47 protein-coding genes, 4 tRNA genes and 1 pseudogene (2 of these 52 only partly in view) are annotated in these 57,671 nt (G+C 34.7%); 17 read left to right on the forward strand and 35 right to left on the reverse strand.

All coding sequences use genetic code 11. The features are described 5' to 3' along the window. Positions 1-1,308, reverse strand: the 5' portion of a protein-coding gene (locus EGX95_RS25955) for an ArnT family glycosyltransferase (RefSeq protein ID WP_001015647.1). It extends 6 nt beyond the left edge of the window; 1,308 of the gene's 1,314 nt are visible here — the first part of the coding sequence; it begins with the start codon at positions 1,306-1,308; its stop codon lies off the left edge, out of view. A 298-nt stretch (positions 1,309-1,606) separates the two neighbouring features. Between EGX95_RS25955 and EGX95_RS25960 the strand changes: the two genes are divergently transcribed. The 3 genes from EGX95_RS25960 to EGX95_RS25970 all read left to right on the forward strand — a co-directional run bounded on the left by EGX95_RS25960 (position 1,607) and on the right by EGX95_RS25970 (position 3,428). Continuing rightward, positions 1,607-2,119, forward strand: coding sequence for an acyl-CoA thioesterase (locus EGX95_RS25960; protein WP_000412125.1), 513 nt, complete (start codon positions 1,607-1,609; stop codon positions 2,117-2,119). A gap of 211 nt (positions 2,120-2,330) precedes the next feature. Beyond that, positions 2,331-3,059, forward strand: coding sequence for a glycosyltransferase family 2 protein (locus tag EGX95_RS25965; RefSeq protein WP_000110208.1), 729 nt, complete (start codon positions 2,331-2,333; stop codon positions 3,057-3,059). A 6-nt stretch (positions 3,060-3,065) separates the two neighbouring features. After that, positions 3,066-3,428 carry a DUF2304 domain-containing protein gene (locus tag EGX95_RS25970; RefSeq protein WP_001121766.1) on the forward strand — a complete coding sequence of 121 codons (363 nt, stop codon included), beginning with the start codon at positions 3,066-3,068 and terminating at the stop codon, positions 3,426-3,428. A 93-nt stretch (positions 3,429-3,521) separates the two neighbouring features. Here the strand turns inward: EGX95_RS25970 and EGX95_RS25975 are convergent, their stop codons facing one another. Further along, positions 3,522-4,793: a glycosyltransferase family 39 protein gene (locus EGX95_RS25975; RefSeq protein WP_000939655.1), complete on the reverse strand. Its 1,272-nt coding sequence runs from the start codon at positions 4,791-4,793 to the stop codon at positions 3,522-3,524. A 209-nt stretch (positions 4,794-5,002) separates the two neighbouring features. Between EGX95_RS25975 and EGX95_RS25980 the strand changes: the two genes are divergently transcribed. Together EGX95_RS25980 and EGX95_RS25985 are read left to right on the forward strand one after the other, a co-directional pair. After that, complete coding sequence (locus EGX95_RS25980) at positions 5,003-5,983, forward strand: glycosyltransferase family 2 protein (RefSeq protein ID WP_000977628.1); 981 nt, start codon at positions 5,003-5,005, stop codon at positions 5,981-5,983. A 97-nt stretch (positions 5,984-6,080) separates the two neighbouring features. Continuing rightward, positions 6,081-7,493, forward strand: a complete 1,413-nt coding sequence (locus tag EGX95_RS25985) for an oligosaccharide flippase family protein (protein ID WP_000856141.1) — start codon at positions 6,081-6,083, stop codon at positions 7,491-7,493. On the opposite strand, the pseudogene EGX95_RS30855 reads toward EGX95_RS25985, so the two are convergent. After that, positions 7,482-8,015: pseudogene (locus EGX95_RS30855) on the reverse strand (short chain dehydrogenase); the annotation flags it as partial. The gene EGX95_RS25985 and the pseudogene EGX95_RS30855 overlap by 12 nt on opposite strands. 97 nt (positions 8,016-8,112) lie before the next feature. Between EGX95_RS30855 and EGX95_RS25995 the strand changes: the two are divergent. After that, positions 8,113-9,666: an ABC-F family ATP-binding cassette domain-containing protein gene (locus EGX95_RS25995; protein ID WP_063246660.1), complete on the forward strand. Its 1,554-nt coding sequence runs from the start codon at positions 8,113-8,115 to the stop codon at positions 9,664-9,666. Between the two features lie 53 nt (positions 9,667-9,719). On the opposite strand, the gene EGX95_RS26000 is transcribed toward EGX95_RS25995, so the two are convergent. Continuing rightward, on the reverse strand, positions 9,720-10,595 hold the full coding sequence (locus tag EGX95_RS26000; protein ID WP_000659611.1) for a TetR/AcrR family transcriptional regulator: 876 nt from the start codon (positions 10,593-10,595) through the stop codon (positions 9,720-9,722). A gap of 142 nt (positions 10,596-10,737) precedes the next feature. Here EGX95_RS26000 and EGX95_RS26005 point away from each other — a divergent pair, with 142 nt between their 5' ends. Beyond that, entirely contained in the window at positions 10,738-13,854 is a 3,117-nt protein-coding gene (locus EGX95_RS26005; RefSeq protein ID WP_001033531.1) for an efflux RND transporter permease subunit, read from the forward strand. A 28-nt stretch (positions 13,855-13,882) separates the two neighbouring features. On the opposite strand, the gene msrB is transcribed toward EGX95_RS26005, so the two are convergent. The 6 genes from msrB to lytS all read right to left on the reverse strand — a co-directional run bounded on the left by msrB (position 13,883) and on the right by lytS (position 20,086). Further along, the gene (gene msrB / locus EGX95_RS26010) at positions 13,883-14,848 is read right to left on the reverse strand and encodes a peptide-methionine (R)-S-oxide reductase MsrB (RefSeq protein ID WP_000290165.1); all 966 of its coding nucleotides are present in this window, start codon (positions 14,846-14,848) and stop codon (positions 13,883-13,885) included. A 99-nt stretch (positions 14,849-14,947) separates the two neighbouring features. Further along, positions 14,948-15,982, reverse strand: coding sequence for an AI-2E family transporter (locus tag EGX95_RS26015; RefSeq protein WP_001166016.1), 1,035 nt, complete (start codon positions 15,980-15,982; stop codon positions 14,948-14,950). 325 nt (positions 15,983-16,307) lie between these two features. Beyond that, the gene (lrgB, locus tag EGX95_RS26020) at positions 16,308-17,000 is read right to left on the reverse strand and encodes an antiholin-like protein LrgB (protein WP_000168869.1); all 693 of its coding nucleotides are present in this window, start codon (positions 16,998-17,000) and stop codon (positions 16,308-16,310) included. A gap of 34 nt (positions 17,001-17,034) precedes the next feature. Then, complete coding sequence (gene lrgA / locus EGX95_RS26025; RefSeq protein ID WP_000104902.1) at positions 17,035-17,466, reverse strand: antiholin-like murein hydrolase modulator LrgA; 432 nt, start codon at positions 17,464-17,466, stop codon at positions 17,035-17,037. Between the two features lie 132 nt (positions 17,467-17,598). Then, positions 17,599-18,339 carry a LytR/AlgR family response regulator transcription factor gene (locus EGX95_RS26030; protein WP_000921833.1) on the reverse strand — a complete coding sequence of 247 codons (741 nt, stop codon included), beginning with the start codon at positions 18,337-18,339 and terminating at the stop codon, positions 17,599-17,601. After that, complete coding sequence (gene lytS / locus EGX95_RS26035; RefSeq protein ID WP_000933577.1) at positions 18,317-20,086, reverse strand: two-component system sensor histidine kinase LytS; 1,770 nt, start codon at positions 20,084-20,086, stop codon at positions 18,317-18,319. Before lytS ends, EGX95_RS26030 begins: the two co-directional genes overlap by 23 nt. A 328-nt stretch (positions 20,087-20,414) precedes the next feature. On the opposite strand from lytS, the gene EGX95_RS26040 reads away from it, so the two are divergent. Then, complete coding sequence (locus tag EGX95_RS26040) at positions 20,415-21,713, forward strand: MFS transporter (protein ID WP_001103434.1); 1,299 nt, start codon at positions 20,415-20,417, stop codon at positions 21,711-21,713. 112 nt (positions 21,714-21,825) lie between these two features. Here the strand turns inward: EGX95_RS26040 and EGX95_RS26045 are convergent, their stop codons facing one another. Continuing rightward, positions 21,826-23,394 carry a BCCT family transporter gene (locus EGX95_RS26045; protein ID WP_001242464.1) on the reverse strand — a complete coding sequence of 523 codons (1,569 nt, stop codon included), beginning with the start codon at positions 23,392-23,394 and terminating at the stop codon, positions 21,826-21,828. 363 nt (positions 23,395-23,757) lie between these two features. Beyond that, entirely contained in the window at positions 23,758-24,828 is a 1,071-nt protein-coding gene (locus EGX95_RS26050) for a nitric oxide synthase oxygenase (RefSeq protein WP_123805780.1), read from the reverse strand. Positions 24,829-25,043: 215 nt separating this feature from the next. Here EGX95_RS26050 and sodA point away from each other — a divergent pair, with 215 nt between their 5' ends. Next, entirely contained in the window at positions 25,044-25,670 is a 627-nt protein-coding gene (sodA, locus tag EGX95_RS26060; RefSeq protein ID WP_000094046.1) for a superoxide dismutase [Mn], read from the forward strand. 88 nt (positions 25,671-25,758) lie between these two features. Here the strand turns inward: sodA and EGX95_RS26065 are convergent, their stop codons facing one another. The 3 genes from EGX95_RS26065 to EGX95_RS26075 all read right to left on the reverse strand — a co-directional run bounded on the left by EGX95_RS26065 (position 25,759) and on the right by EGX95_RS26075 (position 28,590). Beyond that, entirely contained in the window at positions 25,759-26,640 is an 882-nt protein-coding gene (locus EGX95_RS26065; protein ID WP_012644745.1) for an NAD-dependent epimerase/dehydratase family protein, read from the reverse strand. 105 nt (positions 26,641-26,745) lie between these two features. Continuing rightward, the gene (locus EGX95_RS26070) at positions 26,746-27,336 is read right to left on the reverse strand and encodes an AmiS/UreI family transporter (protein WP_000542569.1); all 591 of its coding nucleotides are present in this window, start codon (positions 27,334-27,336) and stop codon (positions 26,746-26,748) included. 435 nt (positions 27,337-27,771) lie between these two features. Then, positions 27,772-28,590: an endo alpha-1,4 polygalactosaminidase gene (locus tag EGX95_RS26075; protein WP_000454998.1), complete on the reverse strand. Its 819-nt coding sequence runs from the start codon at positions 28,588-28,590 to the stop codon at positions 27,772-27,774. A 290-nt stretch (positions 28,591-28,880) separates the two neighbouring features. On the opposite strand from EGX95_RS26075, the gene EGX95_RS26080 reads away from it, so the two are divergent. The 5 genes from EGX95_RS26080 to pelG are packed head-to-tail and all read left to right on the forward strand — an operon-like array spanning position 28,881 to position 35,707. Further along, positions 28,881-30,104, forward strand: a complete 1,224-nt coding sequence (locus EGX95_RS26080; RefSeq protein ID WP_000559346.1) for a GAF domain-containing protein — start codon at positions 28,881-28,883, stop codon at positions 30,102-30,104. Further along, on the forward strand, positions 30,104-31,024 hold the full coding sequence (locus EGX95_RS26085; RefSeq protein ID WP_000601987.1) for a tetratricopeptide repeat protein: 921 nt from the start codon (positions 30,104-30,106) through the stop codon (positions 31,022-31,024). The genes EGX95_RS26080 and EGX95_RS26085 overlap by 1 nt, the downstream gene beginning before the upstream one ends. Continuing rightward, positions 31,008-32,840, forward strand: a complete 1,833-nt coding sequence (locus tag EGX95_RS26090; RefSeq protein WP_000715314.1) for a DUF2194 domain-containing protein — start codon at positions 31,008-31,010, stop codon at positions 32,838-32,840. Before EGX95_RS26085 ends, EGX95_RS26090 begins: the two co-directional genes overlap by 17 nt. 3 nt (positions 32,841-32,843) lie before the next feature. Next, positions 32,844-34,265 (forward strand): GT4 family glycosyltransferase PelF, encoded by a 1,422-nt coding sequence (gene pelF / locus EGX95_RS26095; RefSeq protein ID WP_001219503.1) that lies wholly within the window; start codon positions 32,844-32,846, stop codon positions 34,263-34,265. Next, positions 34,253-35,707 carry an exopolysaccharide Pel transporter PelG gene (gene pelG, locus EGX95_RS26100; RefSeq protein WP_063246657.1) on the forward strand — a complete coding sequence of 485 codons (1,455 nt, stop codon included), beginning with the start codon at positions 34,253-34,255 and terminating at the stop codon, positions 35,705-35,707. The genes pelF and pelG overlap by 13 nt, the downstream gene beginning before the upstream one ends. Positions 35,708-35,757: 50 nt before the next feature. Here the strand turns inward: pelG and galE are convergent, their stop codons facing one another. Together galE and trhA are read right to left on the reverse strand one after the other, a co-directional pair. After that, positions 35,758-36,774 (reverse strand): UDP-glucose 4-epimerase GalE, encoded by a 1,017-nt coding sequence (galE, locus tag EGX95_RS26105; RefSeq protein WP_000996530.1) that lies wholly within the window; start codon positions 36,772-36,774, stop codon positions 35,758-35,760. 186 nt (positions 36,775-36,960) lie between these two features. Further along, on the reverse strand, positions 36,961-37,608 hold the full coding sequence (gene trhA / locus EGX95_RS26110; protein WP_001099729.1) for a PAQR family membrane homeostasis protein TrhA: 648 nt from the start codon (positions 37,606-37,608) through the stop codon (positions 36,961-36,963). A gap of 164 nt (positions 37,609-37,772) precedes the next feature. Between trhA and EGX95_RS26115 the strand changes: the two genes are divergently transcribed. After that, complete coding sequence (locus EGX95_RS26115) at positions 37,773-38,333, forward strand: DUF1836 domain-containing protein (RefSeq protein ID WP_000427879.1); 561 nt, start codon at positions 37,773-37,775, stop codon at positions 38,331-38,333. Positions 38,334-38,372: 39 nt separating this feature from the next. Here the strand turns inward: EGX95_RS26115 and dbpA are convergent, their stop codons facing one another. Further along, the gene (gene dbpA / locus EGX95_RS26120) at positions 38,373-39,818 is read right to left on the reverse strand and encodes an ATP-dependent RNA helicase DbpA (RefSeq protein WP_000037423.1); all 1,446 of its coding nucleotides are present in this window, start codon (positions 39,816-39,818) and stop codon (positions 38,373-38,375) included. A gap of 477 nt (positions 39,819-40,295) precedes the next feature. Here dbpA and guaC point away from each other — a divergent pair, with 477 nt between their 5' ends. Together guaC and pepF are read left to right on the forward strand one after the other, a co-directional pair. Beyond that, entirely contained in the window at positions 40,296-41,279 is a 984-nt protein-coding gene (gene guaC / locus EGX95_RS26125; RefSeq protein WP_000432432.1) for a GMP reductase, read from the forward strand. A 139-nt stretch (positions 41,280-41,418) separates the two neighbouring features. Beyond that, on the forward strand, positions 41,419-43,236 hold the full coding sequence (pepF, locus tag EGX95_RS26130) for an oligoendopeptidase F (RefSeq protein ID WP_000655846.1): 1,818 nt from the start codon (positions 41,419-41,421) through the stop codon (positions 43,234-43,236). A 186-nt stretch (positions 43,237-43,422) separates the two neighbouring features. On the opposite strand, the gene EGX95_RS26135 is transcribed toward pepF, so the two are convergent. The 17 genes from EGX95_RS26135 to EGX95_RS26215 form a co-directional block, all read right to left on the reverse strand. Beyond that, positions 43,423-44,301 carry a radical SAM/SPASM domain-containing protein gene (locus EGX95_RS26135; protein WP_000713636.1) on the reverse strand — a complete coding sequence of 293 codons (879 nt, stop codon included), beginning with the start codon at positions 44,299-44,301 and terminating at the stop codon, positions 43,423-43,425. A gap of 136 nt (positions 44,302-44,437) precedes the next feature. After that, complete coding sequence (gene rlmH, locus EGX95_RS26140) at positions 44,438-44,917, reverse strand: 23S rRNA (pseudouridine(1915)-N(3))-methyltransferase RlmH (protein ID WP_001027003.1); 480 nt, start codon at positions 44,915-44,917, stop codon at positions 44,438-44,440. Positions 44,918-44,976: 59 nt separating this feature from the next. After that, complete coding sequence (locus EGX95_RS26145; protein ID WP_001052827.1) at positions 44,977-45,162, reverse strand: CxxH/CxxC protein; 186 nt, start codon at positions 45,160-45,162, stop codon at positions 44,977-44,979. A gap of 53 nt (positions 45,163-45,215) precedes the next feature. Continuing rightward, complete coding sequence (locus tag EGX95_RS26150; protein ID WP_000008038.1) at positions 45,216-46,391, reverse strand: S1C family serine protease; 1,176 nt, start codon at positions 46,389-46,391, stop codon at positions 45,216-45,218. 63 nt (positions 46,392-46,454) lie between these two features. After that, positions 46,455-47,249: an MBL fold metallo-hydrolase gene (locus EGX95_RS26155; protein WP_000522836.1), complete on the reverse strand. Its 795-nt coding sequence runs from the start codon at positions 47,247-47,249 to the stop codon at positions 46,455-46,457. After that, entirely contained in the window at positions 47,233-48,075 is an 843-nt protein-coding gene (locus EGX95_RS26160) for a two-component system regulatory protein YycI (RefSeq protein WP_000383723.1), read from the reverse strand. Before EGX95_RS26160 ends, EGX95_RS26155 begins: the two co-directional genes overlap by 17 nt. Next, on the reverse strand, positions 48,056-49,372 hold the full coding sequence (locus EGX95_RS26165) for a YycH family regulatory protein (RefSeq protein ID WP_000061586.1): 1,317 nt from the start codon (positions 49,370-49,372) through the stop codon (positions 48,056-48,058). Before EGX95_RS26165 ends, EGX95_RS26160 begins: the two co-directional genes overlap by 20 nt. Next, positions 49,369-51,210, reverse strand: coding sequence for a cell wall metabolism sensor histidine kinase WalK (walK, locus tag EGX95_RS26170; protein WP_000755380.1), 1,842 nt, complete (start codon positions 51,208-51,210; stop codon positions 49,369-49,371). The genes EGX95_RS26165 and walK overlap by 4 nt, the downstream gene beginning before the upstream one ends. 3 nt (positions 51,211-51,213) lie before the next feature. Next, on the reverse strand, positions 51,214-51,921 hold the full coding sequence (walR, locus tag EGX95_RS26175) for a cell wall metabolism DNA-binding response regulator WalR (protein WP_000971872.1): 708 nt from the start codon (positions 51,919-51,921) through the stop codon (positions 51,214-51,216). 403 nt (positions 51,922-52,324) lie between these two features. Beyond that, positions 52,325-52,397: transfer RNA gene (locus EGX95_RS26180), tRNA-Phe, on the reverse strand. A gap of 41 nt (positions 52,398-52,438) precedes the next feature. Further along, positions 52,439-52,514 (reverse strand) — tRNA-Asp (locus EGX95_RS26185). A 21-nt stretch (positions 52,515-52,535) separates the two neighbouring features. Next, positions 52,536-52,607: transfer RNA gene (locus EGX95_RS26190), tRNA-Glu, on the reverse strand. Positions 52,608-52,620: 13 nt separating this feature from the next. After that, positions 52,621-52,696, reverse strand: a tRNA-Lys gene (locus EGX95_RS26195). Positions 52,697-52,836: 140 nt separating this feature from the next. Continuing rightward, positions 52,837-54,126, reverse strand: a complete 1,290-nt coding sequence (locus tag EGX95_RS26200) for an adenylosuccinate synthase (protein ID WP_000100224.1) — start codon at positions 54,124-54,126, stop codon at positions 52,837-52,839. Between the two features lie 215 nt (positions 54,127-54,341). After that, positions 54,342-55,703, reverse strand: a complete 1,362-nt coding sequence (gene dnaB / locus EGX95_RS26205; RefSeq protein ID WP_001286244.1) for a replicative DNA helicase — start codon at positions 55,701-55,703, stop codon at positions 54,342-54,344. 27 nt (positions 55,704-55,730) lie between these two features. Then, positions 55,731-56,177 (reverse strand): 50S ribosomal protein L9, encoded by a 447-nt coding sequence (rplI, locus tag EGX95_RS26210; protein WP_000864231.1) that lies wholly within the window; start codon positions 56,175-56,177, stop codon positions 55,731-55,733. After that, positions 56,174-57,671, reverse strand: partial view of a DHH family phosphoesterase gene (locus EGX95_RS26215; RefSeq protein ID WP_001113897.1) — the 3' portion only. 476 nt of this gene lie beyond the right edge of the window; the window shows 1,498 of its 1,974 coding nt (coding positions 477-1,974); its start codon lies beyond the right edge, outside the window; its stop codon occupies positions 56,174-56,176. Before EGX95_RS26215 ends, rplI begins: the two co-directional genes overlap by 4 nt.

Here is a 57,671-nt window from a genome sequence, read left to right on the forward strand (position 1 = left end):
TCTGAAAAATATTTTTTGACAATACACATAACTCATATAAACACCAAAGCTCTGCAAAATAAACAATGCTGGCATAATTACATTGTAATATGCCATATCTACTTGGAAGAGCTTTAACAATACGTAGCCACTAGTTAAAAATAAGAACAACATATATCCCTCATTTTGTTGTTTCTTAATAAGGAAGTGTAATAGCGCTATAGTCATAAACAATGTTACGGCTATATATATCAGTTTTTCACATTTAAAAAGAATAGAATTTATTCCCTCATCTGAAAACTGATTTATCATCGGTTCTAAAAGTTTAAATCTTTCTCCCTCAATCTCTTTTAACTTTTGATCAATATGCTCTGTTACACTTTGATTTTTCGATACTCTTTCCTCATGTTGTGTTTTTCCAATTAAGACAGATTGAACATACGTCTCATTCGTAATCGTATATTGTGACAGTCCCATTGTCTTAATTCCATAATTCACACTAAAATGAGCACTATAAAATAGAATAAGTATCCCTATCATCTTTAGTAACACTTTTTGTTTCGTTGCTGATTGAAACACTTCAATTAATAATACATATATCGTGATAAAAATAGGAAGAAATAATCCCATTGGGAAAATCATATTACTACATGCAAATAAAATCGCTGAAAACACCCACATATAAGGATGATCTAATCCTTTATATAAAAGTATGTAGCAAGCAAAATAAAATAAAAATATTGCAAGTGACTCAGGAGTTAATACGGAACTCATGAATATATTTGGAATATACAGAGCATAAAATGTGGAAGCAATACGACCGCATTCTTCTCCAAAAACTATTGCCGCAATACGATAAATAAAAAATGCAGTTCCTGCGCAAAATATCACATTAAATAGTTGTAAAGCGAATAATGTATCACCAAATATGCGAATAATTACTGACTCATATATAATAAACGGCAAATGAGTTACAGTCCCTATATTATTACCAATTGCAATCTCCTTTGCAGACTCATACATCACTTTCATATCACCAATTATTGGAGCGTCTACAAATAACAGCATACTAAGCCTCACAACTATAGATATACTTATAAGAAAAATAAGAAATTGTTTGTCTGTAAAACGATATTGTAGAATTGTTGCCACTAACAAAATGAGTATGACGAAAATTGCCAATATGATTGTTACACTTGTTGTACTTCCCCCAAAAAATTGCTTACTTGTCTCAAATGCTGTCCAACAACTATAAACAAAAAATGCAAGCATCGCACCAATCGTAATTTTATTGAAGAAAGATGAAAAATTTGTTTGTATATGATTCATATGTCCATTGCACCTCTATTTCCATTCATAACAAAACGATTCTATCATGAATGGGTACACGGCTGATAGGGAATTTCTATGACAAATACATAGTCATTACTTTTTGCTTGCAATGTAAGCGAATCCTCTTTTACACTACATTTTAGATAAAATAAATTTTCTTTCAGTTACATGAATACAAATACAGAAGTTTAAATAATCCTCTTTTGGAATACGCTTTACTTTATTAAATATCTAATATGAGTAATCCACTTACACATATTATTCTGATTGAAAACAGACTATAGGGGCTGAATATATGGAAAAGAAATTCATGCGAGAATCTAAAGCAATTAAAACAACACGTGTTTTTCCTAACGATTTAAATAATCACCAAACACTTTTTGGAGGGAAATTATTAGCAGAAATTGATAGTATTGCTTCAATTGCGGCTGCAAGACATAGTCGTAAACATTGCGTAACAGCATCTATTGATTCAGTTGATTTTTTAACTCCAATTCACCAAGCTGATTCTGTTTGTTATGAAGCATTTGTATGTTATACAGGGAAATCTTCAATGGAAGTTTTCGTAAAAGTAATCGCAGAAAATTTATTAGCAGGCGAGCGTAGAATTGCTGCTACTTGCTTCATTACATTTGTGGCAATAAAAGATGGAAAACCTTCGTCCGTACCACAAGTACTTCCTGAAACTCAGGAAGAACATTGGTTACACACAACCGGTTTAGAACGCGCGGAAAATAGAAAAAAAGGACGTTTAAAAAGTAAAGAAATGGCTGAGGTTTTAACTTTAAATAAACCTTGGAATATATAATGTTATTTAGCACAGGTAAGCATTCTTTTATCTTCACCTGTGCTTTTTTATTACAAATTAAATTATAAGTTACATATAGCTATCTAAGCATAACATCTATTCTTAAAATCCCCCACTAACTTGTCCTTTATTTTTTTATACTATTAGTGGTATAGTAGATAATGTTTACTAAACAAGAATGATGCCTATTATTTGTAAAGGATGGTGCAATATGTCTGTTGAAGTACCAATTGTAATACCTAAAACCTTGATTATTATTCCCGCTTACAATGAAGAGGAAGCGATTGCAGATACATTAACAAGACTTTTAGAATTAAAAGAACATTTTGTAGGATTAGATATTTGTGTAATTAATGATGGATCTATGGATAAAACATCTGAAATTGTTACAACATTCCCAGTCCATCTTGTAAATCTACCTTATAATTTAGGAATTGGATCAGCTGTACAGACTGGATATAAGTATGCTTATGAAAATAGTTATGATATCGCTATTCAATTTGATGCTGATGGACAGCATAACCCCGATGATTTATATAAAATCATCCAACCTATAGCTGAAGATCAATGTGATATGGTACTAGGGTCTCGATTTACGGAAAAAACCGCATATAAAGGCAGTCTTTCAAGAAGAATTGGAATATTTTATTTTACTGCCCTACTAAAATTACTAACAAAACAAACATTTATGGATCCAACATCTGGTTATCGTTCTATTAATCGCAAGGTAATTGAAATTTTCGCACAAAATTATCCGAAAGATTATCCAGAACCCGAAGTACTCATTCACTTAAAAAAGAAAAGTCTTCGCATTAAAGAAATATCTGTAAATATGCAAGAGAGACAAGGTGGACAATCTTCTATTACACCGTTAAAGTCTGCATATTACATGATTAAAGTCAGCTTGGCTATATTAATGCAAAAAATTGTGAAAGGTTGATAATCCATGCCCATAATTACCTTTTCATTTATCTTTATTCTATTATTATTTTTCCTGATTATTAACTCGATACGTAAAGGAACTTTAGAAACAAAATACGCCATTCTTTGGATTTTTGTTTGTATCGCAATGGCGATTTTAAGCTCTACAGATAAGATTATAAATTGGATTGGGAAGCTATTGCACGTAGAATACCCACCATCTGTTTTATTCCTGTTCGGACTTTTATTCTGCTTTATTTTAATTTTTGATTTAACTCGTAAGGTTTCTAAACAGCATCACCAACTTGTAACATTGACACAAGATTATGCGTTGCTAAAACAAAAATTAAATAATAAAGAACAAAATGATTCTTTACACGATGCATAATTAAAAATGACCTACTTTCTAAAATAGAAAGTAGGTCATTTTTATATACCATTTAAATGTAAATTCTTTGATAGATTTAATGAGATTATTTACTTACTTTAGAAATGGCCTGCTAATCCTCATAACAGTTGCGACAATACCTACACCTATCATTATAAATAGCATTGGCATCAATGGGAGCGCATATCGATCATATGCAAAGTATAAGCTATTGAAAAAGGTTTGGAATAAAACATTTATCCATAAGAATGAATACTCTCTCCACCTTCTCCAACAGAATGCAAATGCTAGGATAGAACAAATTATGAAGCCTGTTTTAATTGTGTCATAAATCTTCTTCATATCTTCTCCAGATATATCAAAAATACTAATTGTGGTGCCTGGATAATAATATGCTTTTTCCCAGAAAATTTGTGGTTTTAAAATTAAATAACTCTTTATCATTGACGCTTTATCTGTATGCCACCATTCCTTAATACGGTCCATCGCTACTTCTTGCTGCTTCGCCATTAACTCATGCGCTTCTATACCTGGATATTTTGCAAAGATTTCTGCATCGATTTCTTCCACACTTTTCCCAGATGGATAACCTTCACCTTGATATGTGCCAAGTAGTAAAGGATTACCTGAACCAGCTGTAAGCGGAATAAACTTGTTAAACTGAACATAGTTACGTGCCCACCAAGGACCAAGTACAACAAATAGTACCAATACACTAATAAGGGCTTGCTTTACCATTAAACGAGCCGGATAGCGTTTTGCTACAAGATATATAAATAATAGAATTGGATATAAAGCGATTTGTACCCTGAAATATAGTGTTACAAAGTAGAATAATAAAATAATATAAAAATCTTTCATTGAATGCGTATCTGCTAACTTTAAGCTCCAATATAACAGCCCTAGTGATAGAAAGAGATAAGGACTTTCTGTCAACGTTAAGTTCTCCACCACCACTTCAGGTGGATATAGAGCTAATAACAATGCAGCAATCAATCCTACCGCCGGATTTAAAATATATGTACCAATCTTATAAGTCATATAAATACTTAAAATACCAAAAGCTATCATAACTAATTTTGCACATAAAACACCTAAACTTCCATGTCCGAATATGAAAAATATGCTCGCTAATAAAAATACTTGTCCAGGCATGATATGAATAGTTGGTTTTGTCGGATCATGATACGTTAACATACCAGTTTCCAAAAAATTCACGGCATTTTTTTGATACATTAAGTCATCGCTACCAAGTGTCAAATCACTACCATATGTTTTTAAAGTCATTAACCGAAAGATTAGGCCAATAACTAGAATAATACCCAATATTATCAATTCAGGTCTTCGCATATACTTTTGTAACATTCTAAAGTTTCCTCCCTTTTATTACAACACATCTCTCTATTATAACCACCTTTCATATCTAACTTCTATACCTTTAATAATAATTATTATATACATAAAGTTGATTTACAAAGTTTATATGCGGTAAACTTATACAGATATTCTTTTAATCTTATTCCTTATAAAATGAGTTAATTTAAAAACATAAAAATTTGAGGAGTTAAAATTCTATGATGAAACAAAACCAGCTTGTCTCAGTTGTTATCCCTCTATACAATGCAGAGAAATATATTGAAGAGACGATGCAGTCAATACTAGATCAAACATATAAAAATATCGAAATTGTAATTGTAGATGATGGAAGTAAAGATCAATCACCTTCTATCGTAAAAAATCTTGCTGAAAAATACCCAGGTCAAGTAAAATACGTTCATCAAAAAAACCAAGGCGTTTCGGTAGCTCGTAATACAGGAATTGAAAACGCTAGTGGAGAATATATTGCTTTCCTTGATAGTGATGACTTATGGCATCCAACTAAAATTGAGAAGCAAGTCAAAAGTATACATAAAAACAACATGGACGCGTGCTATTGTGGTTATATGAATTTCTACGAAGAAACAGGCGAGAAGGTTGAACATACAACAAATTTTATTAAAGGCGATATGTCAAAAGCATTCCTAACACATCAAGTTGTTGCTCAAACAAGTACTTGGATTTTCAAACGAGCCATCGTAATGGATCATAACATTCGTTTTACACCAGGATGTAGTTGGGGCGAAGATTTGGAGTTTTTATTTAAACTTATGAGTGTGACAAATGTATGTTATGTCGATGAATACTTAACTTATTATAGAATCTTATCAGAAGGGAATCTTTCTTCTAAGTATAAAGATTATGAATTAAAAACAACAAAAGAGCTGGAAGTATTCAATCGTATGAAGGACTGGGTACATAACAAATCTCAAGATTTCATTACAAAAGACCCTCAGTCACTTATTGAGATTCTTGAGACTTATTTATTCCCTTATACAGTCATCAATAACGCTTGTATATATATTAAGGGAAACTCTCAATTAGATAAATCACAAGTTCAATTAATCAAAAAAGATATCAAGAAATATTGCCGTAAAATCTATTCAAAGAATGGAAAGCGTAGTAAAAAACTATATGCAATGCTTTGGTTTGTACGAATTAAATTTCTGTTTTCTTAAACTGAAAATATAACTATACTCTCTCTTTCTGTGAACAAATCAAATTTACAAATAGGACAAGCTAACCGGGTCCTAAAGAATAGAAAGGTCTTTTCTCATGAAAACAAATAAAATTCTAAAAAACGCATCCTACCTCTTTGTAGGAAACATTACTGTTCGTTTTGTACTGGCTATTGCAACAATTCTCTTTGCAAGATATGTTTCACCAGATGAGTACGGGATGTTTACAGTTGCATTAGCAGTTTCCGCTGTCATTTGCTATTTTACGGATGCAGGTTTGACACATACGTTTATGCGTGAAGGAACAAGAAGCAACGCTAACATTAGCGTATTAATAAGCAGTTATTTACGAATTCGTTTAGTATTAGCTATCGTAATTTCTGTGCTCTTCGCCATTTTCGCTCAGTTCTTCTACACTGATGCTTACTTACGTGCCATGGTATATTGGGTCGTACTACCAACCATGTTTGGAGCTACTTTACAAGGGGTTGGGATGGCCTATTTCCAAGTAACAGAGCGTATGCAATTCACAGCGATTATTTCTGTACTACAAGGTGTGACGGCCGCAGCCGCTCTTCTGCTAGGGATGTCATTTAAATGGTCACTTATGATGGTTGCTGCTATGTATGGAATATCTAGCCTTATAACAGGAGTCATTGCCTTTATAATGACAATCCGCTATACAACAATTCATAAGGGTTGGAATAAAGGCATTTTAGATCAATTACTTATTTTCACAGTCAATGGCGTTATCATTATGCTTTTACCGCAGTTAGGTCCTATTATCTTAGAAAAAGTTTCAACGAAAGCACAAGTTGGATTCTTTGGGGCTGCCTATAAAATACCTGCTGTACTTTACCAAATACCTGGTGTAATTGCAGCAGCCTTCTATCCAAAATTGTTTGCTTTTGGAAACGAAAATAATATTGATGAACATAGAAAGCTATCTCAATTCGAATTAAAGCTTATGTCTTTCTTAGGGATGGGAATTTCTATCCCGTTTATTGCCGATCCAAGTTTTTGGATTGTAACTCTATTAGGTGAAAAATATGCGCCAGCTGGTAATGCACTTGCAATTTTAGCCTTTATGGTCATTTTACAATCTATCAACTATCCGCTTGCTGATAATTTAACAACAGCTGGTCAACAATGGAAACGTGCGACAACTATGGCAATTGGATTAGCTGTTGCTATCATAAGTTACATCATATTAGGTAGCCAATTTGGAATGATGGGAGCTGCTGTAGCTGCTATCCTTACTGAGATTACATTATTAATCGGATTTTCATTATTCGTTCGTAAAGGATTTTCATTGCTATTCAAAGGAATAATATTCAATACACTAGCATTTATAATTAGTTATGCAATATATCGCACAGTATTAATTAGCTTACCACCACTAGTAGCTTTAGTACTTACTGGTATATTGTATGGCATTATTGGCCTTGCAATTGATCCACAAATACGTGGATTAATTTTAGGGTTTGTAAATAAAAAGCTAGGTAGATAAACAATAACAAGGCAAGCTTCTAAATTGTAAATAGAAGCTTGTTTTTTTACTTATATACAATTCCCCTTCATAATAAAAGGTTCTAGGTACAACCCCAATATATTTCTCGTACTTCTCTCCACTTAATACAACTGGTTTTTCCGTCAAATATAGTATTTCCACAAATTCATTGATCTGCTTATCAAACAGACCAAAGAACTGGATTATTCCTCTCTTTACAGTTATTACTCATTTGGTATATCACGTTAATTCTCGTATGTGTTCAATCAATTCCTCACCTGTAATGGCACCATAACCTGATATGTTCCAATTTTGTCCATAGGCCTCATCATGTGAAGCTAATTCAACTATTGCTTTTGCACCATCTGGTGTAAAACTATATTCACGGACAATCTTTTTACCTCCAATAAAGCTAGACATTTTATTTGCAAGTATTCCTTTTAATGTATGATGGACAAGTGTGTTTTCTGCATTTGGACCATAAAAGTTTGGGAAATGAGCAATAAACATTCGTACATTAGCTTATTTTGAAAATATATACATTTTGAAATGATGGCATTATATGAAAGAATTTAGTATCATGATTCAAGGTACTATTTCAAGTTGGACGGAGGATACTATGAGCTTATTAACAGTTGAAAAATTAGGACATACATTTGGCGATCGTACATTATTTAAAGATGTATCTATGCGATTACTAGCAGGTGAGCACGTTGGATTAGTTGGTGCAAACGGTGTTGGTAAATCAACATTCATGAATATCATTACTGGTCAGCTTATTCATGACCAAGGTCGTGTAGAATGGACACCGGGCACACATTACGGTTACTTAGACCAACATACGGTTTTAACACCTGGACGTACAATTCGTGACGTACTAGCGGATGCATTTTTACCGCTATTTGAAAAGGAAAAAGCTTTAAATGAAGTTACAGAAAAAATGGGAACTGCTACACCAGAAGAACTAGAAGAACTTCTTGAGCAAATGGCAGAAATACAAGATGCACTTGAAGCAGGTGGTTTCTATTTACTAGATATGAAAATTGAAGAGGCTGCACGTGGTCTTGGAATTGATGCAATTGGTTTAGATCGTGATGTTTCAGCACTAAGTGGTGGACAACGTACAAAGGTATTGCTTGCAAAGCTATTACTTGAACAACCAGAAGTATTATTACTTGATGAACCTACCAACTATTTAGACGTTGAACATATTCATTGGTTAACGAATTATTTAAAAGAATACCCACATGCGTTCCTGTTGATTTCCCATGATACGGAATTTATGAATAAATGTGTTGATGTTATTTTCCATCTAGAATTCACAAAAATGACGCGTTATACAGCAACATATGAAAAATTCCTAGAGCTAGCAGAAATCAATAAAAATCAACATATAAATGCTTATGAAAAACAACGTGAGTTTATCAAAAAGCAAGAGGACTTCATTGCAAAGAATAAAGCTCGTTATTCAACGACAGGTCGTGCAAAGAGTCGTCAAAAACAACTTGATCGTATGGAGCTTATTGATCGCCCAGAAACAGCAATTAAACCGGAATTCTCATTTAAAGAAAGTCGTGCAAGTAGTCGCTTCGTCTTTGAAGGTGAAAATGTAGAAATCGGATATACACATCCGCTACTACCAAAGTTATCAATGACGATCGAACGTGGTGAAAAAATTGCCATTGTTGGATGTAACGGTGTTGGTAAATCCACGTTACTAAAAACAATCTTAGGTAAAATTAAACCTTTAAGCGGTAAAACAAGCCTTGGTGACTTCTTAGAGCCTGCATACTTTGAGCAAGAAGTTAAAGCTGACAATATAACACCAATTGATGATGTATGGAATACATTCCCTGGCCTAGACCAATATCAAATTCGTGCGATGTTAGCAAAATGCGGATTAAAAAATGAACATATTTCTCGTCCATTAAGTCAATTAAGTGGTGGAGAACAAGCAAAAGTTCGTTTATGTAAACTAATGGGTGAAGAAAGTAACTGGCTACTATTTGACGAGCCGACAAACCATCTTGATGTTACAGCAAAAGCGGAACTTAAGAAGGCTATGAAAGCATATAAAGGAACAATTCTTCTTGTATGTCACGAACCGGACTTCTATGAAGATTGGATCACAAAAGTTTGGGATGTTGAAGAGTGGTCTCAAAATAGTAAGTAGTCTTATCTTAAAAAAACTCCTTGTATGGACAAGGAGTTTTTTGCTTGTTTTTATTAAGAATTTTTTATATTGTAATATCCCATAAGTCGCAATTTAAATTCTTTTAATTCCGAATATGTCTCTAAATTTGCTAACATTCCTCTAATGACCGGAATTCTTGGATTAGACAATCTCATCTCCGCCTCTAAAACATCTAATGTAACAAGTAATTCATCATTTTCTAATTGATCCGCTAAAGTACGTTTAAACACAATAATTTCTTTTAAAAAATGTTCCTTAACCTGTTCCTTAATAAGCTCTGATTTACAAAGAAATTCTCCAAGCTTTTCTTCATGTAACACAGGTTCTTCTGAAGATTCTACCAATCCATCTACTAAATCGTCTACTCTTTTCAAAATAAAAGCAGAGACGTAAGATAAGTCTATTTCTGGCGCTTGTAAAATAATTAGTTCTAAATATCCACGGCATATGCCTTCTACCATAATGACTAAATCTAATAAATATGGCATAACCTTATCACCATAGATAGACAGTAAACTATTCCGATAAAATGCGTGAGACTCTAACTTCATCCGCATCATAAATTCTTCTACTTCTTTATTAAAAGGAATCGCATTTTCCCTTGCATGCATAATAATAAATTCTTTATGCTTTTGTATATCATTAAACTGGCAATGCAATTGTTTTGCAAATTTTTCACGTGGCAATAACGACTCTTTTTCAATATCCATCATTTTATTTTGAATCTTGTCATAGTAATATCGAAGTGTCGCTAATAAAAGTTCCTCTTTTGATTTAAAGTATAAATAAAAGGCTCCCTTAGATATGCCACAAGCTGTCACAATTTCCTGCACCGATGTCGCATTTACACCCTTAGTCGCAAATAACTTCATAGCCATCTCTATAATTAAGCGCTCTTTTTCTTTCATATCATGTCTCTCCTAAATTTAATCTCGCATCTTATTATGAATGTATTATACCATCCCTTTTCATTGACGGCTGACCAATCAGTCAGTTATATTATGTATTAGACTGACCAGTTGGTCAATATAATACAAAGGGAGCGCAAACATGAACAAAATTATTAATTTTTCGTTAAAAAATAAGTTCGCAGTTTGGCTACTAACCATTATCGTTACCATTGCAGGTATTTATTCTGGGCTGAATATGAAGCTGGAAACAATTCCTGATATTACAACACCTGTTGTAACAGTAACCACGGTTTATCCTGGTGCTACACCAGAAGAAGTAGCTGATAAAGTTTCAAAACCGATGGAAGAGCAACTGCAAAATTTAAGTGGTGTAAACGTTGTTAGTTCATCATCTTTTCAAAATGCATCTTCTATTCAGGTAGAATATGATTTTGATAAAAATATGGAAAAGGCTGAAACAGAAATAAAAGAAGCTCTCGCAAATGTGAAACTGCCAGAAGGCGTAAAGGACCCGAAAGTTTCACGTGTAAACTTCAATGCCTTTCCTGTTATTTCATTAAGCGTAGCAAGTAAAAATGAATCTTTAGCTACCTTAACTGAAAATGTAGAAAAAAATGTTGTGCCAGGATTAAAAGGACTTGATGGAGTCGCATCTGTTCAAATTTCAGGTCAACAAGTAGATGAAGTACAACTTGTCTTTAAAAAAGATAAGATGAAAGAATTAGGTTTAAGTGAAGATACTGTAAAAAATGTAATTAAAGGATCGGACGTATCTTTACCACTTGGCCTATATACATTTAAAGACACAGAAAAATCAGTTGTTGTAGATGGAAATATTACAACAATGAAAGCATTAAAAGAATTAAAAATCCCTGCTGTTCCTTCATCAGCAAGCGGTCAAGGTAGTCAAACTGCTGGAGCTGGTGCACAAATGCCACAAATGAATCCAGCTGCTATGAACGGGATTCCGACAGTTACATTAGACGAAATTGCTGACATTAAGGAAGTCGGAAAAGCAGAATCTATTTCTCGAACAAATGGAAAAGAAGCAATTGGAATTCAAATTGTCAAAGCTGCTGACGCCAACACAGTTGATGTTGTAAATGCAGTGAAAGATAAAGTAAAAGAACTTGAGAAAAAATATAAAGACTTAGAGATTATTTCAACATTCGACCAAGGTGCACCTATTGAGAAATCAGTAGAAACAATGCTGAGCAAAGCCATTTTTGGTGCTATTTTTGCGATTGTTATTATTATGCTGTTCCTACGAAATATCCGAACAACATTAATCTCTGTCGTTTCCATACCACTTTCTTTATTAATTGCTGTATTAGTCATAAAGCAAATGGATATTACACTTAACATTATGACACTCGGAGCAATGACAGTCGCTATCGGGCGCGTTGTGGATGACTCCATTGTTGTTATTGAAAATATTTACCGACGTATGTCGTTATCAGGAGAGAAACTACGCGGGAAAGATTTAATTCGTGAAGCTACGAAAGAAATGTTTATTCCGATTATGTCTTCTACCATTGTAACAATTGCTGTATTTTTACCGCTTGGACTAGTAAAAGGTATGATTGGTGAAATGTTCTTACCATTCGCCTTAACTATCGTCTTCGCTTTATTAGCATCGTTACTAGTAGCAGTTACAATCGTACCGATGCTAGCTCATTCTTTATTTAAAAAAGAGAGCATGAGAGAAAAAGAAGTACATCATGAAGAAAAACCAAGTAAATTAGCAAACGGTTATAAACGTATACTTGCATGGGCTTTAAATCATAAAATCATCACATCAAGTATTGCTGTCCTTCTATTAGTTGGTAGTCTTGCACTTGTTCCAATTATCGGTGTAAGTTTCTTACCATCTGAAGAAGAAAAAATGATTATTGCAACGTACAACCCTGAACCAGGTCAAACGTTAGAAGACGTTGAAAAAATTGCAACGAAAGCTGAGAAGCACTTCCAAGATAATAAAGACGTCAAAACAATTCAATTCTCATTAGGTGGCGAAAACCCAATGAGTCCTGGTCAATCAAATCAGGCAATGTTCTTCGTACAATATGATAACGACACGAAAAACTTCGAAAAAGAGAAAGAACAAGTCGTTAAAGATTTACAGAAAATGTCTGGAAAAGGCGAATGGAAAAACCAAGACTTCGGAGCAAGTGGCGGTAGTAACGAAATCAAGTTATACGTTTACGGAGATAGCTCAGAAGACATTAAGCCTGTCGTAAAAGATATTCAAAACATAATGAAGAAAAACAAAGACTTAAAAGATATAGACTCTAGTATTGCAAAAACATACGCAGAATACACTTTAGTCGCAGATCAGGAAAAGCTAAGTAAAATGGGTCTAACGGCTGCACAAATTGGAATGGGACTTTCTAATCAACATGATCGCCCTGTTCTGACAACAATTAAAAAAGACGGTAAAGATATCAATGTATATGTAGAAGCTGAAAAACAAAATTATGAAACAATCGATGACTTAACAAATCGTAAAATTACAACCCCGCTTGGTAGTGAAGTGGCTGTAAAAGATGTGATGACTGTAAAAGAAGGAGAAACTTCGAATACAGTGAAACACCGCGATGGCCGTGTTTATGCGGAAGTAAGTGCAAAACTAACATCTGATGACGTTTCAAAAGCATCCGCCGCGGTTCAAAAAGAAGTAGATAAAATGGATCTTCCTTCTGGCGTAGATGTTTCTATGGGAGGCGTTACAAAAGATATTGAAGAATCATTCAAGCAACTTGGCTTAGCGATGTTAGCTGCGATTGCTATTGTATACTTCGTTCTTGTCGTGACATTTGGCGGTGCTCTTGCACCATTCGCAATTTTATTCTCGCTACCATTTACAATCATTGGAGCCCTTGTTGCCTTATTAATCTCTGGTGAAACGTTAAGTGTCTCTGCAATGATCGGTGCCCTTATGTTAATCGGTATCGTTGTAACAAACGCAATCGTGCTTATCGACCGCGTTATTCATAAAGAAAATGAAGGTCTATCAACACGTGAAGCTTTATTAGAAGCTGGTGCAACACGCCTTCGCCCGATTTTAATGACTGCAATTGCAACAATCGGTGCTCTTATCCCGCTCGCATTAGGATTTGAAGGTAGCGGCTTAATTTCTAAAGGACTTGGTGTAACAGTAATTGGTGGATTAACAAGTTCAACATTATTAACACTTCTTATTGTTCCAATCGTTTATGAAGTATTAAGCAAGTTTAAAAAGAAAAAAGTAAAGTAACAAAAAAATAACCTCGCTAACTGCGAGGTTATTTTTTATTTCCAAACAAGATTAGGAAATCACCATAGCCTTCTTTTTCTAATTCCTCTGTTGGAATAAATCGAAGAGCTGCTGAATTTATACAATAGCGAAGTCCATTTGGTCCTGGACCATCTGGAAATACGTGGCCGAGATGTGAATCTCCTTCCTTACTTCTCACTTCTGTACGCGTCATATTATGACTCACATCCATTTTTTCCTTCACACTAGCTGACATAACTGGCTTCGTAAAACTAGGCCATCCACATCCACTATCAAATTTATCTAGAGAAGTAAACAAAGGTTCACCTGAAACGATATCTACATAAAGACCTTCTTCTTTATGATTCCAATACTCATTTCGAAATGGTGGTTCTGTACCATTTTCCTGTGTTACATAAAATTGCATCTCACTGAGTTTTTCCTTTAAATGAGCATTATCCTTTGGCCAATGTTGCTTAATAAACGCATCTCGCCCTGAGCCCTTACGGTATAACTCGTAGCGGAATTCATTTTTCTTATGATATCCTTGGTGATATTCCTCTGCGGGATAAAACGTAGTAGCTGGCAATATTTTTGTCGCAATCGGCTTTGAAAAGCGCCCACTCCTTGCAAGCTCTTCTTTTGAAGCCTCTGCTTTTTTATGTTGTTCTTCATTATGATAAAAAATCACTGTTTCGTAAGACTGTCCGCGATCGTGGAATTGCCCACCTACATCAGTTGGATCAATTTGTCTCCAATATATATTTAATAACTCCTCATACGGCATTTTATTTGCATCAAATGTAATTTGTACTGCCTCATAATGTCCCGTCGTTTCTGAACATACTTCTTTATATGTTGGATTCTCTTTATGACCACCTGTATAGCCAGAAACAACCTTTATAATTCCTTCCATCTCTTCAAATGGCGAAACCATACACCAGAAGCACCCTCCAGCAAATGTAGCTAATTCTACCTTTTCATTTACAGCCATTCTTTCACCCCTATTCTATCTTCTCCTTACAGTATGGCATAAGAAACATCATGTTATAAAAGAAAAAGCATCGAACATCGATGCTTTTTCTTCTTCACTTTATTTTTTTCCAACATCCTTCTCCATTTCATCACTTGTCACATCTAAGACATCTAATAAGAAAATGAAGATTGGAATACCAATAATTAATCCCCATACACCCAAGAAGTGTTCTGAGAAGATTAATACCATAAATGTATAGAAAATCGGTAAATTTGTTTTTTGCGACATAAACTTCGGATTTAACACGTAACTTTCAAGCGCATGAATGACTGTTACGATAACTAAAATATAAACCACGTACATAATACCGCCGATATTGTAAGCAATCATACAAAGCGGGAATAACGAAATGATAACCCCAGCTACTGGAATTAAACCGAGTAAGAAGATCATTAATGCTAAACCTAATAATTGTGGGAATCCTAATATCCATAGTGCAATAACAGATAGAACACAGTTAACAACCGCAATTAAAAATTGTGCTTCGATTACTTTTCCGAATGAACGTGCAAATTTCTTACCGAAGTACTCGATTTCAGTATAGAAAATTGCAAGTCTGCTCTCTTTAAATTTTGCAGTAAAAGCAACGATACGAGCTTTCTCCAATAAGAAAAATAAACTTAAAATTAAAGAAAGTAACACTTGAAGGCCAAATTTCCCAACATTCGTAATCGATTTATACAAAATGTCAACGCCTTGTCCTACATACTTCGAAAGTTCCATATGATTAACAGCATTAACTGCATACTTAATTAATTCACTGTCCGGTGGGTTTCTTAAAAATACGTTAAATTGATAAATCAATTGTGAAATTTGTATCGTTAATACTGGTAAATATTTAAATAGTGTAATAGCAATTCCACCAATTAACATGACATATAAAAATGCTATAATGAGTTTTCGATTAATGGGCATGAAATGATCTAATTTGCGGGAAATAAACTTTTGGAATCGATCCATTAAATACGTAAGAATAAACGTAATTAAAATTAAATTCAACATACTTTGCAGCCCGTATAACACGAGGGCAAGTATTACTAATACGAGTAACCTCTGAAATCCTTTGCTTTGAAACAGGTTTTTTATTTGCATAATCGACGAGTACTCTCTCCTGTCCTATAAAGTAAAACGTTAATAAGTAGATTTTTCTCTCTTTTCTACTTTTAATTATTCATTCATATTAAGATTTTTATAAGCTCATTATACGCCTACCTTAGCAGATCTATAGTAGCTTACTTCTTATTTTACAATACAATGACCTAATTCAAAACGTATTCTACACAGTATTAATGAAGATTTAAGGAAACTTACATTTTGTCACAATAGGTCTTACCACTACTGTAACATAAAAAGCAAGCTATCAGTAGAAATCTGTCCTACAAATAGCTTGCTTTTCTCATTTTTTAAGTAAGTTTTACTATCCAATGAATGGCATGAACATCGGTATGACAACTACCGTTACAACTCCAACTACTGTTACAGCAATACTTGCCATAGCTGCCTCTACTTCACCCATTTCAATTCCTACTGCCACTCCTAATGCATGACCTGCTGTTCCAAGTGCTAAACCTTTTGCAATTGGATGTTTCACTCTAAATGTTTTTAAGAATAACGCTCCTAATGCGTATACGATGACTGCGTTAAAGATTACTGCAAATGATGTAATTGCTGGTATACCACCAATACTTTCAGAGATTGGTAATGCAATTGCTGTTGTTGCCGCTTGTGGTAACATTGAGTTCATTACTGCTGTATCTAGGCCAATTGCTTTTGCAACAATGAACACGACAATTACTGAACAAATAGATCCAACCACGATAGCTGATAAAATTTGCCACCAATATTTTTTCAACTTATCCACTTGTTTATATAATGGAATTGCAAACGCGATTGTTGCTGGCTCTAAGAAAAAGCTAATCATTTTTCCACCAGTATTATATTCTTCGAAAGTAAAGTTACCTACTTTTAAAAAGACAATCCCTAATACCATCGCTACGAATAATGGTGTGAATAAGAAGAACCCTTTTGAATGCTTGAATAATAATGTTCCGATTCCGTATGCGATTAATGAAACGACGATTCCGAAATATGGAGTCATTGTGCTTGCCATGTTCATTCCCTCCTAACAATATATACTAAAATGGTTACGCAACTTTTCCGTGTTTGCGTCCTTTATTTACTACTTTCAATTCTTTTGTATCTTCTGTTTCTTTTTTATCTTTTCCTAAAATAAATTGTGCAAATAATCCTGTTACAGCGAGTAAAATAACTGTTGCGACAACAATTACAGTTAAAATTTGTACAAAATATTGTCCCATTACACCAAGAGAATTAATAACCGAAATACCTGATGGGACGAAAAGGAATCCGATAATACCTGTTAAAGCTGTTCCAAGTGATTCAACTTGTTCCAATTTAATAACCTTTAAACATAATAGACTAAATAAAATGACTAACCCGATTACCGATGAAGGCATCGGAATTGGTAAATGTGTTGCAATAATATTAGAAATTAACATAATAGCTGAAAATATGAATGCTTGTGATAAGAAACTATATACTTTTTTCGTACTCATTTTGGCCACCTCTTTCGATTTGGTACCTTTATTGTATAGGATATAATCGCCTTAGTAAGCGTTTACATAACAGAACGTCAAATATACAGAATCAGTTACAAATATAAAAGGATGAAATACAAAAGCTGCTTCTTAAATACGAAGCAGCTTCTTGAGTTCTTTTGCATATGTACGACTAACAGGTACTTTTGATCCTTCTTTCATAATTAAATTATAAGTAGAATTGAACCACGGCTGGATTTCAGTAATATGATTAATATTTGCAATGAAGCTACGATGTACACGCATAAAACTTGCTTGCGGCAACTTCTTTTCCAAAATCACAAGTGTATCGTGTGTTATATATGTGTCCCTCATTGTTTTTACTGTTACTTTTCCATCCACAAGTCCTACATATATAATATCTTCAATATTCACAAGTACGATTGATTCTTCAATTGGTAATGCTAATTTATGCATATCTGCCGTTACATCTGCCCCTTTTATTTCTTGCTTCGTTTCTATTTGCGACTGCTTTTGTTTTTTATACTTCTTTAATGTTTGTACAATACGTTCTTCATCAAATGGCTTTAAAATATAGTCTAACGCATCTACTTCAAATGCTTGCAACGCGTATTGATCATAGGCAGTCGCAAATACAATGGCAGGTGGATTTTTCATCTTCTTTAATATATTCGCGATTTCAAATCCGTTATCATCAGATAACTGAATATCTAGGAAAACAATATCTGGTTTGTTTTTCATTAGCTCTTCTAATGCGTCCTCTACACAATCAGCCTCACCAATTATCTCAACTTCCTTCGTTCTTTCTAATAAATACTTTAGTTCATCGCGTGCTAACATTTCATCATCAACTACTAGTACTTTTAACAATCTGCTCTTCCTCCCCTACTTTTTTTGGAATAACAAAAGTAATCTCTGTCCCCTCGTTTAATTTACTTTCGATATGAAGCATCGTTTCTTTTCCAAATAGCCCAATAAGACGTTCATTAATATTATATAAAGCTGTTCCAGTCCCTTTCTTGGACGAAACTACCATCTTTCCTAATTGTTCTAAACGTTCTTCCTCAATTCCTTGCCCATTATCTTTTACTTCAAAATGAACCATACCCTCTTTTTCAAAAACATGCACTTCCACTTCGCATACTGGTTGCTTCTTCGGGAAAGCGTGTCGCAACGCATTTTCAACCAATAGTTGAAGAACAAATGGTGGTACTAAAGTTGTCTTTAGCTCATCCTCAATATACACCTTTACTTCATACTTATTTGGAAACCTTGCTTGTTCTAGCGATAAGTATGCCTGTACATGGTTTAATTCTTGTTCTAGTGGAATCAATAACTGACGTGCCCCTTGTAAATTACAACGGAAATACACACTAAGCTGTAATAATAACTTCCTTGCTTTTTCTACATCTGTTCGGCATAAAGCTGATACTGTATTAATCGCATTAAATAAAAAGTGTGGGTTAATTTGTGCTTGTAATGCCTTTATTTCCGCATCTTGCAATAATTTACTTTGCAACTCAGCTTCACCTAATTCAAGTTGTGTAGAGAATATTTTTGCTAATCCTTCTGCTAATTCCTCTTCCACACGACTTAACTGGTTAGGATTTTTGAAATACAGTTTTAATGTCCCTATTGTATTTCCATGTGAAGTTAGTGGAATAACAATCGCCGCTTGCAAAGGGCATCCTTCATGTTGACAATTAATGACCTCACGTGATTTTGCTTTCATTATTTTCCCTGTGTGTAACACTTCTTTCGACAAACCCGTTATTAAACTATGTGAAGGAATATGGTGATCTGATGCTAATCCAACGTGAGCTAATATTTTCTCTGTATCTGTTAAGGATACCGCATCTGTTCCTGTAAAGCGGTGAATAATTTGTGCCACATGCTTACACGATTCTTCTGTTAAGCCTTGGCGAAAATACGGTAACGTTTTATCTGCAATACGTAATACCTTATGAGTCTGAAGTGCCTTTGCGTTCTCTTCCTGACGCAAAATAGCTTGTATCATAGAAAGTAAAATAAAACTTCCAAAACTATTTACAAGGATCATTGGTATCGCAATTGTTTTCACAATGCTCATTCCATCCTCTACAATTAATAGGATCATAATCATTTCTAAAGAAACGATAAAAACACTTAAAACCGCTGAAAACTTAGGTGTAATTGTACGGTTATATTTTTTAAAAATATATCCGATATAACCAGTTATAACGCCCGCTAAAATTGAAGAGATTGCACAACTTAGCGCCGTCGTCCCGCCAAGCATATAGCGGTGAATACCAGCAATTGATCCTACTCCAATTCCGACGATAGGTCCGCCGAGCAATCCACTAATTCCAACACCCATAATACGTGTATTCGCGATTGTGCTCGATGAAGAAACACCCTGTAGCCAATTTTCATTCATAATCGTATTTCCTGCTATTTCAATTCCTGTGTAATTGCTTACAATTGTAAACACCGAAAAAATACAAATAAGCTTAAGCTTATCTACATATCCGTCTTGCTTATGAAGAAGACGCCTGAACGTTTTAATATGCGAAAGTAAAAACCCTAAAATAACAATAAGTCCGACACGTTCAATCATCATAAGTACTAAATTTAGCATCTGTGATTCATTCCTTTTTATATGAGTTAGTTTTATTATGGGAAAATAATGAAGTGGGCGTCAAGAAGAACGAAATATCTTTTGAAATATTTTATACATAACAATCCCCTCTTTATTTGACAATCTAATAGAAGAGTGCTAAAAATAAAGTAATATAATACAGTCCTTTAACCCAACCCCGTGAGGTTGAGAAGGAAGTCGGAATATACTATACGTATGGCCTTTTTTAGGAATACGTATGCTTTTTTGGCCTTCTCATCGTATCAGGTGAGAAGGCCTTTTGTTATTCTTCCATAGCGACTGTAGAAGAGAATAAGGAGGAGTAATGATGAACGTCACTACTGATGTACAATCAACAACAGAGGAAACGAAAGAGAAAAGATATAAAACACTATTTGGGTCTGCGCTAGGATATGCAGCAGAAGGCTTAGATATGTTGCTCTTATCTTTCGTACTCGTCTACATTTTAAAAGAATTTCATTTAAGCCCTGTTGAAGGTGGGAACTTAACTTTAGCTACTACAATAGGAATGCTAATTGGGTCTTATTTATTTGGATTTATTGCTGATTTATTTGGGCGTATCCGTACGATGGCCTTCACAATCTTACTATTTTCACTCGCGACAGCACTTATTTATTTCGCAACAGATTATTGGCAATTATTAATTCTTCGCTTTTTAGTAGGAATGGGAGTTGGTGGTGAATTCGGAATTGGGATGGCCATCGTAACTGAAACATGGTCGAAAGAAATGCGCGCAAAGGCAACATCCGTTGTGGCACTTGGATGGCAATTCGGCGTACTAGTCGCTTCACTCCTACCAGCATTTATCGTTCCACACTTTGGATGGAGAGCCGTTTTCTTATTTGGACTCATTCCCGCACTACTAGCTGTCTATGTCCGAAAAAGTTTAAGTGAACCGAAAATATGGGAACAAAAACAACGATACAAAAAAGAACTGTTACAAAAAGAAGCTACAGGTAATTTAACAACTACTGAGGCAGAGCAATTAAAGCAAATGAAAAAGTTCCCACTTCGAAAGCTATTTGCAAATAAAAAAGTAACGCTAACAACAATTGGTCTTATTATTATGTCATTCATCCAGAACTTCGGATACTATGGAATCTTTACATGGATGCCAACTATTTTGGCGAATAAATATAACTACACATTAGCAAAAGCGAGCGGTTGGATGTTCATCTCTACGATTGGCATGCTCATTGGAATTGCAACTTTTGGTATTCTAGCCGATAAAATTGGTCGCCGTAAAACTTTTACAATCTATTATGTTGGTGGTACTATATACTGTCTCATTTACTTCTTCTTATTCACAGATTCAACATTATTGCTATGGGGAAGTGCATTGCTTGGATTCTTTGCAAATGGCATGATGGGAGGATTCGGAGCAATTTTAGCTGAAAACTATCCTGCTGAAGCTCGTTCTACAGCAGAAAACTTTATTTTCGGTACTGGACGTGGTTTAGCTGGTTTTGGACCTGTTATTATCGGATTACTTGCTGCAGGTGGTAATGTAATGGGAGCATTATCTCTTATCTTCATTATCTATCCAATCGGTTTAGTTACAATGCTATTATTTGTCCCAGAGACGAAGGATAAAGTATTAGAATAGATTGAAACTACACAGTGTACGATCTTCCTTCAAGAAAGATAGTTATATGAATAACAAAGAGGAAGCATCTCTAATGAAATGCTTCCTTTTTTGATATAAAATATACAATTATTTATTTTGATCTACTAGCTTTTTGGAACAAGAAAGAAGTTTGCTCTTCTTCTTTTACAATCCCTTGTTTTAATGCTAGTTCCCCTGCCACTTTAGGCGCTAGCCATAGCATTGGGAACAACAGAACAGATACTGGGACAGCTGTTACTACGATGAATGATTGCAATGCATTAATACTCCCCTCACCCATGTATAAAAGAATTGCCGCAACTGCTCCCATAATAAGCGACCAAAAAATTCGTAAGCTAATTCTAGGATCTCCGTCTCCAGTCACTGCCATCGAAATCGAATAAGCCATTGAATCTCCTGTTGTCACTACAAATAAAATTGTTAATAAAAGAAATGCCGGTCCAATAATATGAGAGAGCGGCAGTTGCTCTGTAATTGCAATCATAGCAGCTGGCATACCAGATGCACTTAATGCGGTCGATATAGAACCAGGATTCATTAACTCATAAAACACACCTGATCCCCCTAGTATAGTAAACCAAAACGTTGTAATAATAGGTGCAATAATTCCAATTGCAACAATGATTTCTCGAATTGTTCTTCCTCTTGAAATGCGGCTAACTAAAATTGCCATCATTGGTCCATATCCAATAAACCATCCCCAGAAAAAGATTGTCCACGACCCTAACCAACCTGTATCACCGCGGTATGTGCTCATTGGAATAAATTCATTTACATAAAATCCAAACGAAGAAACAAATGCATCAATAATAAATCCACCTGGTCCACATAATAATACAAATACCATTAATAAAATCGCTAATTTAACATTTAAATCGCTTATAATTTGAATCCCTTTATTAATTCCTGTTACTGCAGATATAGTAGAAACCGCAACTACACAAATGATAATTGCTAATTGAGTAGTAAACACATCAGGAATTCCAAACAACGCTTGTAGACCATAACTTGCTTGTAAGCCTAAAAATCCGATTGGACCAATCGTCCCTGCAGCTACCGCAATAATGGCAAATGCATCAATCATTGTTCCAAGCAAACTCTTTCGCAATTTCTCACCAAAAATAGGATATAAAAGCGTTCGAGGTTTTAACGGCATACCTTTATGATAATGCCCATACATCATAACTACCGCACTAATTGTACCTAAAATCGTCCAAGCCAAGAAACCCCAATGCATATAACTTTGCGCTAAAGCAGGCATGACCGCTTCTTTCGTTCCAGCAGATATACCTTCATGTATTGGCGGCACCGTCATCAAGTGGTACATTGGCTCTGCAGCTGCCCAAAAAACGCCACCTCCGGCAAGTAATGTCGACATAATAATAGCAAGCCACTTTGCCGTACTAATCTCAGGTTTTTCTAATCCCCCAAGTTTAACTCTTCCATATTTCGAGAACGCCATACACATTGCAACAATAAATGTACCAATTAATAAAACTTGCCAGAAGGCACCAAAATATTTAATTGAAGCTGCAAAACTGCTATTAATGACTCCCTCTATATAACTTTTATTTAAGAAAACCGCAATTACAAATAATAAAAGCGAACCACCACTAATAAGAAATACAGGCCAATCTGTTTTTCGACTCTTCATCCTCATTTACACTTCCTCCTTCCTCAGCAATCTAAAAAAACAACTTTATTATGTTTTATTTTTTACACCCAAAACACAATGATTATATAAGTATAATAATTTATCTATTTCCTACACACTTATGTTGTCCCTAAAAATATGCTAAATCCCTTATTTAAAAGAAAATTTCTATTCCTCTTACATAAAAAAGCAAAATAAAAGACCTTATATTTCTATAAGGTCTTCGAAACAGAAATTTGATTATAACATAAGGAACTCCTTGGTTCAAAAAGCTCCTTCCAAAAATAACCGAGGGTAAAGGCTTCCATTTGCTACGTAACAGTAGTTAAAAAAAATTATATTTTTACAGAAAATGCCCTATACTACAAACTATTTATGAAAAAAATTCGGCTTCAAAATTTCATTCGGATACGGTTTATGATAAATATGAGTGGTAGCTGGAGATAATGGCGGAATGAGCCACACCCAATTGCCCGTTACAACACGACCGGAAGCAGCTTCTTGCTTCTCAAATTGCTGAAATTGTTGCGCCGCAGTATGATGGTTAACAATACTGACTCCTTGTTTTTTAAAGGAATGTAAAACAGCCACGTTTAATTCAACTAATGCCTTATCTTTCCATAACGTACCGTTTCTTGATGTATCCAAATCCATCATTTCCGCAACTGCTGGAAGTAAATTATAGCGATCATGATCCGCTAAGTTACGTGCCCCAATCTCTGTTCCCATATACCATCCATTAAACGGAGCTGCTGTATAGGAAATACCGCCAATTTCTAAGCGCATATCTGAAATCATTGGAACCCCGTACCATTTTACTCCAAGTGACGAAATTGGGTATTCTGGGTGTTCAATTGGCACCTCTTTTACTTCTTCTTTCGGAATTTCTTTATATATCGGCGCTTTTCCATCTATAGAAAACACAAGTGGCAATACATCGAAATTCGTACCTTCTCCTTGCCAGCCAAGTTCTTGACAAAAATCTGTAAACACAGCGGAATGAGAGTCACCAATCACTCCCATTTCTGTTTTATATCCTGCATACCGAATCAATTGGTGATTATAAATTCGTATATTATTTTCTTCACCTTGATATTGCTTAAAAATTGTAATGGTCGGTTTCACTTTTCCGTCGTTCGTTGCATATTGAATATGATGAATTAATGCATTATATACACCTTCCTCATCATTTACTTCACGTGCATCTAATATGTGCATCTTACTCCAAAATAGTCTTCCGATACATCGATTACTATTGCGCCATGCCATTCGCGATCCGTGAACAAGTTCTTCAAATGTATGTTCATACGTCCCCGTCTTCTCTATTTCAACTCGAATTTCTTTCATGCGTTCTTCTATGAATTGTTCTTTATTAAGCTCTTTATAGCAAATCGTAATAAAATGACTCGCTTCCTCTATTAATTGCTTCGTTTTACTCATAAGCGATCTCCTTCTATTTCAACAAAACGTTACTACTTTACAGTATAAGCAAAAAGAATAAGAGTCACAAACGAAAGTCGAAGTGTTACTTTTATTGTACTATCTTTCAGAAAATTAAGAGATTACTATTGACTTTCATGAAAAATAAGTGTATTTTTTACTCAGGTAAATTATTTTTACCTAGACCAACTTTTAGAGAGAAAGGAGGAAATGTCATGTCTTCATTTCAATTGCCAAAGCTTTCATATGACTATGATGAACTAGAGCCATATATCGATAGCAATACACTTTCTATTCATCATGGAAAGCACCATGCGACATACGTAAATAATTTGAATGCCGCATTAGAAAACTATTCGGAATTACATAATAAATCTTTAGAAGAGTTACTATGTAATTTAGAAGCTTTACCAAAGGAAATTGTTACAGCTGTCAGAAATAACGGTGGTGGACATTATTGTCATAGTCTTTTTTGGGAAGTAATGAGCCCACGGGGTGGCGGCGAGCCTAATGGAGACGTTGCAAAAGTAATTGATTATTATTTCAATACCTTTGACAACTTAAAAGATCAACTGTCTAAAGCAGCAATTAGCCGTTTTGGAAGTGGTTATGGATGGCTTGTCCTTGATGGTGAAGAACTTACTGTAATGAGTACACCTAATCAAGATACACCTTTGCAAGAAGGCAAAATTCCATTACTTGTCATTGATGTATGGGAACATGCCTATTATTTAAAGTACCAAAATCGTCGCCCAGAATTTGTTACCAACTGGTGGCATACAGTGAACTGGGACCGGGTAAATGAAAAATATTTACAAGCAATTCAATCACAAAAACATTAGTCGTGCGTATAAGGTAAGTTTGGTAATGTAAAATTAGTATTGTCGAAATCCTCCAGAATCCCCCGGATTGCCACCGGGGGATTTATGATCATTTCATTGCATGTATGTAATAACGTAATACTTTTTCTATTTCTATTTTCAACCCTCGGAACGGGAATCCTAATTCATTAGCTTTTCCATTATGTAATGTACAATTAGTCAATTCATTATAAGGTGCTACATGATCTCCTACTTCTTGAATGAGTGATTTTATTCCCGTATTTTCTTCTATAAAATGAATAATTTCCCGAGTAGAAACTACCCCGTTGCTACAAGCATTAATTGGCCCTTCTATATCTTTCATCCCACACCAAGCTAAAAATCCCCCGGCTTCTTCTTCATGTATAAACGACAATTTTCCATCTAGATCATTCACTGCGACAGGTTCTTCTCTCACAATATGTTCAACGTAAAATTGTAACCTTTTCGTATAATCGTTTTCTCCAATAACAACCGGAAAACGAGCTGCAACAACTGGGAATGTTGCTTGTTGAAATACAACGGCTTCGGCTAATCTCTTTCCTTCACCATAATTGAAGTCATTCCTATCTCCATACGCAATTGCATACTCGTACGGATTGAAGTTCTCTTCTGATAAACTTAGTGTTGGTTCATAGACAGCCATTGAAGATGTCATAACGTATTTCTTCGTTTTCCCTCGTAACACTTCACATATTATCTTCGCTGCATTCGAGCTATAGCATAAATTATCGTATACAATATCATAACTTTTATCTGTTAGACGCTCTGTTAGTTGTTTTTCATCTTCTCTATCTACAATAAGTCTTTTTACTCTACTCCCAAAAAAATCTTCCGTAATTCCTCTCGTCGCAATCGTTACATCGTGCCCATCTTGCAAAAGTGCTTCTACTAAATGTTTACCAAAAAATCTAGTTCCCCCTAGCACCAATACTTTTTTCAACTTTATCATCCCCATTTCGATAAATTGTAAAATACTACCTCTCTATTATAAATGCTAACATATAAAAAGCATGGAATTCGTTTAACGATTCCATGCTTTTCTACAAAAAATATATTAACGTACTCGATATTTATAAATACAATAACAGAAGTATAAAATAGAAATTACAGATACATAAACCCATAATTCATATACGAATCCCTCTCCCCATACTCCCATAAAATAAAAGAGTGAAGGTAACGTCAATGTTACCCATGATTGTACGAAGGCAATCCTTCCAAGATATTGATTGATGTTCTTTTTTTGTGTATTTAATACAAAGAATAAATACCAAAGTAATGCCCACATAAACCACGTTAACGCATTCACAACATCATGGAATTGAACAAATGAAACAACCATATAGAATAAAGCAATAATTGCTACCCAAATGCAGAACCAACCTAAACCGCTACTATCCATTCCTTTTATAAAAGTAACACCTACATATAAATAGGTTAATCCGAATAAGAAAGTAGCTGCATATGAATATACCGTCCAATTACTTTGATCAGAAATCATGATTAAATAGAACGGAATAATAATTTGTAGTGCACCCACAAATAAATTAAAAACACCTGCACTTTTCATCTCTGCTTTTCCTAATATAACGAGACTATTTAAAAATAAAGCTGCACCCGAAAGTAATAATCCTACGTAACCCATATGTATTCGTGTGAAAGTCTTTCCCTTTCACACTTTTAACCTCCCCACAATATAAAGTAATTCTTTATTATTTTTCTTCCTATTTAAAACTACATACATAATTTTTAATCCAAATAGGTCAGACTTCCTACCTTGAAGAACACCAAATTTAAAACGCTTTCAATCATAAATAACCCTATCAGAACATTAATAGGATTCCTTGATTATAAACGTACTCTAACCATGACACAAGTATTGATGTTATTTTAAATATTACGTTTTTTATTTCTATAAAAGTTAATAGGATAATGCACTTTTTCTATCTTATTCTACTAATTTCTAACATGGAATATTATAAAATGAGCTAGTCAGTAATACATTCATCTTTATAAGATAATCGTATACTGACCTAAACTTTCATATTCAATATTGATAGTTTCTCATCCCTAATAATTGCTATTTATCATAAATATCATTCGGATTAATTGTAGGAATAAATCCATTTATAGAACTATATTTTTTAGATACGGTATTTGGAGTAACGGTAAACGTTACAATCTTATTACTTTGTTGTTTAAAATAGTGCATCCAATTTTGACTCCATTCATCTTTCGTAATAACTTGTTTATTGAAGTCCTCCCACAATACACCATGTATAAAATTCAAGGATGTATTTTTGATTGTGTCAAATCCCCAATTCTGTATAAGAAGCAAATCAGAATTAACACCTTTTATTTCTTTTAATAAATTTACATATGCTTCGCGAAATTTCCCTTGTGTAACTGGCTGATCATAAAAATAGTCGTCAATATCACCAGCGGTATCTAAAAACACACCGTCTATTCCTTTTCCAATAACTTGCTGTTTCACTTTATTTACAACAATCCGTCGGTAATGTTCATTAGCTAAATTCATAATATATGTATCCCACTGCTCAATCTTCATTTTCTTACCGTCTCGATAATAATAGTCTGATTCAACTACTTGCGATTTATGCCACGATTCTAATTCTAAAACACTAACATACCCAAGGACTACTGTTCCTGATTTTTTTAATTGCTGAACTTGCTCTTTCGAAAATGCATATGGCTCTATAATGACCATGTCATACTTTGAAAGTCCCTCAATTACTTGCTCATTTGCTTCACCATAATAAATTTTATAACTTCGTACATTTTTTAAAACTGGTTCCACGACATTTGCTTGGGTGGATGTACTTGAGGAAAAAATAAAAGAAAATATAGCTAAAAAGCATATGGAACGTTTCCACTCCATAATAATATTCCCCCCCTATAAAACTGTAATTTTTTATCATTTTAAATATTAATACAAGTATAGTAATACAATAACATTTTACATTTTTTCAAGCTCGATATTTAATAAAAATCCCAATAAATACAATACATTAACAAAAATTAGAATTTATTTCACTTGAATTTACTACATCTCTGTTGATAAAATGATTTGGGCTTTATATATTTTAAAATAATTCTTTTAAATTATGTATTTTATTTCAGTGTACTATTCCTCAAAATTAAATTTGCAAACGAAAGAAGGGATTTTTTATGCACTATAGACAATCTAATTTATTACAAAAAATGATTGAACCTACGATTCTCTTTATTGCTCTATTTTTTCTCTCAATACTAACTGATTTTCTAACACCAACGTATGAATACTTCTTACTCTTATTTATTACATTAATTATTTCTAGCCGGTATGGCATATCTATCGCCCTTTTCACCTTTCTAGAAGCAATGATTTATATTTTTGTAAGCGGTATATATAAGGAAGATGATATATTACTGTACTTTTATTCATTAGATTACTGGATTAATTGGATTTTCTTACTTGTTATTAGTTTATGTTGTGGACTAATGAGTACTGCACAAAAGGAACGGTATGAAGATGTACATATGATAAATAATGAGCTAAAAGCCGAAAATAAAGAATTAAAATATGTTGTGAAACAATTGGATGAAACACGTATTACACTACGTTCTCGTGTACTTGAATCAAATAATCACTTATCTAAAATGTATCATATGTTTAAAGCTTTAAATCATACACATCCTGAAATTGTACTCGATGAGGGGATAAATGTATTAAAAATGTATTTCGGAGCAAAAAAAATTGGTATCTATCACGTCGATAACAATAAACAATCACTTCGTATTAAATTAAGAGCAGAAACTGGTAAAAACACCTTACCTCAATCCATTTTTGTTAAAAATGCTTCGCTAGTCATCAAAAATGCTCTAGCACATAATCGACCTTTTTTCCGTACAGAAGAGGATTTTCAAGACGCTCCACTTTTAGTTGGTCCCGTCCTATTCCAAGATGATGTACAATATGTCATTATATTAGACGAAATTGAATTTTCAAAAGTAACTTCTGAGCAATTCGAACTTTTCACATGGTATTTACGCTGGATGGGTGATCGTTTACAAAACGCTTCTAATCTTTGGCTATCAAGTCAAGAGGATCGTACATTCCCTAAAACGAGCATTTATTATGAAGATGAATTTGAACATTTACTAAAAATAGAAAAGAAACGTTACGAAACATTATCTTATCCATATTCCTATTTTGAATTTACTGTTCCACAAGATTCCTTAGAAATGATAAATTCTATTTTAAAAGATCATTTGCGTGATATTGATATATTCGGTTATAGCACGACCGAACAAAAAGTTATGATTCTATTACCTGGCACTGAAGAAAAATTTTTATTACCAGTCAAAACTCGTATACAAAACGCTCTTTCTTCTAAAGGAGTGGTATTCTAATGATTTTACTCCTTCTTTACTTTATTTATGCTATTTTGGTTTTTCTTTTATTTCGATTTACGAAAGGTTTGATTACTGAAGATAAGAAAGGAATTATTGAGTTTTGCTTGATTATCTCTCTCCTTTTCCCGCTTGTCGGACTTATTGTATCAGCAATCATGTTATTACTGAATATAAGACGCTCCAAGACCGAGTGGTTACAGCAATACTCTGAGTATGTTTCCTTTCAAGTTGATCATTATGAAGATATTTTGGCATCAGCAAAACAAGATATGGACCTAATTTCATTTTCTTCTGGATTAGAACTAGATAAGCCTGAATTACATAAACAACTCATTGTACAGTTAAGCTCCTCCCCTATTTCCAATGAAGGAGGCTTATTGAAAGAAGCCATTCACCATAAAGATCCTGAAACTGTACATTACGCAGCAACTACTATTAATTTACTAAATGAACGGTACGAAAAACAGATCGAATACTTAAATAAGCAATTTCTACAAAATCCACAAAATGAAATTGCAAAAGAATTGGTTTCTAACTATTTAAGATATGTAGACAGTGGTCTTCTTTCTAATCAGCAAAAGGAAAAAATAATCGCCGAATTTATGAATTTTATTACACAAAGTGTAGAACTATTCCCTACCGAACCTCTTTATCCTTTCCACCTTGGAAATCTGTTTCTACATACAAAACAATATGCAAAGTCTGAAGAACAATTTTTAAATCTTATTCATTTCTATCCTGAATCATATTACGGTTACGTTGGGTTACTTGAAATATATTATGAGCAAAAGTTATGGGACGAGCTCTATAACTTAATCAATAATCTAGCAGCTGCAAAAAGAGTTCATATACTACCGCGTAAATATCAATTATTTGTAAGGCAGTTTGGAGGCACACACATTGAAAAAGGGGATTAATATATATATCGGAATTGTTAGTATCATTTTATTTCTCTTAATTATATCCATCCTTATATATCGAACAGAAAATTTCTATCAAAAGTTTTCTGTTCCTAAAACTAAAGAAACAGATACTGTTAAAACACTCAAAGCAAAAGATGTAGCCCAAAATGGACAAAAAATGCAATTATACGTTTTAAAAACGGATAATACATTAGGGCAACAAGTCGAATTTAATACGAAAAAGGCAATGGATTACGCACACCTACACTATAAAAATATTACAGCTAATGAAATTAAGGGACTTACTCCCTCTCCCTATACAGGAATTATTATTACAGGTGAAATAATGGCGCAACTTCCACAAGCCGATATTCAAAATTTTGTACAAATGGGCGGAAGGATTATTATCGCAAACCGACTTGATTCAGATTCTTCCTGGAACACATTATTTGGTATTACAAAAAAAGAAGGCTTCAAAGATGTGAAGGGATTAACCTTTGAAGAAGTTTTATTCCCTGGTTATCCTGATCTCTCAAGTTCTTCTCCATTGTTCACTCATAGCTCAATGAATATTACGCTAGATGAGAATACAACTAATACTTGGATTACTGCAGAAGATACTCCCATCCTTTGGACCAATGACTACGGTGAAGGAAAAGTCTTATATTGGAATACAACAGCATTGAACGATAAATTAGGTAGAGGTATGTTCGTTCAATCACTGGGTACTATTTTCCCGACTTTCGCTACAGTACAACTTGGAGCGGAGATTATGTATATCGATGACTTCCCATCTCCAATTCCAAGTGGAGAACTAAAAAACTTAACAACAGAAAAAATTTCTGTTGAAGAATTTTATAAAAAACATTGGTGGAAAAATATGAAGGATATCTCTGAAGAGCTTGATATTAAATATACAGGGGTTGCAATTGGGACATATCAAAATAAAGTAACGCCACCCTTTGAAAATTTTACAGGTAAAAATAGAAATACCTATTTATTATTTGGGAGAGAATTATTAAGTCACGGTGGAGAAATCGGTATTCATGGCTATAACCATCAACCTTTATTATTACCACCAGACCCAGTAGATAAAGCACTTGAATATGTTCCATGGAATTCAAAAGAGGACATGGAGAGATCCTTAGATGCTTTACAAAGACTCGTGTATAACTTCTTTCCAAACGAAAAGCTAAAAACCTATGTACCACCATCCAATATTATAAATACAACTGGATTAAGTGCATTAAACGACGCGGTCCCAACTATGGAAACAGTTGCTTCTCTATATGTGGGAAGTAAAAGTAACGGCAGTTTAATTCAAGAATTTGGACCAGACGAGCACAACAAAAATATTTATCACTTCCCACGTATTACGAGTGGCTATGCTATTTCAGATGAAGAACAATTTATTTTAGCTGATGTTACTGCAAATTTAGGGGTTATCTCACATTTCGTCCATCCAGATGATATCCTTGATGAAAAACGTTCGGGTAATTTAACGTGGGAAGAATTATTTAAAGCTTATAAAACGACAATTAAAGAAATACGAGAAAGATATCCTTATATAAAAAGTATGACACAAAGTGAAGCAACTGCTTCCATGAAAATTTATCAAACCGGTGATTTAGCTGTTTCTTATGAAGATGATGCTGTTCACATTGCATATAAAGGATTACCAAACCACACTGCAACGATTATACGTGTGGAAGAAGGGAAAAAATTGAAAACCGGTTCATTCCCATACGGCACAGTTACAAAGCTAGATTCACAAATTTATAGCGTTATATTAAAACAAGCTAACGCTACAATTCCAATTAAAGGGGTATAGCAGATGAGAATAGGTTTAGTCGTTGAAGGAAGTTATCCTTTTGTCAGTGGCGGAGTAGCAAGTTGGGTACAAATGATTATCCAACAATTTAAAGAACATGAATTCACCATTTTTGCGATCGTACCACAAATAAAAACAGAAGAGGAATATCAATATGAAATTCCTAACAATGTAAAAGATATCATTATGATTCCCTTACAATCAGAAAGTGACTCAAACCATATAAAAACCAATTTAACGACTGATGAAGTACAAACACTTCAAAAATGGTTTACATTCCAAGCTAACGACACAGAAGCATTACAAATATTAGGGAACAAGCAAAAGCTAGGAACACTACATTCCTTCTTCGAAAGTCGTGAATTTTATGAAATAGTGAAAGAAAGCTATTTGTATGAAGAAAGTAGTGGTTCTTTCTTAAATTACTTTTGGATGTGGAGATCTATGTTCACACCAATCATTCAAATTTTACAAATTGATTTTCCTGAATTAGATCTTATCCATTCTGTATCTACAGGCTATGGTGGGCTTCTTGGAGCTGCAATTAGTGCCAAATCTGACATACCATTTATTCTAACAGAGCATGGTATTTATTCTCGGGAACGTGAAGAGGAAATACTCCAATCAACTTGGATACCAATCGAATACAAAAAAAGATGGGTTTCTTTCTTCCATCATTTATCTCACCAAGCATATGAACAAGCTACTGATGTGATTACGTTATTCGGACGGAATAGTGCATATCAAAAAGAACTAGGAGCTCCGGCCCATAAACTAAAAATTGTTCCAAATGGTGTTACTTTATCTGATTATAAAGGGCTACGTAAGCCAAAACATAATTCAGATAAACTCATTATTTCTGCTATTATACGAGTTGTGCCAATTAAAGACGTAAAAACAATGATTTATGCAGCTAAATTATTATTAGAAAAAGATATTCCGTTTATCTTCTACTTATTAGGTCCTGATACAGAAGAACCAGAGTATGCCCAAGAATGTCGTGATTTAATTCAGCAACTTGGATTAAAAGAACATGTAATAATGACTGGCAGAGTAAACATTAAAGATTACTTAAAACAAACGGATATTCTCGTATTAACTAGCATATCTGAAGGGCAACCACTAGCTATGTTAGAAGGAATGGCATCGGGATTACCATGGGTTGTTACAGACGTTGGTTCTTGTAAGGAGTTAATTTATGGACAAGATGAAGATCCTTACGGCCAATGTGGCTTTGTTGTACCACCTGTATCTCCTGAACAAGTTGCCACCCACTTAGAATGGTATTATCGCCACCCTGAATCCATTCAACAATTCGGAAACAATGGGCGTAATCGTATTGAAGCATATTATCAATTATCAGGTGTTGTTGATAGTTATCGTAAGCTTTATTTAGAAAGGGGTGCGAAAACATGGCAGGTATAGGATTTCGATTACAAAAATTATTTCAGGAAGACTACTATTCTTCAAGGGTAAAAGCTTATGGATTTTCGTTATTTGTTACAGCTGGTCCTTGGTTAGTCGTTATTTTAGCAGTAACAACTATTAGATTCATTTTGAGTTTATTTCATTCTATTTCAATTGAAGAACAGCGTCTTTTCACTATTTCAATTTCATATTGCTTTATTTTTTCTCAAATTATTTACGGAGCATTGCAGCTCATTGTAACTAGATATGTAGCTGACCTTTTATACGAACAAAAAGCTGATAAAGTATTTTCTTCATTTTTAGGAATGACGAAGATCACACTTTTTTTAGCTATTATGTTATGGCTTTTGTTTGCATTTTTCACACCGTTAGCTTTATATTATAAAATCGTGATGCTATTTTTATTTTTAGCTTTAAATATCATCTGGATTCAGTCCATTTATTTAACAGCAGCTAAAGATTATCAATCAATTGCACTGGCATTTTTAATCGGATCCATTTTTTCCCTATTAGGAATTATCCTAGTAGCTTACTGGCACCCTACACTTGGGTTAGAACATGGATCTGCCCTATTGCTTTTAATTTCTTTTACACTCGGTACTTTCATTACACTAGTATGGTTAAGTATCGTTATTGTACGAATGTTTCCAAATAGCGATGCTACTGAACAATTTACCTTTCTTTCTTATTTAGATAAATATCCAGAGTTATTTTGGTCAAGCCTATTTTACAATGTGGGTATTTGGGTATGTAATTTTGTTATTTGGTTTGGAGACGGTCGGGGAAATATTGAAAACACATTTATTTATCATCAAATTTATGATACTGCTGTTTTCTGGGCGTATTTAAGTATTATCCCAACCTATATTTTCTTTGTAGTATCCATTGAAACCAGGTTTTATGAAAGATATAAAAAGTTCTTCGGTTCGGTAAACAATGGCGGAACATTACATACGCTTTTACAATTAAAAGATTCCATGAACTTTGTCTTAAAGCAGGAAATGGAACGTATACTTCGTAATCAAGGTATTTTTTCCTTACTTATTATTTTTATAATATGGATGTTTAGTTCGCAATCTGGAAACACAACACTTAATTACTCTATTCTGCAACTAACTATAGTTGGTGCTTATGCAAATGGAATGGTGCTCGTTATTACATTACTACTCCTATACTTTGAGGATCGTAAAGGGGCATTTCGAACATCAGCTATTTTCTTTTTTGCAAACCTGTTATTAAGCCTTCTCTTGCTTCCATTTGGATTCAATGGTTACGGCATTAGTTTCGCAGTTGGATCTTCTATTACATTCCTATATGCTATTTCTAGACTCTTTACTTACATTAAAGATATTGATTATTATACATTTTGCCAGTCAAATATTCTTATAAAACAGCGGAACTTTTTTACCAAATTAGCTAATAAACTTAACGGGAAATAAATACAAAAATGACCTTTGCTCATGCAAAGGTCATTTTTTGTATCTACATATTAAACTTCCAAATAGCCATTTTTATTATTTGATTGCCATCTCCAAGAATCTGCACACATTTCTTCTAATCCACGTTTTGCTTCCCATCCTAGTTCACGTTTTGCCTTTGATGCATCTGCAAAACATATTGCCACATCGCCAGGACGACGCTCTGTAATTTTATAAGGAACTTTTTTTCCTGAAACCCTTTCAAATGCTTCAACCATCTCAAGTACACTATACCCTGTACCTGTGCCCAAATTATAAGCATCTACTCCTGTTGTATTCAGTACTTTCTCTAGCGCTTTTACGTGACCTTTTGCTAAGTCTACAACATGTATGTAGTCACGGATGCCTGTTCCATCTTTCGTTGGGTAGTCATTTCCAAATACACTTAATTCTTTTAGCTTACCTACTGCCACTTGTGTGACATATGGCATTAAGTTATTTGGAATTCCATTTGGATCCTCTCCAATACGTCCACTTTCATGTGCACCAAATGGGTTGAAATAGCGAAGTAACGCGATACTCCATTCTCTATCTGCAAATGCTACATCACGCATAATTTGCTCAATCATTAATTTCGTTTGACCATATGGATTTGTTGCACTTAATGGAAACTCCTCTGTAATCGGTGACGTTTCCGGGATACCATATACAGTTGCGGATGAACTAAAAATCATCTTCTTTACATTATGTTTCTGCATTACTTCACATAGCACTAAAGTGCTCGTAATGTTGTTATGATAATATGTTAATGGAATTGCTACTGATTCCCCTACAGCTTTAAATCCTGCAAAGTGAATAACTGCTTCGATTGCATTTTCTTCAAAAATTGCGTCAAGTGCTTCTTGATTTAAAACATCTTCTTTATAAAACTTAAATTTTTTTCCTGTTATTTCTTTCACTCGATTTATAGATTCTATCGAGCTATTCGAAAGATTATCAACTACTATAATTTCATAACCGCTATTTAGTAATTCTACACATGTATGACTACCAATATACCCCGCTCCACCTGTTACAAGTATTGCCATAATTATAGTCCTCCATATTTCATTCATTATAAACTTCTCAAAGTATATCACATATTTCTTATCCTATGTTTAATATGCGAACACAGAAACTTACATTTTATCCCATAATAATTTTATAACATATACGATTCCAATCAAGTAATAAGAAAAACGCCACATAATTTTTGTTATGTGGCGTTTTTCTTATTAAATTACGTAACAATATACACTTAGAAAATGTGCAAGACTACCTAATAATACAAAAACGTGAAAAATCTCATGATGTCCCATATATTTAAACTCTAGCCATTTTGGCTTTGTTCCATAAATAAATCCACCAATTGTATAAAAAATGCCCCCAAGTACTAAGAAAACAATGCCTCCTGTACTTAAATTCTCAGCTAACGGTGCAAAGAATAAAACAATTAACCAACCCATCGTAATATAAATTGCTGTCGATAACCATCTTGGACAATTAAACCAAAACATTTTAAACACAATACCACAAATCGCAGTTGCATAGACTAAACAAAATAATAGCAAACCACTTGCTGAATTTAATGTAATTAAGCAAAAGGGTGCATATGTACCTGCAATTAATATAAAAATCATAGAATGATCTAGCTTCCTAAAGAAGTAAATAACACGTTCATTGGCCACAACACTATGATATACAGCTGATGCCGTATAAAGGACCATCATTCCAATCCCAAACAAAATAACAGCTGTAATTGCAGCAAATGATGGCATCTTGATAGAAACTTTCACAAGCATAGCTAATAAGGCAATAAATGATAATATCGCTCCACCTAAGTGAGTAAATGCATTAACTGGTTCCCTTACGTAAGTATTCATAATAACACCCCTCATATAATTACATGTAGTTTTAATAACTACGTGTAATTATATACACATTTCTTTTTAAGGTCAACATTTACAATTTATTTGTTTCGTAATACCATATTTAAGGATGTATTAGACATTAAGTTCCACTAAGTTATAAAAGTGAGGGATTCTACGTGGAAAATATAAATGAATTACTTGAGACATTGCATTTAGAAAAAAATATTAAACTTGAGGATATTCCAAATGTGGACTTATATGTAGATCAAGTTGTCCAACTATTTGAGAATACTTATGCAGATACAACGAGAACTGATGATGAAAAAGTATTAACAAAAACGATGATTAATAATTACGCAAAAGGGAAACTATTCATCCCTATCAAAAATAAAAAGTATTCAAAAGAGCATATGATTTTAATTAGCTTAATTTATCAATTAAAAGGTGCTCTTTCCATTAACGACATAAAAAGTTCATTAGAAACTATAAATGACTCCTTATTAAATGATGATTCATTCGAATTAAATACGTTATACAAAAATTATCTTGCTCTTACTGAAAGCAATGTTGAAAGCTTTAAACAAGACGTAAATAACCGTGTTACAGAAGTAAATGAAATTTCTTCCTTAGAAGACACAAAGCTAGAAAAATTTCTACTACTAACATCCTTCGTGACTATGAGTAATATGTATAGACGTTTAGCGGAGCAACTAGTGGATGATTTAAAAGAATCATAAATAAAAAACTATCCACCTATTAAAGTGGATAGTTTTTATTTACTTAATTGCTTCATGAACTTTTAGTTGTTTCCCTTTAATCGTTGTAGTCTTCATGACTTTCAAGACAAGTGGTCCTTTTCCATTTAATATTTCAACGTAAGAAACATTATCTTGTATCGTAATAATGCCTATATCTTCTGCTGTAACACCTTTAATTTTAGCAATTGTACCGACGAAATCTACCGCCCTAATTTTCTTTTTCTTCCCGCCATTAAAGTACAGCTTCATAATGCCTTTGTTGATGTCTGCATTTTTATCTTTCTTTATAATTGGTTTAGCATGTATCTTTTCTTCAAATGCAGCTTTCCCTTTCATAACTTCTTCTTTTGAAGGTCCAATTGCCTTTGGAATTTCAAAGCCAATATACTCCTCAATTTCTTCTAAAAATCTATTTTCATATGGTGTTATAAATGTAATAGCTTTTCCACTATTTCCAGCTCGTCCCGTTCTTCCAGTACGATGTACATAGCTTTCTTTTTCAAGTGGAATATCATAATTAATAACATGTGTAATATTATCAATATCAATTCCCCTCGCAGCCACGTCTGTTGCTACTAAATAACGAAATTTTCCTTTTCTAAAATCATCCATGACTTCAAAACGATCTTCTTGTACCATACCACCATGTATTTTGTCACAAGGATAGTTAGCTCGTTTTAATTGTCTATATACATGATCTACATTTTCTTGTGTACGGCAGAAAATAATACAGCTATCAGGATTCTCAATCGTTGTTACATCTTTAAGTAGTGAAAGCTTCTCGTCTTCTATCGCCTCAAAAAGAGTATGTTCAATTTTATCCGTCGTAATCCCAGCCGCTTTAATTTCAATATGAGTTGGTGCATTCATATATGTACGTGATAACCTTTCAACATCTTCCGGTAAAGTTGCTGAAAATAGCATTGTCATTCTATTTGTAGGTAATTCATCAATAATTGCCTCTACTTGATCGATAAAGCCCATGTTTAGCATTTCATCCGCTTCATCAATCACTAAATATTTTAATCGCTCTAAAGAAAGGGTCCCTTTTTCAATATGATCCAATACACGCCCTGGAGTCCCTACTACAATATGCGTCTTTTGCTTTAACTCTAATTTTTGACGTGCAAATGGGGATTTACCATAAATTGCGGCGGCTTTAATTCTTTTGAATCGCCCTATATTTGTAATATCTTCTTTCACCTGTACCGCAAGCTCTCTCGTTGGTGTTAAAACTAATGCTTGTGGTTTATTCTCTTCCCACTCCACCATTTCACAAAGTGGAATACCAAATGAAGCTGTTTTTCCACTTCCCGTCTGGGACTTCACAACAAGATCCTTCTTTTGTAATGCGACTGGAATAACCTCACCTTGTACTTCTGTTGGATGATCATACCCTAACCCCGTAAGTGCCCTTACAATTTCTTTACTTAATTTATACTCAAAAAAACCTTTTTTACTCATATATTAACCTCATTTTATTCTGTATTATTTTCTTTTTTATCTTTTGTATACGTTACTATCGCCCTACTTATTATACTTGAAACCTCACATAAAAAGATGGATTATGCCAGATTCATCTTTTTACATAGAAATAAACCTTAGCATTTCATATATTGTTCAACTACTTGATAACATCTTTTGCTCGTATTGTTAGCATTAACCTTTTCATAGAATCCTACATCCACTCCAAAAAATAAAAAGAATACATACACCCTTGTATAATTATCTTAATTTTTCAACCCTTTTTTATAAACGAACAATACAAACAAAAAAACGTTTTAAATTCGTTTTTAACGTTGTTTTTTACATATAAAATCTACTTTTAAAAAAAACGTTAAGAAATCCTTTGACTTTTTAATGAAAACAATGTAAATTATCATATGGACGAACATTTTTTATTAATAAAAATAAAATATTCGTATTTTAGGGGTGTAAATGATGGAAAACGTATTCGACTATGAAGATATTCAATTAATTCCTGCAAAATGTATTGTGAACAGCCGCTCTGAATGTGATACAACTGTCACTTTAGGTAAACATAAATTTAAATTACCTGTCGTACCTGCAAATATGCAAACGATTATTGATGAAAGAATTGCAACGTATTTAGCTGAAAATAATTACTTCTATATCATGCATCGTTTCCAACCAGAGAAACGAATCTCATTCATTAGAGATATGCAATCACGTGGATTAATCGCTTCTATTAGCGTTGGTGTAAAAGCGGACGAGTATGAATTCGTACAACAATTAGCTGCTGAGCACCTTACGCCTGAATACATCACGATTGATATCGCGCATGGACATTCTAATGCTGTAATCAACATGATTCAACATATTAAAAAGCATTTACCAGAAAGCTTCGTTATCGCTGGAAACGTTGGAACTCCAGAAGCGGTAAGAGAATTAGAAAACGCTGGTGCTGACGCAACAAAAGTTGGTATTGGACCTGGTAAAGTTTGTATTACTAAAATTAAAACAGGCTTTGGAACTGGTGGTTGGCAGCTAGCTGCACTTCGCTGGTGTGCAAAAGCTGCAAGTAAACCAATTATCGCTGACGGTGGTATTCGTACACATGGCGACGTAGCTAAATCTATTCGATTTGGGGCGACTATGGTTATGATCGGTTCTCTATTCGCTGGTCATGAAGAGTCTCCAGGGGAAACAATCGAAAAAGACGGCAAACTTTATAAAGAGTACTTCGGTTCAGCTTCTGAATTCCAAAAAGGTGAGAAGAAAAACGTTGAAGGTAAGAAAATGTTCGTTGAGCATAAAGGTTCTTTAGAAGACACTTTAATCGAAATGGAACAAGATCTTCAATCTTCTATCTCTTATGCTGGTGGAACAAAATTAGACTCAATTCGTACTGTAGATTATGTAGTCGTGAAAAACTCTATTTTCAACGGGGATAAAGTATATTAATTTTTAAATTTAACTCGAGGGACAAGCATTTTTATGCTTGTCCTTCTTTTTCATATATAGAAATGTAAAATATTTTCATTTTACTGAATTTTCTAGTATCATGTTTTTAGATACTTATAATAAGGGGGATATAATATATATGAAAGATGTAATTGAGAAACGCCATATTCGCGCAGAAGTTCCTACTGAATTAACATGGGACCTCTCTGATTTATACGAATCTGATAAAGAGTGGGAAACTGCATTACGTGTATTAACAGATGATATAAAAAAACTTGATGCGTTTAAAGGTCAATTACACACTAGCCCCACTATCTTATTACATTGCCTACTTTTAGAAGAAGAGCTTTTAATGAAGTTAACAAAACTATACTCCTACGCAAATTTAAAAGAATCTGTTGATCGTACAAATCCAGTTATTCAAGCGAACTCTTCCAAAGTTGCTGCTTTATGGACGAAAGTACATACGGCGCTATCCTTTATCCATAATGAAATTCTCTCATTAGAAGAAGACACAATTGAAAAATATTTAACGGAAGAAACAAAACTCGAACCTTTCCGTAAATCATTACTAGACATATTACAAAAAAGGCAGCACACGCTCTCTCCTGAAACTGAAGAAGCACTTGCTGCACTTGGCGAAGTACATAATTCTCCATACAAAATTTACGGTATGACTAAATTAGCCGATATGGATTTTAACTCCATACAAGACGAACAAGGAAATGAACTTCCTGTCTCATTTGCATTATTTGAAAGTAAATATGAGTTTTCTCCAAGCGCAGACATACGCAGAAAGGCGTACTCATCATTTGTGTCCACTTTGAAGCGATATAAAAATACCGTGGCAACAACATATGCTACCGAGGTAAAAAAACAAGTAACACTTTCTCGTTTACGCAAATTTGAATCTGTTACTCATATGCTTTTAGAACTTCAAAAAGTTCCACTTGAAATGTATAACAATCAACTCGATATTATTTATAAAGAATTGGCGCCTCATATGCGCCGTTTTGCAGATTTAAAAAAGAAAGTATTAGGACTCGATGAAATGCTGTTCTGCGACTTACACGCACCTTTAGATCCCGAGTTTAATCCGACAATTACTTACGAAGAAGCTGGAAAACTTATTCAAGACTCTTTACAAGTACTTGGCGATGAATATAGTTCCATTATCAAAAAAGGGTTCAAAGAAAGATGGGTGGACCTTGCAGATAACGTAGGCAAATCCACTGGAGCATTTTGTTCAAGTCCATATGGTTCTCATCCATACATTTTAATTACATGGCAAAATACGATGCGTGGCTGCTTCACATTAGCTCATGAATTTGGGCACGCTGGTCATTTTTATTTAGCAAATAAAAACCAGCGTATTATGAACGTACGTCCATCTATGTACTTCGTGGAAGCACCATCTACAATGAATGAATTACTATTAGCCCAGCATTTATTAGCGACCACTGACGATAAGAGAATGCGTAGATGGGTCATTCTGCAACTACTCGGCACATATTATCATAACTTTGTTACTCACTTACTTGAGGGAGAATATCAAAGGAGGGTATACAGCCTAGCAGAAGAAGGAGAAGCACTTACAGCTACAACTTTAACTGAAATAAAAACAAATGTACTTTCAACATTCTGGGGAGATTCCGTAGAAATTGATGAAGGTGCTGGATTAACTTGGATGCGTCAACCTCATTATTATATGGGCTTATATTCTTACACCTACTCCGCTGGCCTTACTGCATCTACTGCGGTAGCTCGAATGATTAAAGAAGAAGGACAACCTGCTGTTGATCGCTGGTTAGATGTACTTCGCGCTGGTGGTACGATGAAACCACTGGAATTAATGAAACATGCTGGAGTCGATATGTCAAAACCAGATACAATCCGCAAAGCTGTTTCTTACGTTGGTTCCTTAATTGATGAATTAGAGCGCTCTTATCAAGAATAAAGTGAAACTTTAATCAGTGGGGGCCATCCCCCACTGATTATTAGCCCTCACCAATCGGGCTTTTACGGACAGTTGATTCCCTACCTAACTTCTTTGCTTCCGCTGAATTTTGAGGTAGGGATCTTACTGCCCGGCAAATAGCGGGATAAAAAATAAGCCCTCGCTTTATGAGGGCTTATTTCATATTTACTTTCCAAATCTTTTACGGTATCCACATTTTCTACATAGCTCTTCAACTGCAACTCTTCTAGAAAATCCATCAACAATGTTTGTTGCTCTTTCGCCTTCTATAATGTTAGAAAATGAATCATTATTAATATTCCCAAGATTAATAATCCCTTCACCATCTAAACAACAAGGAATAACCGTTCCGTTCGCTAAAATACCAGCTTGATTTCGAAGACCATGACAGAATCCTTTTCCATCATCCTCTTCTTCATGCAATGCTGGCCACTGGAATTCATAGTCTTGATTAATAAAGACGCGTTCCGCAATTTTTATACCTTTTCCTGGTGTAAGCTTCTCTTCAATTTGATAAGATAAATTAAACTCATTTTCAATGATGGATAATAACTCTCTATTTTTTTGGATTTCAGCATTCGTTTTATTATCCTGCGTTAAATTCCATAATCTTAGTGAAACAATTAAATCTGATTGACTTGTTGCCTCTCTAATGAAGGAAAGTATACTTCTTACATAGCCCTCTTTATCTTGTGAACCTGGGTGTCCATCAAAACTATGCAGTGAAAAATTCATTTGTCTTAAAGCAGGCTTATTTAACAGTCTATGCCTTCTCTTATTAATTAACGTTCCGTTCGTTGTAATATTAACTTTAAACCCTTTTTCATGGCTTAAATCTAACAATTGATCTATTTTCGGATGAAGCAACGGCTCACCCTTCACGTGCAAATAAATGTAGTCTGTGTGTGGTTTAATTTGGTCTAATCTTTTCGCAAAATCCTCCACAGAAATGAATTGCTTCTGCCTTTCCGTCGGCGGACAAAAGCTGCACGCAAGATTACATACACTCGTAATCTCCAAGTAAAATTTCTTAAACTTCTTCACCTTTAACTCCTCACTTCTATGACTACTTATACTTTTTCCTCTTCATATTACAGCATACTTTTTTAGAAATAGAAACATACTTATTTTAGGAAATATAGAAAACGGCCACATCTGTAGCCGTTTGAATGTACTATTACTATTTATGATACGGTTCCCCACGATTAATCCGAAACGCCCTATACACTTGCTCAAGCAATACTAATCGCATTAATTGGTGTGGTAACGTCATCTTTGAAAAAGAAAGAGATTCATTTGAACGCTTCATTACTTCTGAACTTAGTCCAAGTGATCCGCCAATTACAAAGGCAACTTTACTCTTTCCATATGTAGCAAGACGATCTAAGCTTACTGCAAATTCTTCTGATGATTTTTGCTTTCCTTCTATCGCTAACGCAATGACATGCGTATCATCAGAAATTTTATCTAGTATACGTATACCTTCTTTTTCTTTTACAATTAACATTTCTGCTTCACTTAAATTTTCTGGTGCCTTTTCATCTGGCAATTCAATTACTTCTACTTTTGCGTATGCAGATAATCGTTTTAAGTATTCTGCTATACCTTGTTTTAAATATTTTTCTTTTAATTTCCCAATTGAAATAATCGAGATATTCACACGTATTCCCCACCTTACAAACATGTTATCCACATAACTTATCCACATATCCACAATTGTTACCCACATATTGTGTGGGAATCTGTGTTCGATACAACATATGTCGCCTCATTTTGACAAAATTCACATGTTTTTTTCTCTTTTTCTGAGTTATCCACATTGTTAATAACTGGCGCGACTTCACACTCATCCACAATAATATCTAAAGCTAATTCAACATGTTCTAAACAACAAGGTAAGTTCATGTTCTTCACCTCACTTTTCTACAATAGAAAACAGGAGGTAGGCCCTCCTGTTTTTAATACTTTTGAATGCCTAGTTTAACCGTTGTTGTTGCTCGTTTTGTACCACGATAAAACGTAAGAGTCATTTTATCATTAATTTTTTTATCATATAAGGCCGTACGGAATCCGATAATATCGCGAACTGGTTTCCCATCTACTGCTACAATCACATCGTGTTCTCGCAAACCAGCATCTGTACCTGGCGAAGGGCTTTTCACATCTAAAATGCAAACTCCCTCTGTTACATTGCCTGGTAAATGCAATGTTTTTGACCAATAGTAGTTTGGAATTTCATTTAATGATCTCAGTTCAATTCCAACATACGGTCTTCTTACTTTTCCGTACTTCTCTAATTCATTCATAATTGGAACAGCTCTAGTAACAGGAATAGCTAGCCCAATTCCTTCTACTTCTTTTGCCGCAATTTTCATTGAGTTAATACCAATTAATTGACCTGCTGCGTTTACAAGCGCACCACCACTATTACCCGGATTAATTGCTGCGTCTGTTTGCAATACTTCTACTTGCCAATCATAATGTCCATCTTGATCTAAATCTACAGGGACAATACGCTCATTAGCTGAAATAATACCTTGTGTGACGGTTCCAGAAAATTGGAGCCCGAGCGGGTTTCCAATCGCAATGACTGGTTCTCCTCTACGAACAGTATTAGAATCGCCAATCTCAATTACTTTTTTCACATGCTTTGCATCTATTTCTAGTACAGCCAAATCTGTGACTACATCAGTTCCTAATACCTTTCCAGGAACCTTCTTACCATCACTCAAACTTACTTCAATACGATTTGCTCCAGCAACAACATGATTATTCGTTACAATGTAAGCTTGACCATCTGTCTTCTTATAAATTACACCTGATCCCGTACCTGCTTCTGAATCTGCCTCTGAAAAATTATCTCGTTGAATATTAATAACTCCAACAACAGCTTCAGACGCACGATCAACAGCATCGACAAAGCTAATCTGTTTAATTCCTTGCGCTTGGGCCATATTACTTCCACTTGCTTCTGCTTGTGGAAACGCGCCTGCATCATTTGAAAACAAAGGAGCTCCAAATGCAAATAACGAAGCTCCTACAATTGTTCCAGCTATACTAGAAATAACAATACCTTTATGCTTCTTTTTTCTTGCACGTTTCATACGATAATTTTCTTCATCAATAAAGGACATATTTGTTCACCTATCTTCCTGAAAACAACTATATTCACCTTTATTGTTTACTAAAATGAAGAATTATACGTATTGAATTTTTGTCGGCATTTTTGGATCTGTATCGTGAATTTCAAAGGCTTCTCCCACTCCAAATCCCTTTTCCTCTAATACTTGTGATACTGACATACGTGCTAGTTCTTTCATGTTATTATCTAAACTTAAATGGGCTAAATAAATATGTTTTGTCTCATCTGTAATTACATCCGCCATTGCTAATGCAGCATCTTCATTACAAACGTGCCCCACATCACTTAAAATACGTCGTTTAATACTCCATGGATAACGTCCCATACGAAGCATTTCTACGTCATGATTACTTTCAAATACGAAAGCATTAGCTCCCTTAATAACACCTTTCATACGGTCACTCACGTACCCTGTATCTGTAATAAGGGCTAATTTTCTATTATTGTTATGAAAAGCATAGAACATCGGCTCTGCCGCATCATGAGACACCCCAAATGACTCGACCTCAATATCACCAAATGTTTTCACATCCCCAACTGAGAAAATAAACTTTTGCTCAGTTGGGATATTTCCTATTAAGTGTTCCATTGCGTTCCATGTTTTCTCATTTGCATAAACAGGTAAATCATATTTACGTGCCAATACACCTAAGCCTTTAATATGGTCACTATGTTCATGTGTTACAAGAATACCCGATACATCATTTATATTTAATTCTGCCTGTTTAAATAAAGCCTCTGTTGCTTTACCACTTAAACCTGCATCGACAAGTAACTTCTTTTCATCTGTTCCTACATATAGCATATTCCCTGTACTTCCACTTGCAAGTACGCTAAAATGCAAACCCATTCTTTCTCACTCCAGTATGTTCATCAACCACTTGATTTTCCTTTTCCCCTAATTCCATAACTTGTCCTTCAATTGCATTTACAAAGAAGTCCTGCTTCTGCTCCGTCTTTAAGTTCCACGTTGGAGCAAGTACTTGGTTATTAGAAGTAGATGCGGTAAGGTTGGCATAACCAATTTGCGCTTCTTTTACATGTGTATTCCCATGAATTTTATTTTTTAAATACAGATTTTCTAAAGCGGTTTGGGCAGTAATAATTTCTTGCTGTTTCGTTTTTTCACTTTCGCCCATTTCTTTTAAATCTGTTAACATCGTCTGCGTGTACGACACAAGTTCATTTTTTTCATTTAATTCCACAACAATCATCGCCTGATCGTTATAGAAAATAGGCTTATCTTTATACTTTTGGAAGAAGTAAATTTTAGAGTCTTTCATCGCTCCAAACTCATACTTTTGTCCATCCAATACATAGTTCTTCAAAAAATCATTATACTTATCTTTTGATAACGATTTTGTATTTAAAAAGGGCTCTTTTAGCTTACTTTCTATCTTGTACATATTTTGTATATGCGCCGTTTGATTTTTTAAAGACTGTATGTCTTCTTCTTTAAATGCCTTGTTTTCAGCCCTAATAAATGACTCTTTTTTCGGTTCTTTAGGGAAATTACCCATAGTAATTTTGTTTGCTTTTAATTCTTGATCTATCTTTGTTTCTGCAATAAGCTCCAATTGATTACTATCTTGCTTTTGAATGAATTGAAAAATGAGAAAGAGGTCCAAAACAAAAAAGGTCACAATAAATATGGTTTTAATCCGATCCCAATCCATTTAGTCCCCCCTCATTCCACTCATATATTTTTTGTTTGCCAGCTTCATCTTCAACAAACTTTACATACCAAATTGGCTGTAGTCGCGCTACTTGCCCATCTAGTGATAATTTGTATCCAATCCCAATGTCTTTAATGGATCTTTTATCTACCGCGGCATTATTTTCTAAGGATGCTATTACAACATGACCTGACGGAAGAGTAACCTTCTGCTCTATACCTTTCGTATTTAAAGAAAGCAACGGTCTTTCATATTCCATTACTTCTTCTGATCCCCATACTTGTCTCAATTCAGCTAATCCATCAGTATTGAATACGGGATATCCATCTTCCTGTAAGCGGAATACTGTCTGTCCTTTATTCATATAGTCCAAACGATATGAATCCAAACTCCCACTGTGACCATTTACAAAATCAAAACTTTTTTGTAAAAGCATTAAATTATCTGGCTTTTTCTCACTTAAAACAGAAGAATTTTTATACTTTAGCATATGCTGATCATTTTCAATCTCCATAGACCTAATACCATCTGTAAATATTTCTTTCGATCCCTCGATAATAGGGCTTAAATAACGTGGGTCACTAAAAAGAGCATTCTTAAATGTATCAACCGCCAAATTAGATGAAATATATGTTATATTACTTAATTCTGTCGTTCCATCTGGTAAAAATAGCTTTTTCATATCATTAATTTGATAGTCAAAATAAGGTTTCGCTGATACTATAAATTGATTTTGTGCATTTACAATATCTTTTAAATACACACCACTTAATTTTGCTTCATATATTCTAGAGTTATCACCATCGGAAACAAAATTAATTTTAATTTCTTGATCCCTACTTCTAGAAGGGTCAAGAATAATTCGATTAAAGTGTTTAGGCTTATCTATACTTTTTTCTTTCATACTAAACATAGATTTAACTGCATCAAATGGGATGTTGGTAGGGAAAATAAGTTCAATTTTCCCTTCACCATGCACATAAGAAAGAAAGTCAGCCTTAGCAATCGATATCTCTTTGAACTCATGTAATTCCCCTGCTTCCAAAGTTCTATAGATTGATTCTATATCTCCCTCTCTTTTGCTCCCGTAATGATTTTTATCTTTATGCACAATGATAGAAGTAGGGCGGACAACATCAGCGATTTTCGTTTGAGTATTTCCCTCATTCCCCTGTACAAATTTTGCGTTTTGCATAGATGTGGAATCTGGCACATACGTCCATAAGTTAAAAGTAAGAAATAGACTAATTACAACTAAATTAATTAAAACTATCGTTTTAACATTCTCCATACTCATTCCCATTCGTCCTCTTCATCTGCTGCCATAGGCAATGTGAAATAAATCGTTGTCCCTTTTCCTTCCTCACTCTTTGCCCAAATCGAGCCACCATGTGCCTCAATCATTTCTTTCGCAATTGCTAATCCAAGTCCTGTACCGCCCATTTGTCTTGAACGTGCTTTATCTACGCGATAAAAACGTTCAAAGATTTTATCGACGTTTTCTTTCGGAATACCCATTCCTTGATCACTTACACTAATCTCCAATAATTCTCCGCGATCACGTAAACGATATGTTACTGTTCCACCTTCTGGTGAATACTTTAATGCATTCGAAATAATGTTATACAATACTTGCGTAATTTTATCCGTATCCATATCAATAAATCGAGATTTTTTAGAGAAGGATCGTTTGAAGCTTACGTTTTGCTCTTTAGACATTTCAAAACGATCAATAATGTTATTAAAGAAGTCAGTAAAGTCGACCCATTCTTTCATTAAACGATGTTCTGTACTATCGAGTTTAGATAGTTGCAATAACGCATTTACAAGTCTAATCATTCTTTCTGTTTCTTCTTGTGTAACTGTTAAAAATTGTGGTGCAATATTTGGATCTTGCCACGCACCGTCTGTAAGTGCCTCTAAGTAACTGCGCATTGTCGTTAATGGCGTTCTTAATTCATGAGAGACGTTTGCTACAAACTCGCGGCGTTCTCTTTCTATACGCTCCTGCTCAGTCACATCATATAATACGGCAATTAAACCATTTGCTTTCCCTGTCTCTTTTTGAATAACAGAGAAACTAGCGCGTAAAATATATGGCTCATTTCTCGTACTAAAATCTAATAAAACAGAATCCGGCTCTTCGTATAAATGATCGAGCGTAAATTCTTCTTGTATTCCCAATACTTCTAAAACAGATTGATCGAGCGCCGTTTCACGCGAAACATTTAGCATCTTTTCCGCAGGATCATTTAATAAAATAATGTCCCCTTTTCGGTCAGTAGCAATTACTCCATCTGTCATATGTGATAATACGGATGACAATTTACGTCTTTCACTTTCTGTTGAAGAACGAGCTTGTTGTAATTTTTTTGATAAATTATTGAAAGATAATGCTAATTGTCCAATTTCATCATGGCTATGCACTTTTACTTTTCTTGAATAGTTTCCTTTTGCCATTTCAATTGCTTGTCTTCGCATATCAGAGATTGGTCTCGTAATCGTTTGAGCTAACAAAATTCCAAGTACAGCTGTTACGAGTAATGCAATAACGGTTCCGGTCGCAAAGATTTGATTAATATCCTTCATCTGCTTATAAACATCTTCCATAGATGCAACAACGTAAATAGCACCAAGTGCATCTTTGTTGTTATCATCCATAATAGGAGTAATCATAACTTGTACACGGTGACCTGTACGACCATCCTTCTCAATTTTCACTTCTGGTTTTTTTTGTACCAATACCCGCTGAACAGCTATATCAGTTGACGTTCTATTTACCTTGTTTTGCTTTGACTCATCTGAAATAGCGAGCAGCTTTCTATTCGCATCAAATACACTTACCTCTTGAATATCCTTCTTTCGATCAGAGGCAAATTTTCGAATGGAAGTTTTAATCGTTTCACCTGTTGATTCTGTCTCTGCTTTTGTATAACTTTTTTTAAACTCTTGTTTCAAGTTATACGATAATAAGTTCGTTTGTTGCGTTAAAGAATCTCTAAAACCTTGTACAAGACTCTTTTCTAACTCTCTTACGAAATATACCCCAATAACTTGCATAGCTATCAATATTAATAGCATATATATGAGTACAAATTTTAAATGAATAGATTGAAAAAAACCGACTTTCTTCATATACTATTCCTGCTCTGGGTCACGCAAGTAATACCCTACTCCACGTCTAGTGACAATTAATGTAGGATGACTTGGATTATCTTCAATTTTTTCACGTAGACGACGTACTGTTACATCCACTGTACGTACATCTCCAAAATAATCATAACCCCAAACTGTTTGTAATAAATGTTCACGTGTCATAACTTGTCCTAAATGTTTTGCCAAATAATGTAATAACTCAAATTCACGGTGTGTAAGCTCAATATTTTCCTCACGTTTCGTTACACTATACGCATTTGGATTAATAACAATTGGTCCAATAACCATTTCCGTATTTTCTTCTTTCTCTGCCGCACCACCTTGCTGATGGCGACGTAAATTCGCCTTCACGCGAGCAAGTAATTCCCTCGTACTAAATGGCTTCGTTACATAATCATCTGCCCCAAGCTCAAGTCCTAATACTTTATCGATTTCAGAATCCTTCGCTGTAAGCATAATAATCGGCATTTCTGAGCTTTTACGTATTTCACGGCAAACCTCTAAGCCATCCTTACCTGGTAGCATAATATCTAATAAAACCATATCTGGCTGTTCTTCAGTCGCTTTTTCAATTGCTTCATCACCATCGTGCGCCATTACAATTTCAAAACCTTCTTTTTCTAGGTTGAACTTCAAAATATCTGCAATCGGCTTTTCATCATCAACTACTAAAATTTTCTTTCCCATCATCGTCTATTTCCTCCTTATAAAGTGAAACTTTAATCAGCCCTCACCAATCGGGCTTTTACGGGCAGCTCGCTTCCCACCTAACTTCTTTGCTTTCGTTGAATTTTAAGGTGGGGGTCTTACTGCCCGGTAAATAACAGGGTAAAAATATGGTCAATATCCTTAAACACATTGATGTCTACATAGTATGTCCCTATATGACCACATCTTTTGCTTAAGTACTTTCTCCTCTATTCTCACAGACTCATGTATAATCCACTTTTACACGGAATCCTATACGATCTATAGAAAAACCTCTAGCTTCAACTGCTAGAGGCTCCTCATTCTATTTTAAAATAACTACTCAATTTTGTAAAATTACACAAATAAAAAGGATATTAAGTGGGCCCACTTAATATCCTGAGAGTGGCTCGGGACGGAATCGAACCGCCGACACGAGGATTTTCAGTCCTCTGCTCTACCGACTGAGCTACCGAGCCAAAACTATATATAAAACCACTAATGGTGGTATAAACAAAAGTGGCGGTCCCGACCGGGGTCGAACCGGCGATCTCCTGCGTGACAGGCAGGCATGTTAACCACTACACCACGGGACCAAAAATGAACATAAAAAAACATGACCCGTACGGGATTCGAACCCGTGTTACCGCCGTGAAAGGGCGGTGTCTTAACCACTTGACCAACGGGCCACGAAAAATAAAATGGTGAGCCATGAAGGACTCGAACCTTCGACCCTCTGATTAAAAGTCAGATGCTCTACCAACTGAGCTAATGGCTCATACTCACCAACGTCATATTTTCGTGACGACAAGATGTATCATAACATGTTTTATTTATTTTTTGCAATACCTTTTTTTATTTTTTATAAAAAACAAGAAAAAACTCATGCGGACATGAGTTTTTTCTTAAAAATATCAATTAAGCTTCGTATACGTTACGAACGATATTCGTTTGATTACGATCTGGTCCAACTGAGAACATAGATAATTGAATTCCTGTTAACTCAGAAACACGTTCTACGTATTTTCTTGCATTCTCAGGAAGTTCGTCTAATGATCTTACACCAGTAATATCTTCTGTCCAACCTGGAAGCTCTTCGTATACAGGCTCACATTTCGCTAAAATGTTTAAGTTTGCTGGAACTTCATCGATAACTTCGCCATTGTATTTGTAAGCAACACAAATTTTAAGAGTTGGAATACCAGTTAGAACGTCGATAGAGTTTAATGATAAATCTGTTAAACCACTAACACGACGCGCATGTCTTACAACAACGCTATCAAACCAACCTACGCGGCGTGGACGACCAGTTGTCGTTCCATACTCACGACCAACTTCACGAATTTGATGACCAATTTCATCATGAAGCTCAGTAGGGAACGGACCATCACCTACGCGGCTTGTATATGCTTTACATACACCTACAACGCGAGTAACTTTTGCAGGGCCAACTCCAGTTCCAACTGTTACACCACCAGCAATTGGGTTAGAAGATGTAACGAACGGATACGTACCGTGGTCGATATCAAGCATAACACCTTGTGCACCTTCAAATAATACACGGTGATTATTATCTAATGCATCATTTAATACAACAGACGTATCACACACATATTGCGCGATTTGTTGTCCGTACTCGAAGTACTCTTCGAAGATTTCTTCTACACTGAAACCTTCTGTATCGTACATTTTTTCAAACAAACGATTTTTTTGTGCTAAATTGCGCTCAAGCTTCTCTTTAAATGCTTCACGGTCTAAAAGATCAGCCATACGAATACCAATACGAGCAGCTTTGTCCATGTATGCAGGACCGATACCTTTTTTCGTTGTACCGATTTTGTTATCACCTTTACTTGCTTCTTCTAACTCATCTTGTTTTAAGTGATAAGGCAAAATAACGTGCGCACGGTTACTTACGCGTAAATTATCAGTACTTACACCACGATCGTGTAAGTATTTTAACTCTTCAAGTAATGCTTTCGGATCTACTACTAAGCCGTTTCCGATTACACAAATTTTCTCTTTATAGAAAATACCAGATGGAATTAAGTGTAATTTATATTTAACTCCGCCAAAAACAATTGTATGTCCTGCGTTATTTCCACCTTGATATCTTGCAACTACTTCCGCATGCTCAGAAAGAAAATCAGTGATTTTACCTTTTCCTTCGTCGCCCCATTGTGTTCCTACAACTACTACTGAAGACATTATTAAAGCACCTCCGCAATTTTCAAACGATCTATTCAAACAATATAATTGTACCAAAACCGAAAAAGAAGTCAACCAAAAAGCGAACATTTTTTTATCAAAAAACTTTTTCGTTCGTAAGAATTATATTTTCACACTATGAAAGCCTTATCTTTTCTATAAAAAAAAAGAAACACATCTTATTATAAGAAATGCGTTTCTTTTTTATACTATCGTTATGCCGGCGGCGCATGTCCATCTTCGAAACGACGTTCTAAGTTAACGAACTTATTGAACTCTTTAACGAATGCGAGCTCTACTGAGCCTACTGGACCATTACGCTGCTTTGCAATAATAATTTCAATCGTATTTTTATTTTCCGTTTCTCGGTCATAGTAATCTTCACGATATAGGAAGGCTACGATATCGGCATCCTGCTCGATACTTCCCGATTCACGAATATCAGACATCATCGGACGTTTATCTTGACGAGATTCTACACCACGAGATAACTGTGACAAGGCAATAACAGGAACTTGTAATTCACGCGCAATCCCTTTTAGTGTACGAGAAATCTCAGATACTTCCTGCTGACGGTTCTCTCCTGATTTCCCACTTCCTTGAATAAGCTGTAAGTAGTCAATCAAGATCATACCAAGACCCTGTTCTTGTTTTAATCTACGACATTTTGCTCGAATCTCATTTACTTTAATCCCCGGCGTATCATCAATATAAATACCAGCATTAGAAAGGCTACCCATTGCCATCGTTAATTTCGCCCAATCATCAGAAGTTAACGATCCGGTACGAAGTCTTTGTGCATCAATATTCCCTTCTGCACAAAGCATACGCATAACAAGCTGATCAGCACCCATCTCTAGACTAAAAATCGCTACATTTTCATCCGTTTTCGTCGCTACGTTTTGTGCGATATTTAATGAAAATGCCGTTTTACCTACCGACGGACGTGCCGCCACGATGATTAAATCATTTCGCTGGAACCCTGCCGTCATCTTATCTAATTCAGTAAATCCAGTCGGTATCCCGGTCACTTCACCTTTTTGATTATGCAAAAGTTCGATTTTATCGTAAGCATCTACAAGAACGTCTTTAATATTTTGGAATGCTTTCGCATTCGTCTGATGAGATACTTCTAATATTTTTTTCTCAGCCTCATTTAAAAGACCATCCACATCATCTTCTCTCTCATATCCATCAGACACAATATGAGTCGCCGTTCGAATTAAACGACGTAACAGTGCTTTTTCAGCGATGATTCTTGCATAATACTCTACGTTAGCAGCAGTCGGAACAACTTCTGCTAATTCTGCTAAGTAAGAAACCCCACCAACTTCTTCTAGTAATCCTTGATCAGCCATTGCTGACGTCATCATTACTAAGTCAATTGGCTCCCCCTTATCAGATAAACCAAGCATGACTTCAAAAATCTTTTGATGTTTCGTTCGATAAAATGAGTCAGGTACTAATAGTTCCGATGCCGATGTTAACGCATCCTGATCAATCAATATAGCACCTAAGACTGCCTGCTCAGCTTCTATATTATGCGGAGGGGTACGATCAGCCATTACATCACTCATACGCAATCCTCCTTGCTTAACTTAGTTTTATTGTTCACTAACATGAACTTTTACTGTTGCTGTTACTTGCGGATGCAATTTCACAGTAACGTTTGTATAGCCTAATGCACGAATTGCATCATCCATTTCAAATTTACGCTTATCAAGTTTAATATTGTGAGATTTTTGCATTGCATCTACGATTTGTTTACTTGTGATTGAACCGAATAGACGGCCACCTTCTCCAGATTTAGCCTTTAATTCTACAGTTAATTTCTCTAACGTTTCTTTTAATTGTTTTGCATTTTCAAGCTCTGCTGCTGCATCTTTTTCTTCTTTGCGCTTTTGAGCTTCTAAAGTTTTCATACTGCTATTCGTCGCTTCAGCAGCTAATCCTTGTTTTAGTAAGAAGTTATTTGCATAACCATCTGGTACGTTTTTTACTTCCCCTTTTTTCCCTTTACCTTTTACGTCTTTTAGAAAAATTACTTTCATGATTGTGTGCCTCCCTGTAAATAGTCATCAATAACAAATCGAAGCTTCTCCTCAGCTTCATCTACTGTAACATTTTTCATTTGTGTGGCTGCATTCGTTAAATGCCCGCCACCACCTAAGTTTTCCATAATTAGCTGCACATTCACTTCACCTAAAGACCTGCCGCTAATTCCAATGAAATTCTCGCCACGTTTTGCAATAACAAATGATGCAATAATTCCTGTCATTGTTAATAATGTGTCCGCTGATTGCGCAATAAGCACTTGATCGTAGTAATCATCGCTATCAACTTTTGCAATCGCAATTCCATTTTTATAAATGTACGCATTTTTAATAGCTTTTGCAACCCGTAAATACTGATCCATATCTTCTTTTAAAAGCTCTTGTACAAGTACAGTATCTGCACCATGTGAGCGTAAATAAGAAGCAGCATCAAACGTACGAGCACCTGTCCGGAATGTAAAGCTTTTCGTATCAACAATAATACCTGCTAATAATGCTGTTGCTTCTAACATTGTCATTTTTAAATTTTTCGGTTGGTATTCAAGTAATTCCGTAACAAGTTCCGCCGTGGAAGAAGCGTATGGCTCCATGTAAACAAGCAATGGATCTTCAATAAAATCTTCTCCTCGGCGATGATGGTCAATAACAACTACATTTTCAATTTTGCGTAACAGCTTTTCTTCCATCACCATTGAAGGCTTATGCGTATCAACAACAACAAGTAATGAATCATCATTTGCAAATTCCATCGCTTGTTCTGGTGTAATAAAGTGAGACCATAACTCTTCATTTTGTTTCACTTTATCCATTAAACGCTTAATTCCCTTATCAGAATCATTTTCATCGAGCACAATATATCCTTTGCGCTCATTTAATTGCGCTACCTTTAAAATACCAATCGCAGCACCAATTGCGTCCATATCAGGAGCCCTATGCCCCATTATAATGACATTGCTACTTTCTAATACTAAATCCTTTAATGCATGCGAAATCACTCTGGCACGTACACGAGTACGTTTTTCCACCGGATTTGTCTTACCACCATAAAACTTAACTTTACCTGTCGCTTGTTTAATAGCTACTTGATCTCCACCACGCCCAAGCGCAAGGTCTAGACCTGATTGAGCCATCGCCCCAAGCTCGGATAAAGGTAAATCACCTGATCCAACACCTACACTTAATGTAAGTGGTATATTTCTTTTGGATGTTTCTTCACGTACTTGGTCTAAAATACTAAATTTCCCTTTCTCCATCTGCGCTAAAATACTTTCATTTAGTACAACGAAGAATCTTTCCGAAGATGCACGTTTTAAATATGCCCCATACTTAACGGCCCATTCATTTAGACGGGATGTCACAAGACTTGTTATATTCGTACGTAATTGATCATCTAATCCTTGTGTAACTTCATCATAATTATCTAAATAAATAACAGCTAAAACAGTACGTTGATCCTCGTACATCTTTTCAATCTCTGTTTGTTCTGTTACA

The organism is Bacillus sp. FDAARGOS_527, assembly GCF_003812125.1.
Classification (GTDB): domain Bacteria; phylum Bacillota; class Bacilli; order Bacillales; family Bacillaceae_G; genus Bacillus_A; species Bacillus_A paranthracis.

What these genes read in the sequence shown, in the direction of transcription:
- EGX95_RS25960 (WP_000412125.1), top strand. Translation starts at nt 1,607, where the DNA reads ATGGAAAAGAAATTCATGCGAGAATCTAAAGCAATTAAAACAACACGT.
- EGX95_RS25965 (WP_000110208.1), top strand. Translation starts at nt 2,331, where the DNA reads ATGTCTGTTGAAGTACCAATTGTAATACCTAAAACCTTGATTATTATT.
- EGX95_RS25970 (WP_001121766.1), top strand. Translation starts at nt 3,066, where the DNA reads ATGCCCATAATTACCTTTTCATTTATCTTTATTCTATTATTATTTTTC.
- EGX95_RS25975 (WP_000939655.1), bottom strand. Translation starts at nt 4,793, where the DNA reads ATGTTACAAAAGTATATGCGAAGACCTGAATTGATAATATTGGGTATT.
- EGX95_RS25980 (WP_000977628.1), top strand. Translation starts at nt 5,003, where the DNA reads ATGATGAAACAAAACCAGCTTGTCTCAGTTGTTATCCCTCTATACAAT.
- EGX95_RS25985 (WP_000856141.1), top strand. Translation starts at nt 6,081, where the DNA reads ATGAAAACAAATAAAATTCTAAAAAACGCATCCTACCTCTTTGTAGGA.
- EGX95_RS25995 (WP_063246660.1), top strand. Translation starts at nt 8,113, where the DNA reads ATGAGCTTATTAACAGTTGAAAAATTAGGACATACATTTGGCGATCGT.
- EGX95_RS26000 (WP_000659611.1), bottom strand. Translation starts at nt 10,595, where the DNA reads ATGAAAGAAAAAGAGCGCTTAATTATAGAGATGGCTATGAAGTTATTT.
- EGX95_RS26005 (WP_001033531.1), top strand. Translation starts at nt 10,738, where the DNA reads ATGAACAAAATTATTAATTTTTCGTTAAAAAATAAGTTCGCAGTTTGG.
- msrB (WP_000290165.1), bottom strand. Translation starts at nt 14,848, where the DNA reads ATGGCTGTAAATGAAAAGGTAGAATTAGCTACATTTGCTGGAGGGTGC.
- EGX95_RS26015 (WP_001166016.1), bottom strand. Translation starts at nt 15,982, where the DNA reads ATGCAAATAAAAAACCTGTTTCAAAGCAAAGGATTTCAGAGGTTACTC.
- lrgB (WP_000168869.1), bottom strand. Translation starts at nt 17,000, where the DNA reads ATGGCAAGCACAATGACTCCATATTTCGGAATCGTCGTTTCATTAATC.
- lrgA (WP_000104902.1), bottom strand. Translation starts at nt 17,466, where the DNA reads ATGAGTACGAAAAAAGTATATAGTTTCTTATCACAAGCATTCATATTT.
- lytS (WP_000933577.1), bottom strand. Translation starts at nt 20,086, where the DNA reads ATGCTAAATTTAGTACTTATGATGATTGAACGTGTCGGACTTATTGTT.
- EGX95_RS26040 (WP_001103434.1), top strand. Translation starts at nt 20,415, where the DNA reads ATGAACGTCACTACTGATGTACAATCAACAACAGAGGAAACGAAAGAG.
- EGX95_RS26045 (WP_001242464.1), bottom strand. Translation starts at nt 23,394, where the DNA reads ATGAGGATGAAGAGTCGAAAAACAGATTGGCCTGTATTTCTTATTAGT.
- EGX95_RS26050 (WP_123805780.1), bottom strand. Translation starts at nt 24,828, where the DNA reads ATGAGTAAAACGAAGCAATTAATAGAGGAAGCGAGTCATTTTATTACG.
- sodA (WP_000094046.1), top strand. Translation starts at nt 25,044, where the DNA reads ATGTCTTCATTTCAATTGCCAAAGCTTTCATATGACTATGATGAACTA.
- EGX95_RS26065 (WP_012644745.1), bottom strand. Translation starts at nt 26,640, where the DNA reads ATGATAAAGTTGAAAAAAGTATTGGTGCTAGGGGGAACTAGATTTTTT.
- EGX95_RS26070 (WP_000542569.1), bottom strand. Translation starts at nt 27,336, where the DNA reads ATGGGTTACGTAGGATTATTACTTTCGGGTGCAGCTTTATTTTTAAAT.
- EGX95_RS26075 (WP_000454998.1), bottom strand. Translation starts at nt 28,590, where the DNA reads ATGGAGTGGAAACGTTCCATATGCTTTTTAGCTATATTTTCTTTTATT.
- EGX95_RS26080 (WP_000559346.1), top strand. Translation starts at nt 28,881, where the DNA reads ATGCACTATAGACAATCTAATTTATTACAAAAAATGATTGAACCTACG.
- EGX95_RS26085 (WP_000601987.1), top strand. Translation starts at nt 30,104, where the DNA reads ATGATTTTACTCCTTCTTTACTTTATTTATGCTATTTTGGTTTTTCTT.
- pelF (WP_001219503.1), top strand. Translation starts at nt 32,844, where the DNA reads ATGAGAATAGGTTTAGTCGTTGAAGGAAGTTATCCTTTTGTCAGTGGC.
- pelG (WP_063246657.1), top strand. Translation starts at nt 34,253, where the DNA reads ATGGCAGGTATAGGATTTCGATTACAAAAATTATTTCAGGAAGACTAC.
- galE (WP_000996530.1), bottom strand. Translation starts at nt 36,774, where the DNA reads ATGGCAATACTTGTAACAGGTGGAGCGGGGTATATTGGTAGTCATACA.
- trhA (WP_001099729.1), bottom strand. Translation starts at nt 37,608, where the DNA reads ATGAATACTTACGTAAGGGAACCAGTTAATGCATTTACTCACTTAGGT.
- dbpA (WP_000037423.1), bottom strand. Translation starts at nt 39,818, where the DNA reads ATGAGTAAAAAAGGTTTTTTTGAGTATAAATTAAGTAAAGAAATTGTA.
- guaC (WP_000432432.1), top strand. Translation starts at nt 40,296, where the DNA reads ATGGAAAACGTATTCGACTATGAAGATATTCAATTAATTCCTGCAAAA.
- pepF (WP_000655846.1), top strand. Translation starts at nt 41,419, where the DNA reads ATGAAAGATGTAATTGAGAAACGCCATATTCGCGCAGAAGTTCCTACT.
- EGX95_RS26145 (WP_001052827.1), bottom strand. Translation starts at nt 45,162, where the DNA reads ATGAACTTACCTTGTTGTTTAGAACATGTTGAATTAGCTTTAGATATT.
- EGX95_RS26150 (WP_000008038.1), bottom strand. Translation starts at nt 46,391, where the DNA reads ATGTCCTTTATTGATGAAGAAAATTATCGTATGAAACGTGCAAGAAAA.
- EGX95_RS26155 (WP_000522836.1), bottom strand. Translation starts at nt 47,249, where the DNA reads ATGGGTTTGCATTTTAGCGTACTTGCAAGTGGAAGTACAGGGAATATG.
- EGX95_RS26160 (WP_000383723.1), bottom strand. Translation starts at nt 48,075, where the DNA reads ATGGATTGGGATCGGATTAAAACCATATTTATTGTGACCTTTTTTGTT.
- EGX95_RS26165 (WP_000061586.1), bottom strand. Translation starts at nt 49,372, where the DNA reads ATGAGTATGGAGAATGTTAAAACGATAGTTTTAATTAATTTAGTTGTA.
- walK (WP_000755380.1), bottom strand. Translation starts at nt 51,210, where the DNA reads ATGAAGAAAGTCGGTTTTTTTCAATCTATTCATTTAAAATTTGTACTC.
- walR (WP_000971872.1), bottom strand. Translation starts at nt 51,921, where the DNA reads ATGATGGGAAAGAAAATTTTAGTAGTTGATGATGAAAAGCCGATTGCA.
- EGX95_RS26200 (WP_000100224.1), bottom strand. Translation starts at nt 54,126, where the DNA reads ATGTCTTCAGTAGTAGTTGTAGGAACACAATGGGGCGACGAAGGAAAA.
- dnaB (WP_001286244.1), bottom strand. Translation starts at nt 55,703, where the DNA reads ATGAGTGATGTAATGGCTGATCGTACCCCTCCGCATAATATAGAAGCT.
- rplI (WP_000864231.1), bottom strand. Translation starts at nt 56,177, where the DNA reads ATGAAAGTAATTTTTCTAAAAGACGTAAAAGGTAAAGGGAAAAAAGGG.